Raw genomic sequence first — 51969 nt, 5'->3', positions numbered from 1 at the left:
CGTACCGGAGTTTGCCTGCGTCCCAAGCGTCCGCCGTGCCGGAAACTTCCGGTCAAGGCTGGCGCGGCACGCGCCACAGCGATGCGGCTCTGGCCTTGACGGGCTGACTTCGGTCCGGCGTTCTCTCGACAAGCAGGCAGTTCCCTCGTCGAACATGATTTCCCTATCGGGAAAAGCCTGGACGAACCTTCTCCGACTCTGCTCCCACTTCGGCAACGGGCGAACCCGCTTGAAGATAGGCGAATACCCGAAACCAGAACCGGTACTCCCGTATCCGCCCATTGCAATACGCCGACACGGCGCACCAGGCGATTGCGGTTGCGGCTGTCTTTCCCCACAGGGCTGTCGCTGCCTCTGCAGCTTCAGGCACGGTCCGTTTCTGCACGGCGGCATCGCGGTTGAAGGCATCCAACAGATTGGGATCGCTCACCGCCCGATGGTGAGACGTGCCCGCCACAAGATACGGTCGTCATCAGCTGCGAACATCCTTCGGCCGAGCAACGGCAGGCAATGACGGTGCGCCGGCTGAAACGAATTTACTATGTCCGCAGCGTCGAATATTACGCCGCCCCGCGCCGTAGCGACCGAGCACTGAAAAAAGCTACACGATAGCGTAATGGTGGATACGCGATTGGAGCTACACATATGACCTTGAACATCCGAAACGACGAGGCCGACAAATTGGCGCGGGAGCTTGCCCGCCTCGACCGCACCAATATCACCGAAGCGGTGATATCCGCTCTCCGTGAGACAATCCGAAACCGGATGCAAAAGGAGCGGCCGCGCGAGACCGCACAGAAGATTCTGGCAAAACATGGCCTGTCTTTCCAACCTGATCGAAAGCCGGTCCCACAAGAAGCCTATCACGACCTGGATCACGATCTGCAGGGCGACGAATAATGTTCGTGGATGCCTGTGCCATCGTGTCGATGATGGCTGGCGAGGACACGGCCGATAGCTATGAAGCCGCCTTCTGGAAGCGCCCTCCCCCTTCACATCGACGCTCGCCGCGTGGGAGGCGATTATTGTTCTATCCCGGCCGGACCAGGTGAATTGCCCGTACAGCGCCGCCGAGGCGGTCGTGGTCAAATGGCTGGAAGCAGAAGAATCGCGCTTCGCGAGCCAGGATCGCCGCTGCGAGTACTGTCCTATGCCGTCGCGGTTGCCGAAAAACACGGAATTGGCAACGCTACCTCAGCAATTTCGATTGCTTTCACTACGCCTATGCCATGACAATGCGCGCGCCGCTGCTGACGCTCGACGGGCTCTTGCGCGAAACCGAAGTGAAGATCCTGCCACAAAGCACAACGGCCCTTTCCGCGGAAAAAAAGCCATAGCCGGAACGCGCCCCCAGAGCGCGCTGTGTGTATTGGCGATCTGCTGCCGCCGGGCGTGCTCAACATCGTCAACGGCTTTGGTCTCGAGGCGGGCAAGCCACTCGCGTCGTCGCCGCGCATTGCCAAGATCGCCTTTACCGGCGAGACCACGACGGGCCGGCTGATCATGCAATATGCCAGCCAGAACCTTATCCCCGTAACACTGGAATTGGGCGGCAAATCGCCAAACATCTTCTTCAAGGATGTTGTCGCCGAGGACGACGATTTCTTCGACAAGGCGATCGAAGGCTTCGTCATGTTTGCGCTAAACCAGGGCGAGGTCTGTACCTGCCCGAGCCGCGCGCTCATCCATGAATCGATCTACGATACGTTCATGGAACGCGCGCTGAAGCGCGTCGAGGCGATCGTACAGGGCGATCCGCTCGATCCGGCGACGATGATTGGCGCCCAGGCCTCGTCCGAGCAGTTGAGAAGATGACTGGAAACCGGATTAGACTATGCATGCAAAAAAGTTACGGCGACGCCGGAAGCCCCTGAACTGATCGCGGAAATTGTTGCCGAGCACGGACCAGTGCTGTTCCACCAATCCGGCGGCTGCTGCGACGGGTCTTCGCCGATGTGCTATCCGCGTGCTGGCTTCATCGTCGGCGATCAGGATGTGTTGCTCGGCCACATCGGCGACGCGCCCTTCTATATCGGGGCTTCGCAATTCGAGGTCTGGAAGCACACCGACCTCATCATCGACGTAGTGCCTGGCCGCGGCGGCATGTTCTGCCTCGATAACGGACGGGAGAAGCGATTCCTGACACGGTCGAAGATCTGCGCTGTTCAGATCGGGACGTAGCCTTCCCATCCGACTGCAGCCGATGCTCAGACCGCTACCGAACGCCCGCCTTGCCGGTTTCGAAATATTTGTCGAACTTTGTCGCGATGCTCCTGACAAAGGGCCGGCTTTCCGCAGGCACGACGAAGCGGTCACCATCAAGTTCAAGCAACCGCGCAGGATCTTGGAGGGCCGTGGAACTCGCTCGGACGAGAAGTCTTTGGCCGGCTGCGCACCGATATTCTTCCTTGGCGCATCGAGGGCGATGTCCTAGAGGTTGTCGGCAATACACCGGTTTTCGGCGGCGAAAAGGCGATCACTTACGCCGATGCCGCTCTGGTCCTTCGCGCTTTGTGCGTGAAGCGGCTCCGGAGCGGCGACGTCGGCAACTAACACGTGACGCTGCGTAGGTTCCCGTCAAAGCCGGAGGAGCCGGGCACAAGGGCAGCTCGGCTCCGTATCATCCACCCAGTATGCGTCACGATTTGCCCTGATCGCCTCTATTTGCCGCGCCCGACAAAGCGCTTCAGTCGACCTCACCTCGTCCACTTCGGCAAGACGTGGCGAGCGTCTGCGCGGCCGGCGAATTCATCCAACCCGACCCGCTTGCTGACACTGAAGAAGCAGGGCCAGGTGCCGAAGCGCATGATCCCCGACAAGCCTCGGCTCCTATGGAGCAGCGCGACCCTCCGGCTGCCCGCAACGATCTGGAGCGAGGCCAGCGCGAGCCCGCTGCCGAAAACCACGCCGAACGGCCCCGGGATCGGCGTCAGCGCCGGAATGGCCAGAAATAGGATTGTGAAGCCGATGCCGGTTTGGCGAAACGGGCCTCTCGCCAGGGCGGTTGGAACTCGAAATCACTGAAGGGGTTCTGATCCGCGACCGGACTACTGCGTTGTTCTTCGTCGGCTAAAGTCGTTTGGTGTCAAGATTGCCATGGATGATTTTGGGACGGGGTATGCTTCACTCGCGTCTGGCGCAGAAGTCTGCGGCACAGGCGAGCGTGCGGGCGTGCAATCAATCGTTCGTCAGATATTTCATCCGCTACTTGGAGACGCGGCGCTCAGCGATGGCGTGGCGTCCGCATCGCTGATATTGTCTCGCCAGACTGTAGGACGGCAGCATACGATGAATAGCGACCCCGAGAATCCCGAGTCCGTTGAACAACTACTCGACGTACCGGACCTCGCCAATGCTTTGGAAAACGAACAGTTCAGAAAATTTCTCGATCAAGTGCCGATTGCGATCGCAGTGTCGGACTTGCGAGGCGACGAACGTGTGGTCTACGCCAATCCCGAATTCGAGAAGCTGTCGGGTGTAAAGGCGGAAGAGCTTGCTCGGGAGGATTGGGCGGTCCTTTCCGCCAGCGGTCTCAATGAGCCGGCGGACCAGTCGCTGACCGAGGCGCTCGCGGACGAGACAGATTTCGTCGGGACGTTTCGGCTTCACCGCGGCGAGGATGAGCCCGCTATCGTGGACGTCTATTCGAATCTCATTCAGGAAGACAATGGCAAAGTCTGTTTTCGCCTCGTTGCCCTTGTCGACGTTTCGGCCCACAGCGAGACTGACACCCGCCAGACCGAGGAGCGTATCCGTGAAAAAGACGTTCAGCTGCGCGAACTACAGCACAGGGTAAAGAACAATTTGCAAATGATTACCGCCCTGATCCGAATGGAAGCTCGAAATGCGGTAGAGCCTGACCAAAAGCGTTTCGACCGCCTGGCAGGCCGCGTCAATGCCCTCGCGATGCTCTACCAAGCACTTTCCGGCGGCGAACCAAAGGACGAGGTCGATCTAGGCGTCTATCTCGGTCAGATCGCCTCGGCAGTCATGACGTCGCATGCTACCGAAGGTATCCGGCTTGATATGAGCGTGGACTCGTACCCGGTTTCGATCAATGTCGCCATGCCGGCGGGACTGGTTGTGAATGAACTGCTGACCAATGCACTGAAGCATGCTTTTCAAGGACGCGAAGGCGGCACGATCACTCTGCACAGCACCGTTGAAGGTGACGGGTGTCGTGTGGTCGTTGCCGATGACGGCATCGGCCTGCCAGCAAGCGAGACATGGCCCAGGCATGGCAAGCTCGGTGCGCTAATCGCGCGCTCGCTTATCGAAAACGCCAATGCGCAATTCCATGTGAGCTCCAGCCCGAATGAGGGCACGAAGGTAACTATCCTGTTCAGGCGGTCCGCCGCCGCCGCTCCGTAGATCGGACCTTGTCCAGACGAACCGCGCTGGTGGCTGGAGAGCGAATTCCAAGACTCTTGCCCGCAGATTTCGACGCGCCTTCTTCGATCGCTGACGGCCGCTAACGTCAGGGGAGCGGGTCCTTCAGCTTGCGGTTTTTGCCTTCGCGGTGAGAGCCGTTCCGCGGCAGCCCTGTTGGATCAGACAGCTTGTGGAGGAGCTTTCGCGTCATTTATTCAGAGCCAGCGCGCCCGTCGACAAGGTCAGTTTCGAGCGCCTGCTGAGTGGTTCGAACGTTCTCAACTATCAGCTTTATTCGGACTCAGCCCGTAGTGTCGTCTGGGGCTCTTACTTCTGGGGTTCCCGGCTGGTGCGCCGGCATTTGAGTTGACGTTGAACGCATTTGGAACCGGCGGAGGGGCCGCAACCATATACGGCGCAGTCCTTGGCAGCCAACCAACGGCGCCCCTGGAAGCTATCTCTCGGCTTTCTCCGGTAGCAATGTCGAATTTCGCTACCGGTATACTTCTTCCAGTTCGTGCAGCACGGGAACGGGCGCGATCTCGCGGCCAAGCTTTAGCGTAACGGCTATCGTACCGGCCAACTGCCTGGTCGCCATGCAGAACATCGATTTTGGATCTGTGGGAACGCTAGGCGCAAATGTCGACGCGACGGGGCAGGTGTCGGTCACGTGCACGCCGGCTACCGCCTGTACTGTCTCCTTGAATGGAGGCACCACCGGCTCCACGCCAACAGCGCGCAAAATGTCGAAAGGCGCGGAAACAGTCACCTATGGCCTATTTAAGGATGTCGCGCGGTTGCAGCCATGGGGTGATGCATCGACCCCGGGAAGCACGGTGCCGGGGACCGGAGACGGTGCGACCCAAAACCTGACCGTCTATGGACGGGTGCCGCCGCAGGCGACACACTGTGGTGGTGACGATCACTTACTGAACATGCCCGGTACCATGTCTTGCGAAATGACCCAAGACGACCCTGTCGGCGCCTCAACGTGCCGAATCTATGGACGGGTGTGCGTGGTGGATAGCCCCGCAGCGCTGCGATCCTGACCAAGAGAAGCCCGCCACCTTGCGGGTGACGGGCCGGCCGCGAGGCCAGGAGAGTGTTGTCAAAGCCTCACGGCCGATTCGACGCTCCCGTTAACGGCGCACTCTCCTCAGCGGCGCGCGATCAGCATGCAAAGCTGACGCAGATCGCTGTCATACGTGCCTTCGCTGCTGAGCACGTCGGCGCAGCGCTTCTTCATGCGAATCAGCTGGCTGCTGGACAGCTGAGCAACAACGCTCGGCGGGGTGCCGGGCGTCCCTGGCGTTCCAGGTGTCCCCGGCGTTCCGGGAGTCCCAGGGGTGCCGGGAACGGCACCGCCACCAACGCCAACGCCGACACCACCTGTGCCACCAACGTTGGCGCCGACCCCCGCTGTAACGCCGCCCGCGCCACCTACATTTGCGCCTGCGCCGGCAGTGACACCACTCCTGCCGCCTATATTAGCGCCTGCCCCAGCGGTCACGCCGTTCGTGCCACCTATGTTGGCGCCAGCACCGGCAGTGACACCACTCCTGCCGCCAATATTAGCGCCGGCACCGGCGGTAATGCCCCTGCTGCCGCCTATGTTAGCACCAGCGCCGGCATTCACTCCGCCGCGCCCACCGATCGAGGCGCCGGCTCCCGCTCTGATGCCGCCACTACCGCCGATCGAAGCGCCGAGACCAGCGTTGATGCCGCCTGGGCCGCCAATTGATGCGCCGGCACCGACGTTAATTCCCGCCGCACTGGAAGGAAATGATAGAGATAAAACAAGTGCACCACCGGCTAAAGCTGTGGCGAAACTCTTGACGAAATTTGCCATGACACTCTCCTTTGATACTTGCCTCATAGTAGCAGTTTCAATGCCCGCTACTTCAGCGATAACGAGCTCAGAGAGTTAGTGGATTGCTAACCCGGAACTATCTTTGAGATTGTCACTTACGATTAGAAAAATATTCTGAAACAATTTGAAATGAATGGAGCGAGTACATTCTCGGCCCAGGCTCTTTCGTATTCGGCGATGAAGTTCACATGAGGGGTGTCACGCGCAGAGGCGCAAGTGTCGAGAACGGCGGGCACAATCGACCTCCTTACGAAGAGGATAACAGTGCCACGCGGCTTCCTACTCCAGAACGAGCACGCCCTCCTCCTTGGCGGCCTCCTGCAGGACTGCACCGCCAGCGTCCACTTCGGTCCCCTCTTGGTCCACTTCATGAGTTCCTCGGCGGCACCCTCGACATGGCTAACCCCGTACCGGATGCCAGGTCCGTCGGTCCTGACGTACACCGGAGGGGAGAACCAATGGGTTGCCATGGGGGGAACTTAGAGCGGCACAGGCCTGCCGACCAACGCAGGTTATAGGGAACGATGTAGGCCCTCGCGGGTTTAGAACTCGCAGCGCTCGGTTCTTCTCTTGGATGTGCAGCCGCTGTTGGGGCCCGTCGCCTTTCTCATGGGCGACGGGCCTCTTGGTTAGAACAGTCCGCTGGTTGCCATTGGGGGGAGTAACGCCCCCTCCTCTTTTGCAGCAGCCGGGAATGCCTTACCAGCCACTTGAGGTGACACCTTATCGGCCAGCGCGGCCGTGCAGATACGTACCGCAACGTTCCACCGATGTCCCCGGTTAGTCCACTTCATGAGTTCCTCGGCCGCACCCTCGACGCGGCTGATCGCGACGCGGACACCTGGGTGGTCGGTCCTGACGTAGACCGGAGGGGAGAACCAATGGCGAGACATAGAGGAAACTTAAAGCGGAACCAGCCTGCCGATCAACCCAGGTTGTAAGGGAACGATGTAGGCCCCTCGCGGGTTTAGGGGTTGCAGCGGGATTCTTCGTGATGTGCAGCCGCTGTTCGGGTCCGTCGCCTTTCTCACGGGCGGCGGACTCCTTTCGCGAAGGCGGTGTTGGCCAGAGAACGTTTACCGCAGTTCAAGTTAGCTAGTTGTCATTGGGAGAGTAATGTCCCCTCCTCCATGGCAGCGGCCAGGAACGCCTTGCAGCACTCCTCAGGCTCCATCTCGTCGAATATCACGGCGTGGCAAACGCGCAACTGCGAGGTCCCAGCAAGGGCCACGCTTGGTCCACTTCATCAGCTCCTCGCCGGCTGTCTCGGCGTTGTTGACGTTGCGGATTTCCCCTGGACGCCCGGTCTTGACGGGGACCGGAGGGTTGAACCAGTGGCGAGCCATGAGAACTCCTATTCAGGAAAGATCATGCCCTCCTCCTTGGCAGCTTCCTCGAACGCGTCACGGGCCTGCTGTGGAGACACCTTGCCGCTGATGGCATCCATACAGGCGCGCTCCGCCTTTTGCCACTTACCACGCTTGGTCCACAAGACGAGTTCCTCGGCCGCAGCCTGAACGTGGTGGACCCCGTAGCGGAAGCCGTCATGCTCCGTCTTGACGTACACCGGAGGTGAGAACCAAAGGATTGCCATAGGCGGAACCTAGGGACGGACTTGCTATGCGGCCAGCTTCCGGTCGGGAGTATTGGTTCTGACGTGGGGGCAACCAGGGAGAGCCATGCGGCTATTCCCGAAGATCGAACGCGACGAACAGGCCAAAGGCTGGTGCAACATCAACAATAAGAGCGACCAGCTCGCAGTCACTTACCACCAGATGTGGCCCGTCGCGGCGCACCGCCGCAATAGTGTCATTGACGGAGACGATTTGGCCCCGACGGGCTTGTAAGATCAGCTCTTCACCAAGCTCGTGGGCAGTCATTTTGCTGGGTCGGCAGTTCGTCCAAATGTTCATACCAGGCCTCCCACCTCAGCGAGAAACCCAAGCCGCTATTCTGTAGGTCCCACAAAAAAATCAATGTTCCGATCGTACGAAGTAAAGGGGCGGAACGTTTGGCAGAATTTCTGAGCGGGGATCGGATAACTGGCTCGCGCGAAGAGCCCCCGACCTGCTAATCAGGGAAAGAGCCTGCCCTCCTCCTTTGCTGCCTCCTCCAACGCGTCACCGGGCCTGCTGTGGGGACACCTTGCCTCTTATGGCATCCACACAGGCGCGCTCCCGCGCTCGGTCCTCGTTTTGCTGGTTTATTTGGCCTGATGAATGCTCGAAACCGCCAGCTTGCCGGCCTTGATCGAGTAGGTGACAACGACCTTTTCACCGACCTTGAGCGTCTCGGCCTCGATCCCTTCCGGCAAGATGAACGTCTTGCCGTCGGACAGCGTGATCGAGTCGCCACTCTTGTCGACGCTTGCGATCGTGCCGGTGGTTGCCTTGGCGAAGGCACCGGTCGAGGATGCAAGGGCCAGTACAATTGCGGTTGCGATAACTGATTTTTTCATGTTCGTTTTTGCCGTTTGGTTTCGTTGCGATGCCGAAAGGGCCCGTTAGGCCCTGAGCGGCAACGGTGACGATCCGGAGCGGTAGGGCTTGCCGGATCATTTCTCTCATTCGAGAGAAGATGGATCGAGCTTAGGCGGCGGAGTTTGCGACAGGATGGCCGCTACTTTACAAATAGGTAAGCCCGCCGCTGCGCACCCCTGAGGTCAAGCCCGAGGGCAGCCCTTTGCGCGACATCCCTCTATCTCTTTGTTTTGACGCAATTCCGGACGGAAAAACCGTTTCACACTTTTCCTGGAATTGCTCTAGAAATCGCGCAGGTGCTCGGCGTCTCGTCCGGACGAAGGCCTGGCCGACAGGACGGCGGCGACGACCGAAGCGGCGACAAGGCCGAGCACGACCCCAAGATAACCCCAGGGGATCGACAGCGCCTCGGGCGGAGGGTCGAACACGCCAGTCAACAGCTTCACCAGCATCCACGCCGTCAGGAACCCCGACAGCAGACCGAATGCGAAACCACCGACGAGGATGAGGAGGCCTTCGCCCCACAGGAAGGCCGCCAATTGCCGGGGCTTGGCGCCGATGGCGCTCAGTATGGCGAAGTTCCTGCGGCGCTCGATGAACCCCAATGCCAGCATCAGGCCGGCGGCGGCAGCCGCCATGACAACAGAAAACCCCAGTTCGATCGTGGTCAGCCCGCCGAGGTCGACCGCCGTCAGGCTCGAGCCGATGAGATGAGCGGCTTGTGCGATGTCGGCAACCTTCAGCGACGGATCGAAGGAAAGCACCGAAACGGCCTGTCGTGCCAGCGCTGACGGATCGGCCTTTGCCCGCATCAGGACGTATTCGGATGCATCCGACCCGGTCATGCGGCCCACGTAGGCGGCGTTGGCGACGAGGAAGGAGTCCTTCGGCGCGGTCGGAAACTCACGCACAACACCAATGAACCTGAAGGCGATGGGATGGTACTGGTGATCCTTTGCATCCATGAGCCGAAGATTGATCGTATCGCCTTGCTGGAGCTGGAAGTCTTGCACGGTCTCTTCCGACACCAGAACACCGTTGGGAGTCAGGGTGAGCTGGTCGAGCATGCTGGCCGCGCTGGCGCCGCTGAAATAGGCATCGGAAAGGCTCGTTGCGCGTTCGATGCGCATGGGGTCGATGCCATAGAGATCCTGCAGGTCGGCGCCGACATAGGCGAAACGGTGCTGCATGGGCTCTGCCGCTGCCGCCTCGGGCAGTGCGGCCAGCGCTGCCAGATGTGTCCCGGCCGGCCTGCCCGATGTGCCGAAGACGGTGACGTCGGAACCATTGGTCAATTCCGCGTCGATGCGCGCCTGTGCGTTGTAGGTGGTGTTGAAGATCGCGGTCGACGTGGCGAAGGAGATCGCCAGCGCGGTCATGGCGATGCCGACGGTCAGGCGTCCCGATTGCCGAGACAGCGCCGCCGATACGACGTTCGCGAGAGGCCCGGCGACTGGCGCGATGATCGCCCGAAGGCCCGCGCCGTTGCGCGCGATGATAGTGCCCGACAGCCGCACGGTCAGCAGCGCCATGCCCAGCCAGAACAGCGCCGGTGCGATGAACGCCTTGTAGTCCACCGAGGTTGCGGCGACGCCTTCGGGTGCCAGCACGATCTGGTATCCGGTGCTCGCCGACTGCCAAAAGAAGAGCCCGGCTGCCGCGAGCAAAAGCATGTCCAGCCATAGGCGCTGCCAGACCGGCGTCCCCGAGCGGCTGACGGCACGCCGCGCGGCACTGACAGTCGCCCAGCGCGCGTCACGCCAGGCAGGAAACAGAAAGGCGACGAAACCGACGAGCAGCCCGAACAAGGCGACAAGAAGCAGTGTCGGACCGCTCGTGCTCGCCGTTACATGCTGGCCCGAAGCGATGCGGCCGAAGAGCAACGCCGCGGCTATGCCAAGCGCGGTTCCGCCGACAGCGGCGATCGCGGCCTCGGCTGCCGACAGGGACAGGATTGTCCTTGTCGTGGCGCCGCGGACGCGCAGCAGCGCCTGCTCCATCCGCCGGCGCGCCGCACCGGACGATGTGACCGCAAAGGTGAGCGCAATGGCCAGCGCAATGCCGGGCAGCCCGAGAAACAGGAACAGCACGGAGGCGTAAAGTGCGTCCTCGCGGACTGCTCCGAGGCGGGAGCCGAGATTGTCGGCGACCAGAGCCTGACCCACGGTCCGCGCCTCGAGGTTGCGCTTTGCACTGGTGACGAATGTATAGGCCGTGACAGGATCGGTGGGCAGCGCCTCATGGGCGAGCCGAACATGCCATTGCAGCCTGGTGGTGTCGGGGCGCATTTTCTGCTGCGGGTCGAACAATTGCTGCCAGTCCTGCCGTGACAGCACAAGCACATTGTCAGGCGGCGCCTGCGGAGCAGCCTGGGGCGGCAGGCCTACCGCCTGGAACAGCGAATCGGCGTCGGGAAGGTCGATCACGCCGGCAACTTTCACTTCTGCCGGGGGCAGCCCGATTCGCTTGATCGACACCGTGTCGCCGGGGCCGACATGTAGGTTGGCCGCCGTCTGCTGGGCAATGAGAACACCGTCGGTCTTGCCGGAAAGCGGCCGGACTTCGGCCGGAAAGGCCCGGGAATAGCCGCTATCGAAGGCGATGACCCGTCCCGGTCCGGTGGTCTGCGTGGTGCCGCCGGTCTGGGCCTCGAAACCGGCGACATCCGCATAGCGGACCTGGTAAACGGCCTTGACCGGCGTGGCTTCGCTCACCGCCTTACCGATCAAGTCCGGATCGGCACCGGAAATCACCTGGACCTGCCAGTCGATCGGCACGGCCGATATGGCGCGAGCCGTCATAGAGGAGCTGGCGCTGGCGAGAAAAAGCGCCATCGCCGCGAGAAGCGCTACGCTGAGCGCGACGCCCGCCATCGAGCCGGCGATACGAACGAAACGACGGGCGAGTATGCCCCGAAGCCAAAGCAAAAGCATCATGCTGTGACGTTCCACGGCCGACCGGTGACCAGCCGGCCGTGATCCATTGTCCAGCGCGTTGCCATGCGAGCCGCGACCGCTTCGTCATGCGTCGCCACGACCAGCGCCACGCCGGTGTCCTCCAGCCGGTCCAGCACGGCGTCGAAGAAGAATTGCGCCGTCCGGCTGTCGAGCTGCCCGGTTGGCTCGTCGGCAAGAACGAGTTTCGGTCCTGTGGCCAGCGCCCGGGCCATGGCAATGCGCTGCGACTGTCCGCCGGACAATTCCTCCGGCAGTTTGTCGCCAAGCTCGCCGAGGCCAAACGATTCCAGCAGTGCTGCCGCGGTTTCATCCGCGGCGCTTTCGCCGGCCAGCACCATTGGCAGGCCGACATTCTGGGCCGCCGTAAGGGCGGGAAACAGGCTGGGCGACTGGAACACGAATCCGACCTGACGCGGCCGCAGTTCCTCGAACGGGCCGAGCCCGGGCCATTCAATGGTGCCGGTCGTCGGTCTGTCCAGCCCGCCAAGAATATGCAGCAGCGTTGTCTTGCCGCTGCCGGAAGGCCCGACCAAGGCAATGCGCGCGCCCGCCGCGATCTCGCAGTCGACATCGCGCAAAACGGTGATCCGGCCGGCGTTCCCATCATGAAAGTCGCGGCCAAGACCTTTGCCGACAACTAGCGTCCTACTCACCCTCGATCCTCCCGTCTCTCAGACGGATGATCCGGTCGGCTCTTTGCGCCAGCGCTTTGCTGTGGGTTGCGAGCAGCGTCACCAGTCCGGCTTCGCGTCTGGCCTCGAACTGCTCGATCAGCCCTGATTCAGTGTCGCGGTCGACCTCCGCGGTCGGCTCATCGGCAACCAGAATGGGGGGATCCGCGGCCAGCGCCACGGCAAGGCCGGCGCGCGCCGTCTCGCCGCCCGAAAGCTCGGTTGGAAATGCATTTCCGCGATGCGACAGGCCGACGCTTTCCAGCAGGGCGCCAATTCGTTTCTCGTCCTGCTTTCCCGCCAGCAGCATCTGCAAACGGATGTTCTGCTCGACGCTCAGGTGGCCAAACAGGTTGCCGGACTGTAGGAGGATGCCGAAATTGGCGGTGCGAATGCGCGTGCGCTCGGCCTCCGATCGTCGGGTCAGGCGCAGGCCGGCCACCTCGACATGACCACCATCCGGCTCGTCCAGCCCGGTTACGCAGGCCAGCAAGGTGGACTTGCCGCTGCCGGACGGCCCGGTCAGGGCGACGATCTCACCGGGCGACATCTGAAAACTTACACCGCGCAGTGCAGCCGTCTCGTCGTCGCCGATGTGATAGAACCGATAGAGTTCGTGCGCGTCCAGCGCGTGCATCTCACTTCCACCGCAACGAGTTGGACATCAACTGCCACTGGTCGACATTGTCGGCGCCCTTTGGCGCATAGAGTTCGAGCGTGACGAGCTTGCCGTCCTTGAAATAGAGGTAGCGCTCATTTTCCAGGCGGACCTGCCTGTTGGTCACCGCGTTCGGTTCGGAGTTGGACGTGTAGACGATGCGGATTGCCGGCCCCGCCGGCAGCTTGACCTGCTTGACCGCCGTCACCCGGATGGCTCGACCGGTGGATTGCAGCTTCGGAACATAGTCCGCCTTGACGCTGTCGACGGTCGGCGCGGCGTCCGCCTTCGCCACGGAGACAACGACGCCGTCGAGCTTGTCGACGAAGCTGGCGCCGTCGGCATGATCCGACCGCGCCCAGCCCTCCGGCACCTTCATGGTGAAACCTTGCGGCGAGGCATAGTCGATGAAGACCTGCGTATCGGGAATGTCCCCAGGAGGGTTCTTTTCCGCGGGGACGACCTTCTCGGCCGCCAACGCCGGCAGATTTCCGAAACCTGGAATGAGCGCGCCGGCAGCGCCTAGACATGCCGCGACAGTAAGCATCGGCAGGATCCGGCTGATTTTTCGATGAGCGGACATCATTTGAGCGGCCTTTCGAGTTGGCACGGCGAATGCACTCACTATCGCGCATCAAGCTTGCAGGCATGTCGCCTGGTTCATACGGATTGGTAAGCTTGGAGGGCAGTGCCTAGCCAGCCGACGGTTTTGCAGCCGGAAAACTGACGACGACCGCGAGGCCTGGACGGCGGTCTTCCAGGGCAATGGATGCGCCGTGCAGATCGGCTATGGCGCGCACCAGGCTAAGCCCAAGGCCGCTGCCGGGCGTCGAGCGGCTATTGTCGAGCCGGTAGAGCCGTTGGAATACTTTTTCACGCTCCTCAATCGGAATCCCCGGGCCGTCGTCGCCGACTTTCGCAAGAACGCGGTCGTCCTGCCGGGTCACCGACAATTCGATGACGGTGCCTGCCGGGCAATGCCGCAAGGCGTTCTCCACCAGATTGGCGAACATCTGCGTCAACAATTCCCAATCGCCGTGGATCTGACATTGTGCGCCTTGAAAGATTTTTGCCGTCAGCGACTTTCCGTCATCCTCGGCAACGTCCGCATAGATTTCGGCAATGCTCTCGACGACGCCATTGACGTCCAGATCGATGAAGCGCGCCTTGCGCGCTCCAGCCTCGATCTGGGCGATGCGCAGCAAGGCATCGAACGTCTCATTGATCTGGAGCCCTTCCGCCCGCGCGTCCGCCAAATCATCGGAAACCGCTTCGCCCAAAGCGGTCTTGTCGGCGGCGGCTTCCAAAATCATCTGCAGGCGGTTCAGCGGCGTCTTCAAATCATGCGCGATGTTGGCGCTGACCTGCTTCATGCCTTCGACCAGCGCCGACAGCCGGTCGAGCGCAGCGTTGACCTGGGCGGAAACCCCGTCAATATCGTCGCCGTTGCCAACCAGGGGAATGCGGGCGTCAAGCCGCCCATGCGACACATCGACCATAGTGGCGGCGATACCGTCGAGGCGGCGCTGGACACGCGAGGCCAGCAAGGCGCCGCCGGCCACCGCCAGACCGGTGATGATGAGGGTTCCCCAGCCGAAGCTCATCAGCACAATGCTTTCCAGCTCTTCGGTCTCGGAAAGGCTGAAAGCGACCGTCAGACTGTTTCCGCCAACCGAACCGGACCAGGCCCTATAGACGGTGTCGGCTGGCACGCCGGGCATGGTGGCCTCAAACATCGAGAAGCCGTCGGGAAGGTCCGCCGCGGTAAAGTTGCCGGCAAGATGATTGCCGGCCGGACCGGTCAGCGAGAACAGCTGCTCTTTCTTGGTTGAGAGCGCCGCGTGGCTGTCGACCGTGGCAACCAGATCCTCCAGGTCGCTTTCGGCATAAGTTACCGCCACCACGGAATAGGTCTCTTTGATGGATTCGTCGAGCCGCTGGGCAAGGTCGGCGCTCATCAGCTGATAGACGATGGCGCCCGACAGGATAAAGGCAAGCACGAACAGGAAGCCGAAGGTCAATGCAAGCCGGAAAGGCGTGCTGCGCAGCAGGCTGGGGCCCGATCCATCCCGGTAGAAACGGGATGGGACTCTATCTTCTTGTTTGGCCATGATCTTTTCCAACAACCGGGCCCACTTTTTGGGATCATGGTCTAGATAGGCGCATGCAGACTGTAGCCGGTGTTGCGGACCGTATGGATAAGCTGGGTTTCGAACGGCTTGTCGATCTTGGTCCTCAGCCGGCTGATATGGGTTTCGACGACGCTCGTCTTGGGATCGAAATGGAAATCCCAGACGCGTTCCAGCAGCATGGTCCGGGTGATGACGCGGCCTTCGCCACGCATCAGCACTTCGAGCAGGCTGAATTCCCGCGGCTGCAGGTCGATCACATGCCCCTGCCTGGTGACGCGGCGCATGATCAGATCCATTTCGAGATCGGCGACCCGCAATGCGGTCTTCTGCTCCTGCGCCGGCGGCCGGCGGCCAAGGGCGTTGATGCGGGCGAGCAGCTCGGAAAAGGCGAATGGCTTGACGAGATAGTCGTCGCCGCCGGCCTCCAGTCCTTCGACCCGGTCATCGACGCCACCGACCGAGGTCAAAAAGATCGCCGGCGTTCGCACCCCGGCGGCACGCACCGCCTTGATCATCGACAGGCCGTCCAGGCCGGGGATCATCCGATCCGCTATGATCACGTCATAGGCGTCGCGTGTCGCGGCAAACAGCGCGTCATGCCCGTTGCGCAGCAGATCGCAGACATGCCCGGCTTCGCTCAGTCCCTTGACGACGTAGTCGGCCGTCCGTGGGTCATCCTCAACAAGGAGAAGTCGCATCTCTGTTCCGGTCTGTTGCCGAGGCTTTGTCAGTGCGGCATGCTAGCACCGGCGGCGGTCCGTTCCTAGAATATCCGCCAGCGCCTGGTGGCTCGTCGTCGTTGCACATGCCCACAGTGTCATCCGACCGGATCGCGCGCAGGAACAAGCATCCTGCGCAGCACGGCGTCTTTCAGAATAAAATGATGGAAGAGTGCCGCACTGGCATGAATGCAGATCAGGACGATGAACACCGGCTTTGCCCAGGCATGGATATCGCCCATCCAGCCCCAGAGATGAAAGGCCAGAAGCCCGGAAACAGGAACAGCGACGAGAAAGCCGTAGAACAGTGCATGCGTTGCGCGTGAGGCGAAAGCCATCCATTTCGGCATTGTCGATTGCGGCTTGGGCGCACCGACAAAGAGGCGGACGGCCAGTCGCACGAACACCAGCAACAGGATCGCCAGGCCGACCCAGTAATGGGCGGACCCCATGGTCTGCTCGTAGGTTGACAGTCGGCGTCCTGCCGCTGCCGCATCGACATAGGTTGTCATGTTTTCCCCGAACAGGAGCTGGAACAGGACAAGCGCCGCTATCGTCCAATGCAGGCTAATTTGGAGGCCGCTATAACCGGATTTCTTGGAGTTCATTCTTCTGTCCATGAGGTGAGCGCGATAGCTGCCCATAGCAACCCACGGCAGGGATCCGTGACGTTTTGGCGCGTTCTCGTCGCGTCAGGCGGGTGTGCAGATGCTTGATTCCTACTCCGATTCAAGCAGGATTTTGTCGGCCTCGTCGGTGTCCTTCTTCAGGCTCATGTAGAGAACCAGGGCGATGATGCAGCCAAGGAAGAGGATGCTGGTCAAGGTGGTGCCAAAGCCTAGGCCGCCATATTCGACCGGCTGCGAGAGCAGGTCGCCGAATGAAGCGCCCAGCGGCCGCGTCAGGATGTAGGCGAGCCAGAAGGCAAGGATGCCGTCCAGTTTGAGAACATAATGGGCAAAGGCGATCAGCGCGATGACGCCGCCAAACAACAGGCCGGTGGTGAGGTAGCCCATGTCGAACTTTTCGGCGACCAGATCGCCTGCCGCGGTGCCCAGCGAGAAGGTGAACAGTATCGCCAACCAGTAGAAGATCTCACGCCTGGTGGTGAAGATCGTGTGGATGGACAGGGTCCTCTCGCTGGCGTACCAGACCGCGAATGTTGCGGCGAGCGCGATGCTGAATGCAATCGTCGTCGTTTCAAGCCGCACCCCGAAATTGTCGACGAGATTGTCGGTGATCAGCGTGCCGACAACGCTGATCAGCACGACCGCCAGCCAGTAGGCCCATGGCACATAACGTTTCTGCGCGAATTGAAGGATGAGCGCGACAATCAGGATGCCGGTCATGATCAGCGACGTAACGGTGAGCCCGAGGCCGAGATTGACGGCGAGATAGTCGGCCGCCGTCTCGCCCATGGTCACCGCCAAGAGCTTGATCAGCCAGAAATCGACGGTGACATCGGGAACCCGGTTAAGAGCAGGCGCGACCCATCGGGCGGCTGGCGAGAGCATGGCTGTATCCCTGTCGTTGATGGAGAAGGTAGGGTCGACTTACTTGCCCAGGATTTTCATGGCCTGAGCGAAGAAGTCGTCGGCGCGCTTGTCGTCGTCGGCGTTGCAGCGCTCGATTCCCTTGGTCTCCAGCTCGGAAACCTTGGTCTTGTCCGTATCGCTGAGTTTCGCCGTTGCTTCTGCTGCCCTCAGATCCTTGAGCGAGGTTTCGCAAGGGGTCGTGGCTGCGGATGCTGATAAAATCGGGTTGGCGATGGCAACTGTACGGAGCGCGAGGGCGAGAACCAGTCTGTTCATGTGATATCTTCCCTATTTGGCGCCGGGGTTCCGGCAGTGTCGATCAAGCTCTGGCCAGTCGACCGGCAGCAGCGACTACCGGCAGCAGCGACCATAGGGAGGCGAGTTCGCCGGCATCTGTCCGGTGGTTTACTTTTTTGTAAGAATTCGAGAAAACCCGTCGATTGCCTCGCCATCAGGCGGCGGAAAGAGTAGCTGGTTACGCGCAACGACACTTCGGCCCACCCATAGACTTGCCAGAGCCGCGGGAAACCAATGACCTACGCCTCCCTCAAACCTTCACCAAAGGCATTCGACCAGCACAAGCGCCTCATCGTTCTCCAGGTAGCGGCCGTCCTGGCCATAGCGCTGCTGCTGTTTGTCAAGCCGTTCCTGAGCGAAGGGTCGAGCGGACACGAGTTCGTCGAACTGCTGGGCGGCCTCCTCATCCTCATTTGTGTCGGTGGCCGTCTGTGGAGCATTCTCTATGTCGGCGGCAGAAAGAACGAAGAGTTGATTTCCGCCGGGCCATTTTCGATGACCCAGAACCCGCTCTACTTCTTCTCAACGATCGGCGCGGTGGGCATTGGGCTGATATATGGATCCGTCGTGGTGGCCGTGGCACTTGGCCTAGCCAGTTTCGTCGTTTTTCGGGTGACGGCGCGCAAGGAAGCTGAATTCCTGCTGGGAAAGTTTGGCCCCGCTTATCTGGCGTATGCGGAGCGAACGCCGCGCTTCTGGCCGAACCCGCTGTTGTTTGCCGACCAGGCCGAACGACAGTTCTCAACGCATGCCTTGAAGCGAACATTCTATGACGGGCTTTATTTCCTCGCCCTTTTTCCGGTGATCGAAACGGTCGAGCATTTTAGGAATGGCGGCTTCCTGCCGACACTGTTCACCCTCTATTGATCAATGCATAAATCTGCTGCCATTCGCCCACGCTCGTCGCTATCAACTGGGACAGTAGCGACCGTTTTCGCTAAAGACATAAGAGCATCGACTGATTTTCGGCACTTGGCGCAATACAGACCGGGACTTTGCGATATCGGATGGTCATTTACCGGAAGGGCACTAGCGGGACGGCGGCCAACGGAAAAACCCATCTCCCAACATTGGCCAAAACATTTTCGCCGGACCCCCTTGTAGACGCACTCTTTCGCGATGTGGCTGTCGGCCGTTGAGACGGATTGCATTGAATGCGTATTTTACTTGCTGAAGACAATCGCGAATTGTCGACATGGCTTGCCCGCCTGCTGCGGCGCGATCATTACGTGATCGACTGCGTCTATCGCGGCGACGATGCCGACCTCGCACTCGCCAGTCAGGACTATGCGCTGGTCATCCTCGATCTGGCCTTGCCGCATCTTGATGGCATCGAGATCTTGCGGCGGCTGCGAAGTCGCGGCAGCACAACGCCCGTCATCATTCTCACCGCCAACGATGCCGTATCGAGCCGGGTGCGTGGCCTCGACAGTGGCGCCGACGACTATCTGGTCAAACCGTTCAACGTCGATGAATTCGAGGCGCGCGTCCGCGCGCAGCTGCGGCGTGGTCGGGCAAACTTCGACCCGATGGTGCGGTTCGGCACGCTCGCCTTCGACACGCAGGCACGTGCCTTCACCCTCGGCGAAAGCCCGCTTCATTTGACCGCTCGCGAACATGCCGTGCTTGAAACGCTGATCATGCGCGCCGGTCGGCCGGTCCAGAAGACTATGCTCGCCGAGAGTATCTTCGGCTTCGACGACGAGACAAATCCGAACGCCCTGGAAATCTGCGTTCACCGCGTCAGGAAGAAGCTGGAGGGCAGCGGCATGGCGATCACCACTCTTCGCGGTCTCGGCTACGCCCTGCGAATCGACGATGGCCACTAGAAGCCTCCAGCGTGAACTGCTCGCCTGGCTCGTCGTGCCACTGACGGCCGTCGTCTCGTTCAACGTGTGGACGACCTACAAGAATGCGGAGGAAACCGCCAATCTGATCACCGATCGAACCCTTCTGGCATCGGCTCGGGTAATCGCGGAAAACATTCGCGAAAACGACGGCGTGCTGGAAGCGCCGATCCCGCCGGCTGCGCTGGAAATGTTCGCATCCGATCAGCCCGACCGCGTCGTCTACCGCGTGACGACACCACGTGGCCAAGTCATTGCCGGCTATCCCGATGTCATCGCACCGCCTGGCCAACCCGCCGATCTCAATCCGGTCTATTTCGAAACGACGTTTCGCGACCAGCCTGTCCATGCGGTTGCCATTGCCCAGCCCATGGTCAGCAAGCAGAACCCGGGCAATGCAATGGTGGCGGTCGGTCAGACGTTGAGGGGGCACGACAAGCTGATGACCGGCCTATGGCTCAAGGCGCTGCGCGACCAGGTGCTGCTCGTCGCGGCTGCCGGCCTGCTCGGCGTTTTCGGGCTGCGCCGTGGCTTGGCGCCGATCCTGCGCCTTCGCAACGATGTGATGGAGCGCGATCCGGCGGAACTGAAGCCTTTCGCCGCCGACACTGTCCAGAGCGAATTGCGCCCGCTTGTCGAAGCGCTGAACGAGGCCTTCAACCGCATCCAGCGCCAGATGGCCACGCAGAGGCGCTTCGTCGCCAACGCCGCGCACCAGTTGCGGACGCCGCTGGCGCTGTTGAAGACGCAGGTCAGCGTCGGCCTGCGCGAACGCGATATCGGCACCAAGGATGAAATTCTGGCCGCGGTCGACATGTCTGTCGATGGCATGGCGCGGCTGTCGAACCAGCTTCTTTCACTTGCCCGCGCCGAGCAGGGTAGCTCTTCGCTGATGAAATCCAGCGTCGATTTCAGCGCCGTGGCCAGGGATGCTCTCGAGGGGTTGGCGCAGGCGGCGCTGTCGCGCAACATCGACCTCGGATTCGAGTCCGAGGGAGATGATCTCATCGTGTGGGGACATCCGACCTTGCTTCGCGAACTTGTCGTCAACGTGGTCGACAACGCCCTGCGCTACACCCCACAAGGCGGCTCGGTCACCGCAAGGATCGGCCGCGATGCGAGCTGGATCGTGCTGCAGGTGGAAGATACGGGACCGGGCATTGCCGAAGGCGACAAGGAAAAGGTGTTCGAGCGCTTTTATAGAGGGTCCGAACCGGACAGCGAAGGCACCGGCTTGGGTCTCGCCATCGTGCGCGAGATTGTCTCGTCGCATGACGGCGAGATCGCGCTCGCCAACCGCAAGCCGCTGCCCGGATTGAGCGCCCAAGCCAAGCTGCCCGCCTACCAGGCAGCCCAAGCCTGATTCAGCTTCCCGACTTGGTTCAGGTCATTGCGTCTCGTGCAGGGGCTGCGGACGCCATTTCGCCAGCCGGTCCTCGACCATCGTCATCAGATATTCCGCACCGAGCGCCACCACCATGACGATGACGATCGCGGCATACATGCCGGCCGCGTCAAAGGAGCCCTTGGCGATGTTGATAAGCAGGCCGATGCCGTAGCGCGAGCCGACGAACTCGCCGACGATGGCGCCGATTATGGCAAAGCCGAAGCTGACATGCAGGCTGGCGAAGATCCAGCTCATCGCCGACGGCACGATCACCGAGCGTGTCAATTGCCAGTCGGAAGCGCCAAGGATACGGGCGTTGGCGATCATCGCCCGGTCGGCTTCGCGCACGCCCTGGAAGGCGTTATGAAAGACCACGAAGAAAACCATGACGAAGGCGAGCGCCACTTTCGAGGCCAGCCCCAGGCCCAGGATCATGATGAAGATCGGCGCCAATACCACGCGAGGAATGGAATTGATCACCTTGATGTAGATGGAAAAGATATCCGCGGCCATGCGGTTGCGGCCAAGCGCGACGCCGATGATGATGCCGGTAACCGAACCGGTCACGAAGCCGATAGTGGCTTCCTCCATGGTGACAAAGAGATGGTACCAGAGCGGTCCTTCCGACGTTCCTTCCGTCGTCCATTCGTAGAGCCTGGCCGCGATCGTGCTCGGCATCGCGTAGAAGAACGGATCGATCCAGGCGAGGCGGCCGGCGATTTCCCACAAGGACAGGAAGATGACGAGGATGGCAATCCGCCAGAAGATTACCGTGCGGCGGCGGTGCTTCGCCGCCTTTGCGGCGGCGGCTTCGATTTCGGCGTCAGAGGTTCCTGGCCTGAAGCTTCCGGCGCTGACGTCGATGGCAGCATCAGTCATAATGTTCTCCCTCAGGCGGCGGCCCGCGCATAGCTGGTCTCGACCTCTTCCTTGAGATCGGCCCAGATTGTGCGCGAATAATTGATGAAGCTCTGCTCGTAACGGATATCGGCGACGACGCGCGGCCGCGGCAGATCGATGGTGTAGACCGACTTCACTGTCGCCGGACCAGCAGTCAGCACATAGACCTTGTCGGCCAGGGCGATCGCCTCCTCCAGATCATGGGTGACGAAGACCACCGAGGCCTTGGCCTGCGACCACAGCCGCAGCAGCTCTTCATGCATGAGCACGCGTGTCTGCACGTCGAGTGCGGAGAACGGCTCATCCATGAGCAGAATCTCGGGGCCGTTGATGAAGGTCTGGGCGAGCGCCACGCGCTTGCGCATGCCGCCCGAAAGCTGGTGCGGATAATGCTGCTCGAACCGCGACAGGCCGACGCGCGCCAGCCAGTCGCGCGCCGCGGCCATGGCCGCCGACCTCGGCCTGCCGCGAAACAGCGGGCCCGCCATGACGTTCTCGATCACCGTGCGCCAGGGAAACAGGGCGTCGCTCTGGAAAACGAAGCCGATGCGTGGGTCTATTCCCTTGACTGGGCCGCCCATGACGCGAACCTCGCCGGCGCTTGGGGCTGCTAGACCGGTGATCAGGTTGAGGCTGGTCGACTTTCCGCAGCCGGTCGGGCCGACGACGGCGACGAATTCGCCACGCTCGACTGTCATGGTGAAGTCGCGCAACGCGGTCAGCGATTTGCCGGTGGGGGAGAGGAAGCGGCGGCTGACATTGATCAGCTCGATCGCCGGAACGGTTTTTTCGGCAGCCATGATAAAGATACTCCAAGGCCCAGCGGTCGCCGCGCGGGAGATCGCCGGACGCAGAAACAGGATGGATCCGGCGCGAGGCTCGCGCCGGCGATGTCGGCTATTTCACGTTCTTGACGAACTCGGTGGTGTAGGTCTTCGACAGGTCGATCTGCTTGCCCTGCAGGTCCTTCTTGAAGGCCGAGAGCACGGTTAGCACCGTTTCCGGGCCGCCTTCCGGCATGACGCCGTCGGCGGTGAACATTGCTTTGCCGGCGTCCAGCGCCTTCACATAGCCTTCCTTGTCGCCGACATAGTAGTCCTTCGGCATCTTTTCGGCGATCTCGGCGCCGCTATGGGTGTTGATGAACTTCAGTGTCTTGACGAAGGCATTGGCCAGCTTCTGCACCGTCTCCTTGTGGGCGTCGACCCAGTCCGTTTGCATGTATAGGGAAGCAGCCGGATAGGTGCCGCCGAGCGCGGCTTTGGTACCTTCCATCGTACGCATGTCGACAAGAATGGAAGCTTCGCCGGTCTTCAGAAGCCGGGTGATCGTCGGTTCGGTCGTCATGCCGGCCTGAATCTTGTCCTGCTGCATAGCGGCGATGAAGGTGTTGCCGGCGCCGACCGGAACCGAAGTGAATTCACCGAGCTTCAAGCCGTTCTTGACCGCAAGATATTCCGTCAGGAAGTTTGTCGAGGAGCCGAGGCCAGTCACGCCAAGGCTCATTCCCTTGAAGTCGCCGGGCGATTTGATCTCAGGATGCTTTGTGGAAACGAGTTCGACTTCTCCGGGCGCCTGGCTGAACTGGACAACGGATTCGACGAATTTGCCCTTCGCCTGCAGATCGATGCTGTGGTCGTAGAAACCGACCACCGCCTGCACGGCCCCGGCCAGCATCTCGTTCTCGGCATCGACGCCGGCCGGCTCGTTCAGCAATTCGACATCGAGACTTTCGTCCTTGAAGTAGCCGAGCGCTTCCGCCAGCTTGGCGGGCAGATAGATCTGCTTCTCGTAGCCACCCACCATGATGGAGATCTTATCGTCGGCGCGAGCCGATGGTGCGGACAGGGCTATGGTGGCGACGAGTGCAATTGTAGCGGCTGAATCAAGCAGTGTTCGCTTAGGCGACATGGCCTCTTCCCTTGGTTCGGTTCCCGCGTCCCTCTCTTCTCCCATCGCTTTTGCGACATTGCGAGGACGCGCGGCATAGTTATGGCATCAACCTTTCATCAACCTGTCAAACGGGAACGCGAACGGCTTCAAGGTTTGGAGTTCTGCCGCAGCTGTGCAGCGCGGCGAACGCTGTGCAACAGGATGGCGAGGCAACCAATCAACAGCAGGGCAGCGCCGAGCAGCGGGGGCAGCCCCAGCAGCTTTACAGCCGCCGCGATGACTGCCACCAGAACCAGCGCCAGCAGCGCCAGACTGCCGTCATCGACGAACATGCCAAGGCATTCCTTGGCTGCGAGCCGAATGACGTTCATCGGGCGAGCTCTCCGGTGAGTGTGGGGTAGGTGCTGCGCAGCCAGCGCACCATGGCAAACGACGCCAGCGCGACGATAGCGAAAATGGGGAGCAAAGCGAGATCGGCGCCCGGCCAGTCGGCGCCAATCCCTTCGCCGGTCCAGAAGATGCCGAAGCTGGTCAGCATCAGCCCGACGACGAATTTGAGCGCATTCTCCGGCACCCGCGCCAGCGGCCGGTGGACCGCCAGGCCGATAAGCATCACCAGGAAGAACGCCGCCAGCGCGCCGAGGCCGGCGTAAAGCGTGTGCCCGTGTGCTGCTCCGACGGCAATGACGATGAACACCACCTCGACGCCCTCGAGGAGCACTGCCTTGAACGACGCCAGTCCAGCGAGGTAGTCGGCGCGGCGGTCGTTTGCCTGCTGGTGCAAGGCAGCGGTTTCCCTGGAGAACGCCGCCGCCTCGTCATGTATGGCGATGACGCCAACAGCGCGCAGAATGGCTTTTCGCAGCCAGCGCATGCCGAACAGGATCAGCAGCACCCCGACGACGAACTGCAGCGTGCTGATTGGTACGAGTGCCAACACTGGGCCGAACGCCAGCACCAGGGCCGTCAGCACCGCCAGCGCCAGTGCGGCGCCGGTGAGCGCCGGGCGCCAGCTGCGCGTCAGCCCGACAGCAAGCACGATGGTGAAGGCCTCGACGACCTCGACGAAGGACGCCAGGAATGCCGCCGTGACCGTCGAAAGGATGGGTGTCAGTGTCTGCATGGAGGTTTCTGTCTCGTTTGACCCAATGCTCATCGCAACCTCTAACATCCGGGATGTTGCGACGACCGTTTGAATCCGCCCATCGCGCCGCGATCAACTCGTGAATTCGCCGACCTCAACTAAGGCATGACAGGATCATCCTCAGCCAGCCGCCGCCTTGGACCTCGACGTTTTGATAGCTGCTCGTCTCATTGTTGGCACATAAGGAGCTAGAGAATTCTTGTCGCCAGGTTGTCCAGCCGGGAGTTCTCACGATAGGCCAATCGCACCATAACGGCACCTAAGACGCCCGTCACTGCGCCGCCGATTACGTCGGTGAGGTAGTGGGTCCCAATGTAAATTCTCGACCAACAAATCAGAAATGCCAGCAGGGACAGCACTAACGTCCGGCGCGGCAGAGCTTGCATCGCAAAGGCCGCAACGATTGCGATGGCTGCGGTCGCGTGATCGGATGGGAATGACCAGTCCGCGCTTGGCGCAATCAACAGGTGGGTCACACCGGCATCGTAGGGGCGGATGCGATGCACGAAAAGAAGAATGAACTGGTTGATCGCAAGGCCGAGCAGAAATGCCAGACCGGCCGACAAGGCAGCATGGCGCACATGGTAGCGGTCGACCTTCGCCCACCATTGCAGAACCACAGCCAGCACCATCAGCGGAACGCCGATCTGTGAGACGCCAATCATTGCTCTATCTAGGAAAGGGCTGAGCCCGGCTGCCGCGTTGATCCAGTGGGTGAGAGCTGCATCCATTGTTTGCTACTTCCGTTGTTGTCGATCGCGAGGTGAATTTTGTGAAAGCAGTAGACGAACGCCGCATCCATCAGATCTTCGAGCTCAGCATCTGGCTTAAAGGGGCGCATGCCCTGATCGAATGCGTGGGCGGGATCCTGCTTTATGTCGTCACCACCGACGCCATTGCCTCCTGGGTCAATACATTCACCCAAGAGGAATTGATCGAAGATCCGAACGATTTCATAGCTGGCTATCTGTCGCAGATGGCAAGCCACTTTTCCGTCGCCAGCAAGGAGTTTTATGCCTTCTACCTGCTTAGCCACGGCCTGATAAAACTGCTGCTCGTTGTCGGGCTTTTGAGAGGCAAGCTGTGGTCGTATCCGGCATCGCTTGCGGCGCTGGGCGCATTTATGTGCTATCAAGTCTACCGCTACTCCTACACCCATTCGTTCGGCCTGCTTGTCCTGACCGTCTTCGATGCTGTCGTCATGGTGCTGATCTGGCATGAATGGAAGGTCGTGCGGCAGCACAAGCCGGCATGACAGCGAAGTTTCTCGCCGCTGAGTTGGGAACGCATCAATCTCACCGGCATCGACCCTGGGATTGAACACCACATGCCCGAAGGCTCCAGAACGCTTCGCTTGCCAGCACCAATCCGACGGGCCGCGTGATGTTCATATTTACGTGCCTCCTCCGGTGTCGCCCGGTCCTCGCCGGCGTCGATGCATAGTTGCACAGCCTCCCGCCACTTAGGCCCCATCTTGGTCCACTTCATGAGTTCCTCGGCGGCACCCTCGACATTGTTGCACCCGTAGGTGACCCCAGGTCGGTCGGTTTTAGCGTACACCGGAGCGGAGAACCAACGGGTTGCCATGACACCTTCTCCTACGGGGGGAGATACATCTTGGCTTCCTTAGCGGCAGCCTCGAAGGCCTTTCGTACCACCTGAGGGTCAATCGGATCGCCCTCCAGATCTGAAAGGCAGAGGGTCACCGCCTTTTGCCAGCGAGGTCCTCTCCGAGTCCACGTCTTGAGCTGCTCAAGGGCTGCCTTGGCATTGTTGCAGCCACGCCTGTCGCCGGTTTCAGTCTTCACGAACACCGGAGGGACGAACCAATGGGTTGCCATTGAGGGATAATTAGAGGGGGTGAGAATGTTTGGAAGGATGTCTGAGCTGGTGATCGACTTTGGCTCGCGCGAAGAGCCACACGACCTGCTAATCAGGAAAAAGCATGCCCTCCTCCTCGGCAGCCTGCTCGAACGCGTGGCGGGCCTGCATTGGGGACACCTTACCGCTCAAGGCATCCACACAGACGCGCACCGCCTCTTGCCACCTAGAGCCACGCTTGGTCCACAAGACGAGTTCCTCAGCCGCAGCCTGAACGTGGTGGACCGCGTAGCGGAAGCCTTTATGTTCCGTCTTAACGTACACAGGGGGTGAGAACCAGAGGATTGCCATGGGTGGAATTTAGCGAACGACGTCTTCTGCAGCCAGCCTCCGGTCGGGGAGCATTTGGTGGAATTCCTGAGGCTGAGCGGATGTTGAAGTAATTGGCCGTCAGCCACCAGCCCTAATCAGCTTCCCCTCCTCCTCGGCGGCAGCCAGGAATGCCTTGCGGGCCTCCTCAGGTTCCATCTCGTCGGCAATAACAGTCACGCAAACGCGCACCGCGAGGTTCCAGTGAGGGCCACGGTTGGTCCACTTCAGGAGTTCATTAGCTGCTGCCACTGCGTTGTTGACGTGGTGTGTCAGGCCGGGACCTTCAGTCCTGACGGGAACCGGAGGGGAGAACCAATGGGTTACCATGGGGTCACTCTTTGCGGACCGATGAAGTCCCCTAAGCAAGTTTTGCTCATCCGACAGCGTTCGTTCTGATGATAAAGTGAGCAGCTTTCGAAGGAAACTGCGGGCAGCTTCTGACCTCTGCATTGTTCTCTCGACTTCAACCATGATTGTATCGACCCAACTTCTGTATTTTGTCGGGAACTAATAAGAGATCAACCGACGATTTCGTGTGGAATGGTGGGCTCAGGAACGTTTGGTAGGAATTTCTGAGCGGGGGATCGGATAACTGGCTAGCGCGAGGACCCCCGTGCCCGCTTCGTTTCCTGCACGGTGCGCGCCCGGCGCGGTGCGGAGCATGCATCAAATTGTTCCTGAAGGCGCGACGGTGAAGCGGCATTCGGAACGACGGCACGATAGCCGCCGTAACCGCCTTCCCGAGCAGTCCCTCGCCTCGGCGGCTTACGTCCGATCCACGCCGTCTGCGAGGGCCGGAATAGCGAGGTCATCGAAGCGGCGCCATCCTACAGCGAGTTCAGCGCGGCCTGAAGGTCAGGCCGCAGCGCGGCGGCTCGATACCGGCCATAGCCGACGTTCACGAGCAGCCCGTCCTCGCACATCCGGGAGAGATGGCATCGTGGGATGGCGATGTCAGTGAGATCGCGTCCGCACCTCGCCGCGCCCTTGCGCCAGAGCAACGGCGCGATCCTGGAGTGACGGCGGCCGCCCGCCTGCAAGGCGTAGCGCTTCTGCGCGGTCACGATCAGGTTTTCGCATTTGATGCCGCTGTGGCGCGTCTCGGCGTAGGGCTACGGCGAATTCGTATTTCTCAAGATGCGATGGATGTCGCGTCTTTCGGCGACATGATTTTGTCGCGGTCACAGGCTTTAGTCAGGCGAATAGGAACGCCCGAGCTGATTTTGCCGCGAATTCGCCCCGATCTTGAAGAGGAGTACTGACACGTATGGTCGCTAGCCGTTTTTGCCAACCCTAAGGAGAAAACGAAGTCGCCGATGATCCAGGACAAACCCACGGTAGGCGTCGTGGTCCCGATGTTTAATGCCGAGCGAACCATTGGTTCTACCCTGATTAGCATCTGCCGTCAGAATTACCAGGCATTGGACATTATCGTGGTAGACGACGGATCGACGGACGAGTCCGCATCAATCGTGGCCTCATATGCCAAGAAGGATCACCGTATACGCCTCATAGCAAATTCGAATGGCGGCGTGGCGAACGCTCGCAACAGCGGTGCGGCTTCCACCAGCGCGGAGTTTCTGGCGTTTGTCGACGCCGACGATCTTTGGGCACCTTCCAAGATCGCACTACAGTTGCGCGCCTTGCAGGAAGGTGGCTCTTCGGCGGGCTTGGCCTATTGTTGGTTCGCGCATATCGACCAGGATGGTCGAGTATTCTCGCTGCGCCATCGGCCCGACGCCGAAGGTCATGTACTCCAGCGCCTGTGCAGACAAAATTTTGTCGGTAACGGCAGTTCGATGCTCGTACGTCGCTCCGCATTCGAGCGAGCGGGACAATTCGATCCGTCCTTGCGGGCCAGGAACGCACAAGGCTGCGAGGATCTTCTAATGTGCCTCAACATTGCGGAAACTTATGAGTTCCGGCTCGTCCCTCAGCACCTTGTCGGCTACCGAATGACGAACCTCAACATGTCAAGCGATGTCATGCAGATGCTTCGCTCGTGTGAAATTGTCCTTGCCGAATTTCGCGAAAAGTATCCGTCATTCGGGCGCGATTTCGATGCCCACTTGGTCGACATGATCCATTGGCTTGCCACAAGAGCTTTCATTGAGGGACGGTTTTTCGCGGCCGGCGAGCTGCTGAGGAGGCTTTTTGTGACGGAGCCGGGCGTTGCGATCTCCCGCCTGCCCAATATGCTGGAAGAATATTGCAGGGCCCGACTGGTTCCTCGATGGCTCAAGATGCGCGTGAGACGAATGCGAAACGACAAGAGCGAATTTCGGCCTCTCTATAGCGAATTGAGCTGGTGAAGATGTCCGACATGCCGAGTCGGCGCGCAAATTTGTTGAGCGCAGAACTGTACAAGCTGTTTGGCCCGGATGGCTGCGCAGGTATCCGCCACGTGGATTTGGATACCCAAGTCAGTCCCGAGGATTGCGATTCTGGAATGATCGTGTTGTGGCGCGGCGGGCTTCCGGTCGGGCATTTGCTCAGAGGGAGCGACGGTGAGTGCCGCACTATGCCGATCACGGCCGCTGCAGGTCCAACGCTTACTCCACCGGTTCTGCCGAGCGCCAGCGTGGTCATATGCACACGCGACAGGCCGAAAGAATTGCGGCGCTGCCTCTCCTCGCTTCCCCAGCAAAGTGTCCCGCCGGCAGAGATCATCGTTGTCGATAACGCATCGACAGGTAGCGAAACGCGCGAGGTAGCACTCGCTGCCGGCGCAATCTACGTCCGCGAGGATCGACCTGGTCTGGACATCGCTCGCAACCGGGGCGCCCAGCGTGCATCCGCGGAAATCGTCGCCTACACTGACGATGACGTCCTGCTTCACCCGCAGTGGCTTGAGCAGCTGATCACGGCGTTCGACAGGCCTTCGACCGGCGCGGTGACAGGCCTTGTACTGCCAGCAGAACTTGCCACCGAAGCACAGCGCTATTTCGAGACGTTCTGGAGCTTCGGGCAAGGCTACAGGCCGCAATTGTTCCGCGCGGCCGACTTTGCCTCTAGCAGGCACGAAGTGTTCCCGGCATGGAAAATCGGTGCCGGTGCAAGCATGGCCTTCCGGCGCGACGTGTTTGACCGCGCGGGGCTGTTTGACGAGCGCCTTGACGTCGGCCAGGCTGGATGTTCGGGCGACTCTGAATATTGGTATCGGCTGCTTGCCAATGGATATGACTGCCGTTACCAGCCAACCTCCGTCGCATTCCATTTCCACAGGCGGACTATGGAAGGCCTGGCCAAGCAAATCTATTTCTACATGCGCGGTCACTCGGCCGCGTTGCTCGTCCAGCATGAGCGGACTGGCGTGAAGGCGAATTTGAAACAGGCTTTCAAATGGAAGCCACTCTGGTACCTCGGCAGGGTCCGCAGAAGGCTGCTTGGATGCAGGAGCGCTGAGGATCGATTCATTTGGCATGAAATCGCCGGCTATGCTTCAGGAATCCTGTTCTACCTCCGAACCAAGCGCGTGTAAGGACGACGTGGCGGACAATCCCTCGGTTTCAATCGTAGTGCCTGCGCGGAACGCGGAGCTGACACTGGCACAAGCACTCGATTGTCTCATCAATCAAGACATTACTGATTGGGAGGCGATCATCGTCGACGATGACTCGAATGATCGTACTGCCGCAATCATCGCCAGTTTTGTTGGGCGCGATGCTCGATTTCGCACGGTGAACTCCTCTGCCCATAGCGCCGCCGGCGCGCGCAATCAGGGGATCTCGTCAGCGCGCGGACGCTGGCTAATGTTCCTGGATGCCGACGATTGGGTAGACGCCAGCTTCCTTGCCAAAATGCTGGCCGCATTGAAAAACGCTCCCGATGCAGTGGCCGCTTATTGCGGTTCTCGGCGCGTGATGCCCGATGGCGCACTCACCCCGTCGAGCATCGCCCCCGAGGTTGCGATCCAACCCTTCGAGACATTCGCGCGCCGGTGCGCCATCCGTACTCACGCGCTGCTGATCGACCGGGCGACGATCGTCGAGTTAGGCGGCTTCGATGTGTCGCTGGCCACCTGTGAGGACTGGGATTTGTGGCAGCGCGTCGCACGTCTCGGGAACCGTTGGGTGATGGTCGACGAGCCGCTCGCCTTCTATCGGGCCAGCCCCAATTCGCTCACCCGAAATTCGACGCAGATGATATCAGATGCGGAGATCGTGATTACCCGCGGCTTTTCTGCCGACCCCAGAGTCAAACACCCAGCGTCTGCACACGCCAAGGGAGCGAACCCGTTGGACGGCCGCGCCGCTTGCGAAGCACTCGCGTGGTTCGCCTTGTGGAACGCTGCGTCGGATTGCGGCAGCGGCGGCGGCTCGATCCCCTCGCGGATCCTGCGCGCGCTCCCGGCCAGATACGAATGGGCGCCTGAGATCGCTAAGGTGGTCTTCGACGGCCTGATGGTAGGAAGTCTATCGACGCCGCAGCAATTGGCCGCCAGATGGGACAGGTTCGGTGGCCCCCTCACCGACTTGGTGATTGAACTCAGCAATCTCTGGAGCGACCCTGCCGCCGGCCGCCGCGTACAATATCATCTTGACCAAATGCTCCTCGACTTCGATGATCTTGCCGCACCGCGCAGGCTGGCGCGAACGCTGGGGATACGCGTCGATGTTCGGCATCCGGGCTCGACCGAACTTCCGGAGGGGATCGATCAATTTTATGTCTACCTAATGATGGAAGGGCAGATCGAAGCTCTCGTGCAGTTCGGTGTACTCGGGAGAGTGACAAGGCGTCATTGGATTGAATTGATCCTGGCTTTCGTGCCCCCTGAGCGGCTTCTAGGCAATCTCTCCGGCCATAGCCGCATGGCGTCCCGCTTCTGGAAGCGTGTCGCGCGGCTTGCGAGGCGATCGCCTGTAGATGCACCGCAAAAGGGCGCCGGTGCCGACAAGTCAAACATGTCTGCAGCCGAGGCATTGTTGTCCATGGCGCGACGCCGGTCTGATCAGGACAGCCATTTCGGCAAACTCGCGGGATTGGCCGCGGAAGCGCAGGCGCTGGTTCGGTCGAGCGCCGAAACTAAAGAGCCTTTTGCAGCGCCGCGCCGTGCACGGGCCGCGGATGGGCGCGACAATGACCGCACATCTTTCTGGAATCGCCATTTTGCGATCGAGGATCCCTGGAACTACGGTTCGCCCTATGAGCAGGAAAAATATGAGCGGCAGCTCGAAATTCTGCCTGCCGGTCCCATCGGACGGGCGCTTGAGCTGGCCTGCGCGGAGGGCCATTTCACGCGGCAGCTGGCGCCGCGCGTGGGCCATTTGATCGCGACCGATATCTCCGCTATTGCCATCGAGCGGGCGCGCGCGCGCTGCAGACACCAGTTGAATATCGAATTCAGGGTACTGGATTTTCTTGCGGATGCACTGCCAGACGGGATGGATTTGATCATCTGCTCGGAAGTGCTCTATTTCCTGGACAATCTCGACGAGTTGCGGCGCGTCGCCTCAAAGATCGTCGAGGCGTTGGCGCCCGGCGGCAGTTTCATCAGCGCGCACGCCTTCGTGCTTCGTGACAATATGGAACGGACAGGCTTCGATTGGGACCACAAGTTCGGCGCGCAACTAATTTCGGAGACGCTGGCCGCGACCGAAGGCCTCGTCCTTGAGCGATCGATCCAGACCGATCTCTATCGCATCGACCGCTTTCGCCGCCTGTCCCCGGCAGAATTTGCGGCGGATCCGACGCTCGACCACCTCCCCATCCGCGCGGCCATCGAGACGGACGTCGCGCGAAACATCGTCTGGGGCGGGGCACGGGCGCTGCGCGGTGAGGTTGCGCGTAGCGAGCGGCGGCAGCGCATTCCCGTTCTCATGTACCACGGCGTCTCCGATGAAGGTCCGGCCGCACTCGCCCGTTTTCGGCTCGCGCCCGCCGCATTCGCCAGCCAAATGGCATGGCTGCGCGCCAATGGCTTTCACGCGATCATGTCAGAGCAGCTCGAATGGTTCATTGCCAACCGTCACCCTTTCGTGGGCCGTCCGGTGCTCATCACCTTCGATGACGGCTTGCAGAACTTTGCCGACCATGCCTGGCCAATCCTGCGGGCCAACGACCTGACGGCCGAAGTCTTCCTGGTAACGGACTTCGTGGGTGAACGTGCACAATGGGATGCCGACAGCGGTCCCCCGGCACCACTCATGGACGCCGAGACCGTTCGACGCCTTGCCGGCGAAGGTGCCTTCTTTGGGAGCCATCTGGCGACGCATCGCGCCATCGATGGCCTTTCGAGCTCCGAGCTGGCCGCTGAGTTGCTGCGCTCGCGTATGTTCGTCGAGCGGTGGACCGGGAGGCCAACGACGGCATTCGCGGCGCCTTTCTCCGTCACGGACCGACGGCTGGGCAGGCTGGCCAAGGAATGCGGCTATCGAATCGGCTTCGGCGGCAGACACGGGCCGGCGGACCTCGATTGCGATCCAATCGACCTTCCACGCATCGAGGTGCGTGGGGACCGTTCGCTCGATGACTTTGTCGCCATGGTAGAGGCGGTGCTCGAATGAACGGCAAACTCGTCAGCGTCATTATCCCCGCTCACAATGCGCAAGATACAATCGACGAGACGCTCCGCAGCGTTCGGTCCCAGTCTCACCGCGCGCTCGAGATTATTGTCGTCGACGACGGCTCGCGCGACCAGACTGTCACCATCGCCCGACACCACATGGAGGTCGACCCTCGCGTGCGGCTGATCCGGCAGGCTAACGCCGGCGTGGCCGCCGCCCGCAATACGGGTTGGCAAGCGGCGCAATCCGATCTGATCGCATTCGTCGATGCCGACGATCTCTGGGCGCCGACCAAGATTGAGCGGCAATTGGCCGCGTTCGATCGGGCAGGCGAGAAAGTGGGGCTCGTCTACTGCTGGTATCGAGTCATCGATGCTCAGAGTGCGGTAACGGATGATCAGCATCGGCCAAACTGGCGGGGCGATGTGCTTGAGCGCCTTTTCCACGGCAATTTCGTTGGCAATGGCAGCGCAGCCTTGGTACACCGGCAGGCCCTGATAGACGCCGACGGTTTCGAGGGTGGGCTGCGCGAGGCCGGCGCGCAGGGTTGTGAAGATATCCTCTTCTATTGTCGCGTTGCCGAAACCTACCACTTCGAAGTCGTCGAAGAGCCGCTGGTGGGATATCGCTATCTACCGGGAAATATGTCGAGCAACATGACCCGCATGCTGCGGTCCTGGATGCTGGTGGTGGACGAGATGCTTGGCCGCCACCCGGATGCGGCAACTACGCTGCGTGAAGGCCTGCATTTCTATTCGGCATGGCTCCTGGAGCGGACGTTGCGCCTGAGGCACCCCCGCTATGTGCTGCCGATCCTGTCATTGCTGCTTCGCCGTCATCCCGCGATCGCCATGCGGATAATCGCCGTGGATTTGCCCCTGATCATAGCGCATTTGGCCAAGCGCGCTGCGACGAAACTGCTGCGCGGTCGCATGCCTGTCCGCCCACGCGTTACCGTGCGCTTCCCGATCGGGGAACTGAAATGAGCAAAGGGAAAGGAGCCATACGCCGCGGTGCGGTCCGTGCTTCGTTGCGCGATCTTTCGCATTTGCTTCGCATCGTTGGCAAGCCGCGCTGGGCGACGCCCGCTCTGCTCGCTGTTGGCTTTCTGTCATCCTTGGCCGAGACGCTCGGCATCACCCTGATCCTGCTGTTCCTCTATTTAGTGTCCAGCCGAATCACGGATGCTGGAAATGGCCTTCAGGGCCGAGCGCTGGGCCTGGCAGTCGCCTGGCTCGGTAGTCCTACCCGGCTCGCCTTCGCGATCCTCCTACTCATCTTCGCTCGTGGAGCGCTGGCGCTGCTGTATTCGTTGATAAGCTCCAGCATCGGCGAACGGATCAGCGAGCGCGTGCGCAACCTCGTCCACGAACAATATCTCACGGTCGCGTTCGGATCCATCCAACAGCACGAGCAATCGCAACTCATGGAGGTGCTCGGGACCGAATCGTGGCTGGTGGCGCAAGCGTATGGCGCAGTGACCCGACTCATCATCAACAGCTGCTCTATTTTCGTGTTCGCCGTCTTTCTCTTCACGATCTCCTGGAAGATCCTGGTGATCGCAGCCCTTGGCTCAATCGCGATCTCGGCGATCTTGCGCATCTTTTCGCGACCCGCGCGGGACCTGGGACATCGGGTGAAGAAAATCCATCAATCGCTCGGCGAGCATATGCTCATGACACTCCAGGCGTTGCGCACCATCCGCGCCTACGGACAGGAGGCGCTACACCAGCGTCGCTTCGTGCAATCGTCGGCGGCCGCGCGCGACGCATCGCTGTCCCTGATTCGCCTTTCGTCCTGGATCGGCCCAGCGACCGAGATCGGCTATCTGGGAATGTTGGGCTCCATCGTCCTGGTCTCCGGGTGGTGGCATATCAGCTTCGAGGTAACGCTGGCCGCTGTGGCCCTCCTCTATCGGCTGCAGCCGCATACGCAGGAGTTCGAGAGCAACCTGCTGTTTCTGGCGCAGATGCAGCCGCAACTGCGCTCGGTGTTGGAGATGGTCCAGTCCGAGGACAAGGAATATCCATCGCAAGGCACCATCGCACTCGGGAATTTGAACGCGAGTATCGTTTTCGAGCACGTGAGCTTTGGCTATGATCAAAATGCGCCGGTGCTCACGGACCTGTCGTTCGATATACCAGCCGGAGAAACCACGGCGCTGATCGGCGCAAGTGGCGCTGGCAAGACGACGATCGTGAACCTCCTCTTACGGCTGTACGAACCGACCTCTGGCGACATCAAGATTGACGGCACCCGGCTGCAGGACATCAGGCGGGACGACTGGCTGTCCAAGATCGCCGTAACGGGTCAGGACGTCGACCTCGTCGAGGGCACGGTGGCAGACAACATCCGCATGGCCAAAGCCGACGCGTCCCAAGAAGAGATCATTGTGGCTGCCCGCAGTGCCGGCGTCGCGTCATTCGTCGAAGACCTCCCCGATCGCTACGATACCTGGATCGGGCAGGAGGGGCTGCGATTTTCCGGCGGCCAGCGACAGCGCATTGGCCTGGCACGAGCTGTATTGCGCAATCCGGACTTCCTGATCCTGGATGAGGCCATGAACGCACTCGATACCGCGCTCGAGGATCAAGTACGGCGTGCGATTGACAGGCAGCTTGGCAAAAGGACAATTTTGCTGATCACGCACCGCATAGAAACGGCGCGTGATGCAGGCAACGTCATTTGGATAGAGAACGGCAGAGTCAACAGCCAAGGACCTGCCTCCGTCGTTGTTCCTCAATACCAAGGTCGCCAGCACGAAATCGTATGTGCCTCTGACGCTGAGGACAAAGGATGATGGCCCTGCTCTATTTTTCTTCAGTTGCCCTCAACGCTGACGCGCGTCCAAACCCGGAGCCTCTCCATCGCCTCCGTCCGGCGCCGACAGTGAATCGAGAGCTGGTCGGCCGGTCTTTGCTGCTCTCTCGGCCACGGCAGCGTGGCGGACCTGTCATAATCGGCTACGGTACCAGGCCAGCGCCGTCTCGACGATCCTGTCTATTCCGGATTGCTCAGGCACCCAGCCAAGTTCCCGCTGCGCCTTGTCGGCCGCGGCCACAAGCGCTGGCGGGTCACCTGCCCTGCGCGGACCGTAAACCGCAGGAAGGCGCGATCCCGATGCCCGGCTGACCGCATCCACCAGCTCCTTCACCGTCGTTCCAGCTCCAGTCCCGAGATTGTAGACGTGGACACCCTTGTCGCGCAGCAGCTTCTCCCCTGCCAGGACGTGAGCACGTGCGAGATCGGTGACATGGACATAGTCCCGCACCGCGGTTCCATCGCGGGTATCGAAGTCGATGCCATTGATGGTAAAAATCCGGTCCCGCCTGACAGCCGCCTCAATAGCGAGGGGTATGACGTGTGTTTCCGGTTCATGCCGCTCGCCGACCTCGCCGTCGGGATCGCATCCGGCCGCGTTGAAATACCGGAGCACGACCGCGTCGAGGCCATGGGCATAGGAGAGATTATCCACCATCCGTTCTATGATAAATTTCGACCATCCATAGGGATTGATGGGCGACTGCGGATGCGTTTCGTCAATCGGAGAGCGAACCGGAACTCCATACGATGCGCATGTGCTGGAAAAGATCAGCTTGCCCACGCCGACCTTCAACATCTCCTCGAGTAACACCAGCGACCCGAAACTGTTGTTTCGGTAGTAGAGTCCGGGATTTTCGACTGACTCGCCCACATAGGCGTAGGCGGCGAAATGCGCCACCACATCAGGCCGATATTGTCGTAGAGCCGCCGACACGGCCTCGGCGTCGGAAATGTCGCCTTCGACAATCGGTCCCCATTTAACCGCGTCGCGCCAACCGCGCGAGAGATTATCATACGTGATCACCGACCAACCCGATTCGGCGAATGCCTTGCAACAGTGTGATCCGATATAGCCGGCCCCGCCGGTGACCAAGACGGTCTTCATTCGGCAGCGGCCGGCCGTACATAGCCCGACGAAACCAGGCCTTCAAAATAGGCAATGGTCTTGACAAGGCCGTCCCGCAATGCGGTTCTTGGCTCCCAATTGAGTTCGCGCAAGGCGCTCCCGATATCGGGCTGTCGCTGTCTAGGGTCGTCAACGGGCAAAGTCAAAAAACTGATCGACGACCGGCTTCCAGTAAGTTCGATCACCAGATTGGCGAGTTCTAGCATCGTGAATTCGACCGGATTGCCGAGATTGATCGGACCAGTAAGATCGTCAGCCGTCTGCATCATGCGAACCAGACCGTCGATGAGGTCGTCGACATAGCAAAATGAACGTGTCTGCTGGCCAGTGCCGTACACCGTGATCGGTTCGTTCAGCAGGGCTTGGACGATGAAGTTGGAAATGACGCGGCCGTCGTCCGGACGCATCCTAGGGCCATATGTGTTGAAGATGCGCGCTATCTTGATCCGCAGACCGTGCTGTCGCCGATAGTCGAAAAAGAGGGTTTCAGCACATCGTTTGCCCTCGTCGTAACAAGAACGGGGTCCTATTGGGTTTACCCTGCCCCAATAATCCTCGGTCTGCGGGTGAACGTCAGGGTCGCCGTAAACTTCGGACGTCGACGCCTGAAGGATCTTCGCGCGAACCCGTTTGGCGAGCCCTAGCATGTTGATCGCCCCGTGGACGCTGGTCTTGGTCGTCTGAACCGGATCGAACTGGTAGTGAACGGGGCTCGCAGGACAGGCAAGATTGTAGATCTCATCAACTTCAACGTAGAGTGGAAACGTCACGTCATGGCGAATGATTTCGAAGGAATGATTGTCGAGCAAATTGGAGACGTTTCTTCGGCTTCCGGTGAAGAAATTATCGACACAGGCAACTTCGTGACCTTCACCAAGCAGTCGCTCGCACAAGAACGATCCCAAAAAGCCCGCGCCTCCAGTCACCAGGATCCGCTTTGCCTGTGGCATTTTCGGGTCTCCAAGACAAATTAGCCAAGCTCACAATCTCGCTTCACCGTAGCCCGATCTACCGGGGTCTGCTTTCAATTTGCGTTACCAACAAGACATTTTTGTCGAAACGCGACCCGTTCCCGATGTCCGCGGCGGAAGAAGGCTGGGTTCGATTCAGATTAGCGGTCGTGGGTCAGTTTGAAATTCCGAGCCGCTTTCCCATCGTTGTTGCCCTTGGGATCGTGTGCGGTCTGCCCGCCGGGCGCGATCATCAGCCTGCCTGTGGCATATTAAGAGCCGCACCTACAGGTCGGACACATGGCGCACCAGCCAGCAACTGCAGAGCGCTCAAATAGAACCCTTGCCAACGGAGAGCCGTCCATACACGGCCCAATTTTGAGCCTCAGGGCGGTGGTGACTGGAACGCGCAGCATGTCGGTCGGCCGACTTGACCGCCTACGCTCTCGAGCCCACCTTCTCGATGGCCCGAAAGATCGCTAGCGCACTGCTCTCGAAATGCTCGCTGTACTGGATCTTGCCGGGCCGTGCTCAACGAGCTGCCACAGCGCCTGCTTGCGCTGCAGCAGGGGCAAGGAGGTTAGATTGCGACCGTCGAGATGGAGGATATCGAACGCGACGAACACCAGCCGGCTCGGTTCGAGCCAGATCGCAGCTTCCTGCGCAGGTCAATGGGGAGCGCCCTGCTCGCCTGGAACAATGACCTCGCCGTCGATAATGGCAGCCCGGCATGGCAGTTCGGCCGCCAGCGCGATGGGCCAGTATTTCGTGGCCCAGTCACGGCCGTTCTTGCTGTATAGACGCACGCCGCCTTTATCGATGATGATCTGCGTTCGGTAGCCGTCAAGGTTGACCTCCTGAAGCCATCCCTCATCTTCGGGCGGCTCCGTGACCCGAGTCGGGATCTGCGGCGGAATGAACTCCAGCTGGCCGCCGTTCACCTTGGCACGCTTACTCAATGACGCCACCTTTGATCGCGCGGCGGCTGATCGGCACAGACAGCCCGACATCCCCCCAACTTGGACGCCTGCCGCCTGTGCCGAGCCCCCGCCGAGCCATTGCGAGCATCTGCGCACGAGGCCGGATTGTCGTTAGCTTGGCATCCAAATACTTATCCTGGTGTACATATTCGCTGTAGGCGCCGCGCTCCTGCACCTTCTCACTATCGGTGCGGAGCTCCCGCATCGTCCCGGCTGACCTATACTATCTCGGGTTGCCGCAAGCCCACGCAGTCCCTTGGCAAATTTCGGGACCTGGTCAGTCCATCAAAAGCACCACAGCGGGATGCAGCTTCTTCAGATTCGGCAATGATTTCGACTGCCAGGGTATGTCGGGCGTTCCACGCACGACGAGTCGAACATCGGGATGCTTGCGCACCTCGATGGTAAATTTCGCCAGCAGGTTGATGCCGGAAGAGTTGAGAAAGTGAAGGTCCTTCAGATTGAGCGTAATGGAAGCGGGTTTCGAGGCAAGAACACTGGTCGCCAAAGCCGTGATAGGCGCACCGGCCTCGGAACTGGCAAGCCGCATTGCACCGTCGAAGAAAATTTCGCTTCCTTCAGTCCACACACGATAGTCGTCTGTCTTGATTTCCATAGCCTGGCTTCGTTTCTTCTAGTTGTGAATTTGCGAGATCGGAATGGAGGCATATGTCTCCACGCAGATCCGATCGCTTTCGTCGGCGGCGCTGAATATCCAAGCCAGGCGTGCGCCGTAGTCACTCATCAACGTCAGCAATCCAAGTCCGGAGCCTCCTACGTCGGGGTTGGCGGCATTGGCTTCAATTCGCTGTATCAGCAGGTCCATGGGGTCGCCAACCGTGATGTCCGCCAGGAGACTTTGGAACTCAGACGCATCTTCACCATCGACGTCATTCGACACTTTCAGCTTGAAGCACTCCGAATCCATCGACGCCTCGATCAAGATCTCACCCGGTGCGCGAAACTTGACGGCATTTTCGATGAGTTCGTTGACCAGATATCCAATGCTGTGCCGCACTTCCATGTAGTCATTGCGGGACGACCGGAAGCGCAATGCGAAAAGATCGGCGATGAAGTCCGAGGTCGTGGCACAATGACGCCAACTCAAGTCGAGAGGTCCGTCGAACAGCCGCACGCGACTGACGCTCTCCTTCATCCCGATTGCAACGTCAGGGGTCCCGAACAGCGTTGTCATGGCTATGTGTGCCTTATGATCACGAGGGTGATGTCGTCGTGGATCTTCTGGATCCCGATATGGGCCATGAGATCCTCGATGATCCCGGTTTTGATTTCCTCGGCGCTCCCGCCTTGACGTCTTCGTGCGCTCTGGCAGAGGCGCTCGAACCCGAACAGCCTTCTGTCTTGGTCTTCCGCCTCGGTCACACCGTCGGTGTGCAGCACGATCACGTCGCCACTGCCGAACAGGATGTCGCGCGTGGCAATGAACTTCGAGATGTCATTCTCCAGGCCAACCGGCAGACCCAGATCCATCGTATCGATGCGTTCGACGTCCCCGTCCGCACGCACGACGAGAACGTCCTCATGCTGGCCGGATAGCGTTACCCGCTCATCCTCGAAGTCAAGGAAGGCCAGCGAGAGATGCTTTCCGGTGTTCGTCCGCTCGATGTTCTTGTAGATCGCTCTGTTCAGCCGATCCAGAAACTGGTGCGGATCCGCCTCGCTGGTCTCCTGCAGCGCGCGTGCAACAGATTGGACCATCAGCATCAGCACGCCGCTCTCGAGACCATGACCGGTCACGTCGCCGATGCCGATCTTGACCCGTGACCCGTTCTGCAGGACGTCATAATAGTCACCGCCGACCTCGTCGGCCGGCCGCATATAGGCCGCGATCTCCAGCCCCGGAATCGCTTCGAGTTCGAATTGTTTCGGCAGGACCATCATCTGTATCTGCCTGGCGACCGCGAGTTCGGCGCCAAGGCGGACGTTCTCGTCCTGCAGCTTTTCGTTGAGTGCGGAAATCTCCTGATTGGCGTCCCCGAGTTCCCTGGTTCGTTCGTCGACGAGTTGCTCGAGGTTTTCCGTGTGAAAGCTGATCTGCTCGGCCATCCGGTTGAAAGCGATTCCTGCCGCTCCAACCTCGTCGCGCGTCGGAATGTTCACGCGGACTGAATAATCTTTGGACTGGAGCCGCTGGGCGGCGCTGGCAAGTGCCCTGAGGCCCGCGGTGATCCGTTTCGAAATTCCGAGCACGGCCGCAAAAACAATCAGAAGCGAAACGGCGATCGCCGCGATCTGAAACAGCAGGATACGATTGGTTGCGCGAGAAATACTCTCCTGCGCGGCGAACAGGGATGCATAGATCTCCCGTTCGGGAACGACGATCCCGACCGACATCGTTTCGGACTTGATCGGTCCCGAACTCCACAAGTTGGTCGGCTTCAATCTCTTGAGGACAACAATATAGGGAACGTGTTCGCCCTTATTGTCGAGCATGATATGCTGAATGACACCGTCATTGTTCTTGTCTAGAGGTAGTGACGCGATAGCCGGCTGCGTACTTCCCCGCAGAGACCTTTCCAAGCCGGTGACGCCCTGCGTGCCCGCATCGCTCGATGAAGTCAGGCCGATGATCGCCTGGCCCGACGGATTGATCGCCACCACGTTGCCAGTCGACATCGTGAGGAAGCCGAATCCGGTTTCAGCGATCTTCACCCTTTCGACGACTTTCGCGAGCTGATCGAGAGTGATATCTGCTCCCGTCGTACCGGCGATACCGGTGCGATCGCGCGTCCAAAGCGGGTGGAAAAAGCTGACGATCAACTTTCCCGTGATTGCATCGGTGTAAGGCGCCGTCTGGGTAATATCGTCAGGGACCGGACGTGAGGCGGGATCCCTGGCCCATTGCTGCCATGAACCATAGATTCCCGGAAAGAAGAACTCCCAGAATTCCGCCTTGTTGTGACCTGGATAGAGTCGGTCGAAGGTCTGTGCCTGATCCGTATACGGTACCGTCCGGAAGATCGGCCGTTCCTTTGGACCAATATAGTACATCTGCAGTTTGGACGACCCGCTGGCCATGAGAGTCGGCGCGACGAGATCGATCAGAGTACTGTCTTCTATTTCCTGCCGAACGCTGGGCAGCGGACTGTGGTCGGCGCCCAGCAGGTAGCCCCAGACGCTTACCACGGAAGGCGCGCCCGGCAGATTCTGCGCCCAATCGCCCTGCGCGTTGTAGACAACCTTCACGGAGCCGGGCGCCTCATGCGAAAGCGTGGCGCCGACCTGTTGCTGCCTCCTCGGATCGTCGATCTGGGCCTGCAGCACGCCAGCGAGCGCCTTGACGTCCCCGTGAACCCGATCGAGCAGCAGGTCAACGCTCAACGCTGTCGACTCGGCATAGGAACGAATGTATTCCTGGTTTGCGTTCGTCAGGCCCTCACCGACTTCCGAGGTGGCGTCGCGCGACAGCTTTTGAACGTTCCAAAGCGCCAGACCACCGCTCAGCAGGAGGTCGAACAGTACGGCGCCGCCAACGACCAATACGAATTTCGCTCGAAAGGAGCGCAGGCCGAAGCGCGGTGTAGGCTCGTTATCGGCTTTCATTGTGGCCGTCGCCCCGATGCGACCCAGATCGGCCAACCCGCATAACCCTTGGGGTGTAGTGCAGCGAAAATGTGATCCTGGAAGCCCTGCCGGAACCGTGCGACGAACTCCGGTCCGTCACCGCGTCTGCTCGCCATCTCCCCGGCATAGACATCCGCCCAGGCCGCAATGACGTCGGCGAAGTCCTGCGGATCGCCGTCCAGGTTAGTGACCATGAAGGTCTCCACAAGGATGTCTTCGAATCCGGCTTCCACCAGGTATCGCCGACTCTTGGGCCCAAACTCGACGTCCATCTCGAAATGCCCGAACAGCTTCGCCACCTCGTCGTAGGTCCAGCGAATGCTTTCGGCGCGCGGCTCGCCGAGGCAATGCGAATTCTTCTCGTTGGTGATATAGACCCGACCGCCTGGCTTGCATATGCGGTAGAGCTCCTTGAGGATGAGTTCAGGTCGATTGAAGATTTGAAGCGAATGTCGGCAAGTGACCAAGTCGAACTGCGCTTCGTCGAGCAGCATCTCCGACGCATCGCCATAGGTGTACTCGATGCCCCGGATATCGAACTCCCGCATCACTTGTCGAGCATAGTTCAGGCTTGACATGGAGTGGTCGAGGGCGACGATCCGCGATGGCTGGAACTCCTTCTGCGCGAGCACGGCGAAATCACCGATCCCGCAACAGATGTCGGCCATGACGATGCCGGGCCGCATGCCGTGTCGCGGCAAGATTGCGCGCTCGTGGCGCCAAGTCATCTTTGTCTGAGTGCGCAGGATCGGTACGAACCCTCCTTCCTCAAGGAAGCCCTGCCCCGGATAGAATTCGGTGTCATACTCCTTGACCGTTATGTTCGGTTCTATTCCGCTCAGGCGACCGAATTTTCGCGAGGTCCATCCGACGACGCTTGATGTGATGACCACGAATTTGAGATCGGGTCGAGCGCGACAAGCGTCGATGATGATCCTCGATAAGGTGTGAAACGCAGCGTTGTTCATCTGCGTCAGGCGCCTGACATTGACGTAGAGAACGCCGCGCACACGGCCAATCGCATCGCGAAGCAATGCTATCGCGGGCCCAAGCTCATCGATCGCCTGAGGCCGGACCACTCCCGATATGGAGAACTCCTGGTTGTTCGCGTCGTATTGCGCCTTGAAGCGCGGGAGAAGGTCGTAAGGGTTCAATTTTGAAAGCCCTCGAGCGGAAGATCCACGACAAGCTTGATTGCATCGCCGTCGGCCTCCTCGGTCCAGAGTGTCGCGTTGTAGTCGACAGCCAGTTCCAGGAGTACGACCTCGCGGCTAGGCGCGAGATCCCCAGACAAGGAATTGAGGTATCGTTCTCTGGCCTCTATTCCAGCAACTTGCGATACGGCTTCTTCGTAGAATTGGCGCTCCTCCGGCACACAAGGAATTGTCAACTCGATCCTATCCGTCGCGCCATGGCGAGACACCCTGCATGCCAGTTCGCCTTCGGCATGGCGCGTACGAAAGGCGACTTCCAGCAATTCGTTGAAGGCAGAGGAAAAGAGATTTGCATGATGGACCGAGTCTGACCTGTTTTGACTGATCATCCGGGCCATGTATGTCGAGACATAATCGCAATGTTTCCAAGCGGAGACAAAAGCTTTGATCTCCAAGTCGATCTGGATCATCGGCTCAAAAGTCGGCTCGCCAGTCAGATCATGATGAACGGGTCCCATCGGCATCTCACTTGTTCCATCAGTATTGAGGCCTCGCGGGCCTCCGCGAAGAAAAATTTCACCGCGCCCTTGATGAGTCAGTCTCGCACCCACTCGAAGCTATGCACGGTATCTGCCTCGATCGTTCTACAAATCTCGACTTCACCGTTAACAAAGGTGCAAGGCGCTAGAGCGCTCGATTTGCCTCCCTCGCTCGTACCACCCTCAGCGGGGACCGCTTGATGAAATCGCTGATGGCCTCGGCTCCAAGCGGCTTTCCCAGGAAGTTGCCTTGCAGGCAATCGCAATTCTCCTTGATCAGCCACCGTGCCTGTGCCGACGTCTCCACCCCCTCGGCAGTGACATTTATTCCCAGGCCGTGCGCCAGATTCATGATCGATCGCACGATCGTTTGGCTTTTGAGATCGGTCTCCAAGTCCGCAATAAAGTACTGATCGATCTTCAAAGTATCGAAGGGGAAATTCTTAAGGTAACTTAATGATGAATAGTATGTCCCAAAATCGTCGAGCGAAATTCGTATTCCCAAGACGTTCAGAGTATTTAAGGTGTCGATATTATCGATCGTCTTCTCAAGAAGAACCTGCTCGGTTATCTCGAGTTCAAGTCGGTCAGCCCGGATTCCAACTGAGTCGATGATTTGAGCAACCGTATCCGTTAGCGAACCGCTAAGGAACTGAGCCGGCGACACGTTCACTGCGACCGTCAGCGAGGAAGGCCACGTCAATGCTTGGCGACAGGCTTCCTCGAGCACCCATCGTCCAATCTCGTCCATCAGACCGTCCGCCTCGGCGATCGGTATGAACACGCTGGGTGGAATGATTCCGACCTCGGGGTGCCGCCACCGCAGTAACGCTTCGAATCCGATCACCGACGCGGGAGGTCGAATGAGCGGCTGATACTCAAGATAAAGCTCGCCGCGCTCCAGCGCGGTTCGAAGGCTGCGCCTCAGATTCTCGCGTTGCTCGAGCAAGAGCAGCATCGAACGGTTGAACGTTCGAGCGCAACCGCGTCCATCCGTCTTGGCTGCGTAAAGAGCAATGTCGGCGGCTTTCATCAACTGCTCGCCGTCGGTCCCGTGCTCCGGCCCGAAAGCAATTCCGATACTCGAGCCGACGAAGACGGGAATGCCGTTGATGACAAACGGTTCCTTGAACGCATCGACAAGCGATCCAGCGAGGCGCTCGGCTTCCGCGGGCTGATCCTTTCCCAATTGGATGACAGCGAACTCATCGCCGGCATACCGATACGCAGATTCGCCGTCCTGCAGCGCGTCGCGGATTCGACCTGCCGCGAGTTGAAGAAGCGTATCGCCTGCTCCATGACCGAGCGTGTCGTTGACCGCTTTAAAATCGTCGAGGTCGATTTGCAGCAGGGCGGCTTTCGGCTTTGGTCCGCCGATGGCCGCCAGTGCTTGCTGCAGCCGTTCACCGAATCGCCGCCGATTCTGCAGTCCGGTCAGCACGTCGTGCGTTGCCTGATGGAGCAGAACTACATGCTCCTGCTCTTCCGCCGCGCTCCGCCCGCCGCGTTCCCTTGATTCGATGATTCCCACACCATTTGCAGTGGGGAAGACGAAAACGGACCGGGGCGCTTCGCCTGATGATGACGGCAAGTCGATGCTTGCCGGAGAGCCGCCCTGGAACACACGAAGGAAATCGTCGCGATACCTCGCATTGAGAAAGCTCGGGTAGATCTCCCATACGGCGGCGCCCAGCGCCACCGCGCCTCCGTACACGCCCTTGAGCCTGGTTGCGTAGTGCGTCAGGCGGAAGTCGCGGTCATAGATTGACAAAAGTTCGGTCGTGTTCGCCAAAAGGTCAGCGAGTATCCCATCGCCGGCACGTGGAGCATCGCTCGAGGAAGGCCCCTCACTCTCCGTGCCGACGCCTGATGCCTGTGGGCGCAAGAGCCACCTCCATAGGCGGTGCAAATTCGCGCCCCCAATCTAGGAATAGCATAACTGTCAACCTTAGCAAACTTTCCACTCGCAGTCTTAACAAGTGCCGCATGCAGCGCAGTTGCAATGTATGCTCCGTCGTGACTGGCGACAAATTATCGGTAACGTCGAACAGTCACAGTTCGTTAATAAATCGCGAATTGGCGGGAATCAGCTATGTGATTGATGGCGCGGTGGACGCGACACGAAGATATTGTGCGGCGTGGTCTTCCCCGCCCCGGCAAGCCTGTTTTGGGCCCGCCCCATCAGCATCGCCGATCCTGTACTCAGCTTCCGAGCGCTTTGAGCCAACCTTCAAAGGAAGAGGCTTTCTCCTGTCCGGCAAGCGAAACAGAGTTGGCGGGGCGCGGCAACACCACAGTGCTGCGGCCTTCGCGGGGGCTGTAACCGAATTCCTTGCTGAATGCCCGGCTGAAATTAGCCGCTGAACTAAACCCGAAGGCTTCAGCAATTTCAACAATGCGCCGGCTGTCCGCCGGATCGCTTAGCGCAACATGGGCTGCCAGAAGGCGGCGACTTTGTATGTAATGGAGAACACCACCGCTTGGTTCGAACAACTGATAGAGACGAGAGCGCGAGACGCCGAGCGCCCGGCACATCGAATCCGGTGTCAAATGAGCCGCATCCAGATGGTGGTGGACGTATCGACGCGCTCGCTCCATTAGCGCGACACCCGTCAATTGTTCGACGGCCGCAGCCTGTTCCGCCGGAGGCCCGAGGCAGGCAATAATCATGCTGCGTGTTGCGTGCACGATGCGGGGCAGATCGTCAGCCGTGAGGCTGCGCAGTCTTGCTTCTATGCCATTGACGTAGTCGAGCAAGAGGTTGGCAAAGTTGCCGGACAGAATTGAATTGTTCTTGGCGTCCAGGGTTGCCGCCGCATCGGCGAACAAATCGCGCGGCAAATAGAGAAAGAGACTTTCGGAGTCCGTTGTCCTCCCGCGAAACGGGTAGCCAAGCGATCTGATCTCCAATTTGCCCGGCTGGTTCTCCGCTACGCGGCGATCGACCTCCGTCCACGACCGGCCAGTACGTGGAAAGGCGATATACCAGTGATCGATCGAGCTGGACCGAAGCTTCGCGGCAGAACGCATATAACTATGTGCCGGTGCGCGCTGTTGAACGATCAGCATGCCACCGAGATTCCAAGCCGTGTGGTCCGCGGGAAAGCCATCGTTCAGCGATTTGTCATCCGGCAACCTGACCTCTATCAGCGGCGCCATATGCGCCTGCCAAGCGGCTAATTGATCCTTTGGCGCTAGTTCGAGCGTTGAAAAGGACAGAGGTTCAGACACCGACGCGAGCGACGAAGCGTCCTCATTGTGGGACTGACCTTCGCGTGGCCAACGACGCCGATCGAGGTCCCGCGGCTGCCTCGCAGGGGCCTCGTCTCTCCTCTTAGTGTCCATCGCGTGGTGCCATATCCGAATCGGCTATGCCCCATGCCCCTCTCAATCATGTGATGTACTTCAGGATCTGGCAAGGCTGGTGAACTCGAGTCGACTGAAACGGCGATCAAGCTGGTTTACGGAAGAAATGCATTCCGAGATAAGTTTCTGGATGGGAAGCTAACGACACTCTTCAACTTGGTACGTATAGAATCGGTCGTCGTGAAATTAGTTGAGGAGTCCACCGAAATGACCGCAAAGCTCGACAGCGAAGCTCGTCGCAGGACAATTCTTGATCAATACAGTAAATTTGGTTGCATGCGAACTCCGAAAGAGGCGGCGGAATTCCGGCAAGGATTTCATGTCCCAGAACAAAGCTGGACGTCTAGAGCTCGCGAGCGCGCGCTGATTTTAGGATTATTGAAAGTACCAGTCAGCGAGTCACCTCATTTCAACAAACGCCCCAGCGGTTCATCAGCAAAAAGAGGCCCGCCGCAACCACGGGCAGCGGGCCCTGAAAGGTTCGCACAGATGCTGCGTCCGCGTTTCGCTCGCACCTGCCTCAGCCATATTGATCTGGCTATTTGTGAAAGCGTGTTTGATCAGGTTTGCGCAGATGATCTCATCGACCCTTTAAGCCGGGACGCCGAGGCCTTAGCGGTGGCAATTGTCGCAGTCTTCCGAAACATTACTACCAACGAGCGCGAACTGCTGGAGGACGTTAGGTCTTTTCGTCCCTCAAAGGGCTCAGAGACGGCCCACTAGCTTGGCGGCGTTGGGAGGCGAATTGTTAGCCCTACTTTGGCATAGCCGGATTCGCATCTGTATTGGCCATTGACGCCCGCCAAAGTGTAGCCACAGCGCTTGTGAAGGGGATGGAAATGGGTTTAGCCCAAGACTTGTCTGATGTTGCCCTCACATTCGATTGTCCGGATTGCTCGCATCCGGCGGTAAGGAAGGGCTCTGCGCTAAGAACGATCGCGCACTTCAGATGCAACGGGTGCAACGCCAAGGTGCGGATCACTTATCCGCAGAAGGTAGCGATCTTTGAAAAGCACAAATTAGCCGCCCAAGGGGCAGTGCGATAAACCCCCAACGCTGCGGGCGTGATACCTCTTGGCATGTCCTTGGGCGGTGGCCCGGCATGTTCCCGGAAGCGCTTCCACAGCCGCTCCCGCATCTCGCCCGGCCAGAGCACGCGGCTTGAGCAAGCCGGCGCCATCAAGGTCTTCTCCGACGTCAATTCCGGCAGGAGCATGGACCGGCCGGGCTTGGCCGAGCTACTAGATTATGCCCGCGCTGGCGACACCCTGGCCGTCGTGCGGCTCGACCGGCTCGGACGCTCGCTGGCGGAGCTGCTGGAAACGGTGAAGATGCTGCGGGGGCGACAGATCGACCTTCTCAGCCTTGAGGAGAAGATCGATACGTCCTCGGCGCCGGCGAGTTGATCTTCCACGTGTTCGGCGCCATCGCTCATTTCGAACGACGGCTGATCTCGGAATGCACGAAAGACGGGGTGGCTGCTGCACGGGCGAAAGGGAAACGACCTGGGCGACAACCGCTCGACCTGAATCAAGCTGATCAAGGCCGAGGTATCGCCGGCTGAAGCTGCGCGGCAATTGGGTCTCGGCCGATCGACCGTTTATCGGGAAATGAGACGACTGGGCATCAGTCGGCCAGCGTAGCGAGCATTTCCAACGCTTGCAAACTCTCGCGCTGGGGAACTCAAGGGCAAATAGTGACCGAAGTCGACCTTCGCCGTCTCGGTCTTTATGGCTTCATAACTGCTCATTCTGGCCATTCGCATTGCCGGCCGCAACATCGAGCGGGCGCGACAGCAGTGGGTCCCTATGGCGCATGGACCATAGCTACCGGTGGCGAAACCATCTTCCTTCCCTACCTGTCGGGTGGAGTTCCGTCAACGGGAGTGCGAGATCCTTAATAAATCGTTGACGCAATGGCACCTACGGTGCTGCCAGACCTTGCTCAGATGTCACGGACTACCGGGATGATGTCAGTCATCAACATGATCGAAAGCGCAGCGGTAGTCATTCTCGCCGTGCTTTTCCTCGCCTTTCTGGGTGACCGTCTCGAGCGTTCCTTCTGGGCAAAGAGCATCGTCTTCGGGATCGTGTTCGGCGCGACCGGACTGATCAGCATGGCATCGCCGGTCGAATTCGCCCCCGGGTATTTTGCTGATGGGCGCAACGTCGTGATGGCGTTCTCTGGTGATTGCAAGGGCTGGGCGCGTCGACAATTTGCCTCAGGCGGCGTTTGTCCTATCGTCGGATACCATACTCTCGTTGATTGACTCAGTTCGCGATGGAACAGAACGCAAAACTGCACGGCGAAGGCCCGCGAGTGCATTGCTTGCACAGCTAAAGCCGCTCGATGCAAGCGTTGTGAAGATGCGTCTTGAGCCTCGGTCTCAAGAGGAGACTGTTGGCGGACGCGGACGTGTATTTTAGTCGTCGTTCATGTCGCGCTATTTGATGAGCTCCCAGTGCATCTTTGACGTGATCAAGAGGCGTAACCTCACCGCTGAACTTTGGTTAGAATCCGCAGACTCGCGCGGCATCTATGCAGACGATATCTGCATCAGTGCAGTGACGCCCATGACCATCAGATGGCAACTTGAACAAGCGCTCACGGCGGCACGGGCAAAGCCCGAAGCCGCCGTGCATCCCGTGCCGGTGATCAGAGACTTCATCGACCAGGCAAGCAGGCTGTTCGAAGATTTCGCGCGCGATGACCGGATCATTGCGATGGACCATCGGATCGCCGCACGCTGGGGGGATTTGCTTGACATGAGGATCACATATTGACACCCCGACGGTCGGCCATTCGATGTGCCTAGCGCGACAAAGGTTGAGATCGCAACAGCGTTGGTTGGGAGGGGAGATTTCCCATTTGTCTACGTGGACTACCATCAGGATGGGCACGCAGAAATCCCGGGGCTCACGGTAGAAAATCCTGAAGACTTTGTTCGCAAGTGAAATGGCGCAGTCCGCTCCCAATAGATTTCAGATCTTGGCACTGAGCGGTGGGGGCTACCGAGGGCTCTTCGGCGCCGAGTTTCTCGCCGCATGCGAGTCAAAGTTCAACGTTCGGTGCAATAACCGCTTCGACATCATTTCTGGAACCTCTATCGGCGCGCTTCTTGCTGCCGGCCTTTCAGCATCCGTTCCAGCGACGACATTGGCGGCAATAATGAAAGACTACGGACCGTCGGTCTTCGCTCGTGGTATCGCCACTGGGGTCAAACGGCTTGTGGTCGCGGCACTCTATAGTCCGGTTCCAATCCTTGAGGCTATTCGTAAGACGCTCGGCAAGCCCGTTGCCGAAACGCTACTCAGCGACTACGAACCTCCGCTCATCATCACGGCCATCAACTAATCCACAGGCGAAACGAGTATCTTCCGTTCCAAAGGCATTGCGGGGAAAGCGGCCAGCGCAGTGAGCATCGAAGATGCCATACTCGCAAGCGCGGCGGCGCCGACTTTTTTTCCGACGAAGAAGATTGGCCCTAGCGAGTACATTGACGGTGGTCTCGTAGCGAACGCACCAGATATCATCGCACTTCTCGACGCTTTGAACTTCTGTCACGCGCGGATGGAGGAGGTCTACCAGCTTTCGATCGGCACCGCGTCACGTCGGCAAGGTTCCGCAGTGCATGATAAATCTCGAGCTCCCGGATCTTTTTCATGGATAGCGCGCCGTGGTCTTATCCAAACAATAATGGCAGCCCAAGAACATTTGGTGCTGTCTCAGATGAGCAGCCTCCTTCGAAATCGATTTCTACGCATTGACGAAGAACCTGCGCAGTTGTGTGCGTCAAGTTCTGCAAAATGGCGTGGCATTGCGTTGACGTCGGCGTGTCCGCCGCGCAGCCCCCGTGTTTAGCGGAGCGGCGGACACATGACGGTGC

General features: G+C 59.9%; 52 protein-coding genes and 7 pseudogenes. 22 read left to right on the top strand and 37 right to left on the bottom strand.

Going from position 1 to position 51969, the window contains the following annotated elements; translation table 11 throughout:
- Positions 1 to 163: 163 nt before the first annotated feature.
- Positions 164 to 430, bottom strand: a complete 267-nt coding sequence (locus NKH04_RS33280; protein ID WP_502913450.1) for a Y4oE-related protein — start codon at positions 428 to 430, stop codon at positions 164 to 166.
- A gap of 215 nt (positions 431 to 645) precedes the next feature.
- Here NKH04_RS33280 and NKH04_RS26470 point away from each other — a divergent pair, with 215 nt between their 5' ends.
- From NKH04_RS26470 to NKH04_RS26460, 3 genes and pseudogenes are all read left to right on the top strand, one after another.
- Complete coding sequence (locus NKH04_RS26470; protein WP_352507621.1) at positions 646 to 900, top strand: type II toxin-antitoxin system VapB family antitoxin; 255 nt, start codon at positions 646 to 648, stop codon at positions 898 to 900.
- Between the two features lie 468 nt (positions 901 to 1368).
- Positions 1369 to 1812 (top strand): annotated as a pseudogene (gene adh / locus NKH04_RS26465) (aldehyde dehydrogenase); the annotation flags it as partial.
- Positions 1813 to 1815: 3 nt separating this feature from the next.
- Complete coding sequence (locus tag NKH04_RS26460) at positions 1816 to 2181, top strand: DUF779 domain-containing protein (RefSeq protein ID WP_352542776.1); 366 nt, start codon at positions 1816 to 1818, stop codon at positions 2179 to 2181.
- 34 nt (positions 2182 to 2215) lie between these two features.
- On the opposite strand, the pseudogene NKH04_RS26455 reads toward NKH04_RS26460, so the two are convergent.
- A pseudogene (locus NKH04_RS26455) lies at positions 2216 to 2389 on the bottom strand (coproporphyrinogen III oxidase); the annotation flags it as partial.
- A gap of 448 nt (positions 2390 to 2837) precedes the next feature.
- A pseudogene (locus tag NKH04_RS26450) lies at positions 2838 to 2975 on the bottom strand (exopolysaccharide biosynthesis protein); the annotation flags it as partial.
- A gap of 5 nt (positions 2976 to 2980) precedes the next feature.
- Between NKH04_RS26450 and NKH04_RS26445 the strand changes: the two are divergent.
- From NKH04_RS26445 to NKH04_RS26430, 4 genes and pseudogenes are all read left to right on the top strand, one after another.
- Positions 2981 to 3132, top strand: a pseudogene (locus NKH04_RS26445) (EAL domain-containing protein); the annotation flags it as partial.
- Positions 3133 to 3288: 156 nt separating this feature from the next.
- On the top strand, positions 3289 to 4371 hold the full coding sequence (locus NKH04_RS26440; protein WP_353045199.1) for a sensor histidine kinase: 1083 nt from the start codon (positions 3289 to 3291) through the stop codon (positions 4369 to 4371).
- Between the two features lie 148 nt (positions 4372 to 4519).
- Positions 4520 to 4741 carry a spore coat protein U domain-containing protein gene (locus tag NKH04_RS26435; protein ID WP_352816333.1) on the top strand — a complete coding sequence of 74 codons (222 nt, stop codon included), beginning with the start codon at positions 4520 to 4522 and terminating at the stop codon, positions 4739 to 4741.
- Positions 4742 to 4967: 226 nt separating this feature from the next.
- Positions 4968 to 5420, top strand: a complete 453-nt coding sequence (locus NKH04_RS26430; RefSeq protein ID WP_352816331.1) for a Csu type fimbrial protein — start codon at positions 4968 to 4970, stop codon at positions 5418 to 5420.
- A gap of 107 nt (positions 5421 to 5527) precedes the next feature.
- Here NKH04_RS26430 and NKH04_RS26425 read toward each other — a convergent pair whose 3' ends face one another.
- The 14 genes from NKH04_RS26425 to NKH04_RS26360 form a co-directional block, all read right to left on the bottom strand.
- A complete protein-coding gene (locus tag NKH04_RS26425) occupies positions 5528 to 6220 on the bottom strand; it encodes a hypothetical protein (RefSeq protein ID WP_352542754.1) in 693 nt (230 codons plus the stop codon).
- Positions 6221 to 6870: 650 nt separating this feature from the next.
- On the bottom strand, positions 6871 to 7134 hold the full coding sequence (locus NKH04_RS26420) for a DUF982 domain-containing protein (protein WP_352816329.1): 264 nt from the start codon (positions 7132 to 7134) through the stop codon (positions 6871 to 6873).
- 461 nt (positions 7135 to 7595) lie between these two features.
- Positions 7596 to 7808, bottom strand: coding sequence for a DUF982 domain-containing protein (locus NKH04_RS26415; protein ID WP_353045198.1), 213 nt, complete (start codon positions 7806 to 7808; stop codon positions 7596 to 7598).
- Positions 7809 to 7926: 118 nt separating this feature from the next.
- A complete protein-coding gene (locus tag NKH04_RS26410) occupies positions 7927 to 8154 on the bottom strand; it encodes a hypothetical protein (protein WP_353023204.1) in 228 nt (75 codons plus the stop codon).
- 290 nt (positions 8155 to 8444) lie between these two features.
- Positions 8445 to 8699, bottom strand: a complete 255-nt coding sequence (locus NKH04_RS26405) for a DUF1344 domain-containing protein (RefSeq protein ID WP_353023206.1) — start codon at positions 8697 to 8699, stop codon at positions 8445 to 8447.
- Between the two features lie 303 nt (positions 8700 to 9002).
- Positions 9003 to 11657, bottom strand: a complete 2655-nt coding sequence (locus NKH04_RS26400) for an ABC transporter permease (protein ID WP_353023208.1) — start codon at positions 11655 to 11657, stop codon at positions 9003 to 9005.
- The gene (locus NKH04_RS26395; protein WP_352542759.1) at positions 11654 to 12331 is read right to left on the bottom strand and encodes an ABC transporter ATP-binding protein; all 678 of its coding nucleotides are present in this window, start codon (positions 12329 to 12331) and stop codon (positions 11654 to 11656) included. Before NKH04_RS26395 ends, NKH04_RS26400 begins: the two co-directional genes overlap by 4 nt.
- Positions 12324 to 12986, bottom strand: a complete 663-nt coding sequence (locus NKH04_RS26390) for an ABC transporter ATP-binding protein (RefSeq protein ID WP_352816323.1) — start codon at positions 12984 to 12986, stop codon at positions 12324 to 12326. The genes NKH04_RS26395 and NKH04_RS26390 overlap by 8 nt, the downstream gene beginning before the upstream one ends.
- Position 12987: 1 nt before the next feature.
- Positions 12988 to 13554 carry a hypothetical protein gene (locus NKH04_RS26385; protein ID WP_352816322.1) on the bottom strand — a complete coding sequence of 189 codons (567 nt, stop codon included), beginning with the start codon at positions 13552 to 13554 and terminating at the stop codon, positions 12988 to 12990.
- 145 nt (positions 13555 to 13699) lie between these two features.
- Entirely contained in the window at positions 13700 to 15118 is a 1419-nt protein-coding gene (locus NKH04_RS26380; RefSeq protein ID WP_353023209.1) for a HAMP domain-containing sensor histidine kinase, read from the bottom strand.
- A 41-nt stretch (positions 15119 to 15159) separates the two neighbouring features.
- Complete coding sequence (locus NKH04_RS26375) at positions 15160 to 15837, bottom strand: winged helix-turn-helix domain-containing protein (protein ID WP_352542763.1); 678 nt, start codon at positions 15835 to 15837, stop codon at positions 15160 to 15162.
- Between the two features lie 119 nt (positions 15838 to 15956).
- Positions 15957 to 16466 (bottom strand): cytochrome b, encoded by a 510-nt coding sequence (locus NKH04_RS26370; RefSeq protein WP_352542764.1) that lies wholly within the window; start codon positions 16464 to 16466, stop codon positions 15957 to 15959.
- A gap of 111 nt (positions 16467 to 16577) precedes the next feature.
- Positions 16578 to 17372 (bottom strand): COG4705 family protein, encoded by a 795-nt coding sequence (locus tag NKH04_RS26365; protein ID WP_352542765.1) that lies wholly within the window; start codon positions 17370 to 17372, stop codon positions 16578 to 16580.
- 39 nt (positions 17373 to 17411) lie between these two features.
- Positions 17412 to 17669 (bottom strand): hypothetical protein, encoded by a 258-nt coding sequence (locus tag NKH04_RS26360; RefSeq protein WP_353045197.1) that lies wholly within the window; start codon positions 17667 to 17669, stop codon positions 17412 to 17414.
- Positions 17670 to 17924: 255 nt separating this feature from the next.
- Between NKH04_RS26360 and NKH04_RS26355 the strand changes: the two genes are divergently transcribed.
- The 3 genes from NKH04_RS26355 (at position 17925) to NKH04_RS26345 (ending at position 20900) form a co-directional block, all read left to right on the top strand.
- The gene (locus NKH04_RS26355) at positions 17925 to 18557 is read left to right on the top strand and encodes a methyltransferase family protein (RefSeq protein ID WP_352923628.1); all 633 of its coding nucleotides are present in this window, start codon (positions 17925 to 17927) and stop codon (positions 18555 to 18557) included.
- A gap of 287 nt (positions 18558 to 18844) precedes the next feature.
- Positions 18845 to 19519, top strand: coding sequence for a response regulator (locus NKH04_RS26350; protein ID WP_352542768.1), 675 nt, complete (start codon positions 18845 to 18847; stop codon positions 19517 to 19519).
- Positions 19509 to 20900, top strand: coding sequence for a sensor histidine kinase (locus NKH04_RS26345; RefSeq protein ID WP_352542769.1), 1392 nt, complete (start codon positions 19509 to 19511; stop codon positions 20898 to 20900). Before NKH04_RS26350 ends, NKH04_RS26345 begins: the two co-directional genes overlap by 11 nt.
- Positions 20901 to 20924: 24 nt before the next feature.
- Here NKH04_RS26345 and NKH04_RS26340 read toward each other — a convergent pair whose 3' ends face one another.
- From NKH04_RS26340 to NKH04_RS26315, 6 genes are all read right to left on the bottom strand, one after another.
- Positions 20925 to 21803, bottom strand: a complete 879-nt coding sequence (locus NKH04_RS26340; RefSeq protein ID WP_352542770.1) for an ABC transporter permease — start codon at positions 21801 to 21803, stop codon at positions 20925 to 20927.
- An 11-nt stretch (positions 21804 to 21814) separates the two neighbouring features.
- A complete protein-coding gene (locus tag NKH04_RS26335) occupies positions 21815 to 22624 on the bottom strand; it encodes an ABC transporter ATP-binding protein (protein WP_352816312.1) in 810 nt (269 codons plus the stop codon).
- A 97-nt stretch (positions 22625 to 22721) separates the two neighbouring features.
- Positions 22722 to 23735 carry an ABC transporter substrate-binding protein gene (locus tag NKH04_RS26330; RefSeq protein ID WP_352923631.1) on the bottom strand — a complete coding sequence of 338 codons (1014 nt, stop codon included), beginning with the start codon at positions 23733 to 23735 and terminating at the stop codon, positions 22722 to 22724.
- A gap of 128 nt (positions 23736 to 23863) precedes the next feature.
- A complete protein-coding gene (locus tag NKH04_RS26325) occupies positions 23864 to 24088 on the bottom strand; it encodes a hypothetical protein (protein WP_352542773.1) in 225 nt (74 codons plus the stop codon).
- Positions 24085 to 24840 carry a COG4280 domain-containing protein gene (locus NKH04_RS26320; protein WP_353023216.1) on the bottom strand — a complete coding sequence of 252 codons (756 nt, stop codon included), beginning with the start codon at positions 24838 to 24840 and terminating at the stop codon, positions 24085 to 24087. Before NKH04_RS26320 ends, NKH04_RS26325 begins: the two co-directional genes overlap by 4 nt.
- Positions 24841 to 25049: 209 nt before the next feature.
- Positions 25050 to 25592: a phosphatase PAP2 family protein gene (locus NKH04_RS26315; protein WP_353045196.1), complete on the bottom strand. Its 543-nt coding sequence runs from the start codon at positions 25590 to 25592 to the stop codon at positions 25050 to 25052.
- 41 nt (positions 25593 to 25633) lie between these two features.
- Here NKH04_RS26315 and NKH04_RS26310 point away from each other — a divergent pair, with 41 nt between their 5' ends.
- Positions 25634 to 26116, top strand: coding sequence for a DUF2127 domain-containing protein (locus NKH04_RS26310; RefSeq protein ID WP_353045195.1), 483 nt, complete (start codon positions 25634 to 25636; stop codon positions 26114 to 26116).
- A gap of 343 nt (positions 26117 to 26459) precedes the next feature.
- Here NKH04_RS26310 and NKH04_RS26300 read toward each other — a convergent pair whose 3' ends face one another.
- From NKH04_RS26300 to NKH04_RS26285, 4 genes are all read right to left on the bottom strand, one after another.
- Positions 26460 to 26702, bottom strand: a complete 243-nt coding sequence (locus NKH04_RS26300) for a DUF982 domain-containing protein (RefSeq protein WP_352542856.1) — start codon at positions 26700 to 26702, stop codon at positions 26460 to 26462.
- 88 nt (positions 26703 to 26790) lie between these two features.
- Entirely contained in the window at positions 26791 to 27033 is a 243-nt protein-coding gene (locus NKH04_RS26295) for a DUF982 domain-containing protein (RefSeq protein WP_352542855.1), read from the bottom strand.
- A gap of 99 nt (positions 27034 to 27132) precedes the next feature.
- Entirely contained in the window at positions 27133 to 27525 is a 393-nt protein-coding gene (locus NKH04_RS26290; protein ID WP_352542854.1) for a DUF982 domain-containing protein, read from the bottom strand.
- A gap of 356 nt (positions 27526 to 27881) precedes the next feature.
- The gene (locus tag NKH04_RS26285; RefSeq protein ID WP_353045193.1) at positions 27882 to 28118 is read right to left on the bottom strand and encodes a hypothetical protein; all 237 of its coding nucleotides are present in this window, start codon (positions 28116 to 28118) and stop codon (positions 27882 to 27884) included.
- Positions 28119 to 28370: 252 nt separating this feature from the next.
- Between NKH04_RS26285 and NKH04_RS26280 the strand changes: the two genes are divergently transcribed.
- The 5 genes from NKH04_RS26280 to NKH04_RS26260 are packed head-to-tail and all read left to right on the top strand — an operon-like array spanning position 28371 to position 36360.
- Positions 28371 to 29366 carry a glycosyltransferase family 2 protein gene (locus NKH04_RS26280; RefSeq protein WP_352980968.1) on the top strand — a complete coding sequence of 332 codons (996 nt, stop codon included), beginning with the start codon at positions 28371 to 28373 and terminating at the stop codon, positions 29364 to 29366.
- 2 nt (positions 29367 to 29368) lie between these two features.
- Positions 29369 to 30535, top strand: a complete 1167-nt coding sequence (locus NKH04_RS26275; protein ID WP_352542858.1) for a glycosyltransferase family 2 protein — start codon at positions 29369 to 29371, stop codon at positions 30533 to 30535.
- The gene (locus NKH04_RS26270; RefSeq protein WP_353045192.1) at positions 30492 to 33560 is read left to right on the top strand and encodes a trifunctional glycosyltransferase/class I SAM-dependent methyltransferase/polysaccharide deacetylase; all 3069 of its coding nucleotides are present in this window, start codon (positions 30492 to 30494) and stop codon (positions 33558 to 33560) included. Before NKH04_RS26275 ends, NKH04_RS26270 begins: the two co-directional genes overlap by 44 nt.
- Entirely contained in the window at positions 33557 to 34546 is a 990-nt protein-coding gene (locus tag NKH04_RS26265) for a glycosyltransferase family 2 protein (protein WP_352980966.1), read from the top strand. Before NKH04_RS26270 ends, NKH04_RS26265 begins: the two co-directional genes overlap by 4 nt.
- Positions 34543 to 36360 (top strand): ABC transporter ATP-binding protein, encoded by a 1818-nt coding sequence (locus NKH04_RS26260; RefSeq protein ID WP_353045191.1) that lies wholly within the window; start codon positions 34543 to 34545, stop codon positions 36358 to 36360. Before NKH04_RS26265 ends, NKH04_RS26260 begins: the two co-directional genes overlap by 4 nt.
- 153 nt (positions 36361 to 36513) lie before the next feature.
- Here NKH04_RS26260 and galE read toward each other — a convergent pair whose 3' ends face one another.
- The 10 genes and pseudogenes from galE to NKH04_RS26210 all read right to left on the bottom strand — a co-directional run bounded on the left by galE (position 36514) and on the right by NKH04_RS26210 (position 48062).
- The gene (galE, locus tag NKH04_RS26255; RefSeq protein ID WP_352542848.1) at positions 36514 to 37488 is read right to left on the bottom strand and encodes a UDP-glucose 4-epimerase GalE; all 975 of its coding nucleotides are present in this window, start codon (positions 37486 to 37488) and stop codon (positions 36514 to 36516) included.
- Positions 37485 to 38459 (bottom strand): UDP-glucuronic acid decarboxylase family protein, encoded by a 975-nt coding sequence (locus NKH04_RS26250; protein ID WP_352816292.1) that lies wholly within the window; start codon positions 38457 to 38459, stop codon positions 37485 to 37487. The genes galE and NKH04_RS26250 overlap by 4 nt, the downstream gene beginning before the upstream one ends.
- A 479-nt stretch (positions 38460 to 38938) precedes the next feature.
- Positions 38939 to 39400: pseudogene (locus tag NKH04_RS26245) on the bottom strand (ATP-dependent DNA ligase).
- Positions 39401 to 39716: 316 nt separating this feature from the next.
- Positions 39717 to 40055: a slr1659 superfamily regulator gene (locus NKH04_RS26240; protein ID WP_352542257.1), complete on the bottom strand. Its 339-nt coding sequence runs from the start codon at positions 40053 to 40055 to the stop codon at positions 39717 to 39719.
- A gap of 18 nt (positions 40056 to 40073) precedes the next feature.
- Positions 40074 to 40634, bottom strand: a complete 561-nt coding sequence (locus NKH04_RS26235; protein WP_352542258.1) for a slr1658 superfamily regulator — start codon at positions 40632 to 40634, stop codon at positions 40074 to 40076.
- A 2-nt stretch (positions 40635 to 40636) separates the two neighbouring features.
- Positions 40637 to 43003, bottom strand: a complete 2367-nt coding sequence (locus NKH04_RS26230; RefSeq protein WP_352542259.1) for a SpoIIE family protein phosphatase — start codon at positions 43001 to 43003, stop codon at positions 40637 to 40639.
- The gene (locus NKH04_RS26225; protein ID WP_352542260.1) at positions 43000 to 44178 is read right to left on the bottom strand and encodes a methyltransferase domain-containing protein; all 1179 of its coding nucleotides are present in this window, start codon (positions 44176 to 44178) and stop codon (positions 43000 to 43002) included. Before NKH04_RS26225 ends, NKH04_RS26230 begins: the two co-directional genes overlap by 4 nt.
- Positions 44175 to 44696, bottom strand: coding sequence for a ubiquinone biosynthesis methyltransferase UbiE (locus NKH04_RS26220; protein WP_502906676.1), 522 nt, complete (start codon positions 44694 to 44696; stop codon positions 44175 to 44177). Before NKH04_RS26220 ends, NKH04_RS26225 begins: the two co-directional genes overlap by 4 nt.
- 166 nt (positions 44697 to 44862) lie before the next feature.
- A complete protein-coding gene (locus tag NKH04_RS26215; protein WP_352816285.1) occupies positions 44863 to 46509 on the bottom strand; it encodes a putative bifunctional diguanylate cyclase/phosphodiesterase in 1647 nt (548 codons plus the stop codon).
- Positions 46510 to 46919: 410 nt separating this feature from the next.
- Complete coding sequence (locus tag NKH04_RS26210; protein WP_502913449.1) at positions 46920 to 48062, bottom strand: helix-turn-helix domain-containing protein; 1143 nt, start codon at positions 48060 to 48062, stop codon at positions 46920 to 46922.
- Between the two features lie 228 nt (positions 48063 to 48290).
- Between NKH04_RS26210 and NKH04_RS26205 the strand changes: the two genes are divergently transcribed.
- The 6 genes and pseudogenes from NKH04_RS26205 to NKH04_RS26185 all read left to right on the top strand — a co-directional run bounded on the left by NKH04_RS26205 (position 48291) and on the right by NKH04_RS26185 (position 51944).
- A complete protein-coding gene (locus tag NKH04_RS26205) occupies positions 48291 to 48806 on the top strand; it encodes a hypothetical protein (protein WP_353045189.1) in 516 nt (171 codons plus the stop codon).
- A 356-nt stretch (positions 48807 to 49162) separates the two neighbouring features.
- A pseudogene (locus NKH04_RS26200) lies at positions 49163 to 49647 on the top strand (recombinase family protein).
- Positions 49613 to 49726, top strand: a complete 114-nt coding sequence (locus NKH04_RS33275) for a helix-turn-helix domain-containing protein (RefSeq protein WP_502906675.1) — start codon at positions 49613 to 49615, stop codon at positions 49724 to 49726. The pseudogene NKH04_RS26200 and the gene NKH04_RS33275 overlap by 35 nt, the downstream one beginning before the upstream one ends.
- 323 nt (positions 49727 to 50049) lie before the next feature.
- The gene (locus NKH04_RS26195) at positions 50050 to 50352 is read left to right on the top strand and encodes a LytS/YhcK type 5TM receptor domain-containing protein (RefSeq protein ID WP_352542265.1); all 303 of its coding nucleotides are present in this window, start codon (positions 50050 to 50052) and stop codon (positions 50350 to 50352) included.
- Between the two features lie 166 nt (positions 50353 to 50518).
- Entirely contained in the window at positions 50519 to 50866 is a 348-nt protein-coding gene (locus NKH04_RS26190; RefSeq protein WP_352542266.1) for a PIN domain-containing protein, read from the top strand.
- A gap of 172 nt (positions 50867 to 51038) precedes the next feature.
- Positions 51039 to 51944: pseudogene (locus NKH04_RS26185) on the top strand (CBASS cGAMP-activated phospholipase).
- The last annotated feature ends 25 nt before the right edge of the window (positions 51945 to 51969 follow it).

Origin of the sequence: Mesorhizobium sp. M1365 (assembly GCF_040317865.1) — a bacterium.
GTDB lineage: Bacteria > Pseudomonadota > Alphaproteobacteria > Rhizobiales > Rhizobiaceae > Mesorhizobium.
This window is presented reverse-complemented; position numbering and strand designations above follow the sequence as displayed.

Excerpts from the sequence above, each read along its gene's own strand:
- NKH04_RS26470 (WP_352507621.1), top strand. The coding sequence starts at position 646 with ATGACCTTGAACATCCGAAACGACGAGGCCGACAAATTGGCGCGGGAG.
- NKH04_RS26440 (WP_353045199.1), top strand. The coding sequence starts at position 3,289 with ATGAATAGCGACCCCGAGAATCCCGAGTCCGTTGAACAACTACTCGAC.
- NKH04_RS26430 (WP_352816331.1), top strand. The coding sequence starts at position 4,968 with ATGCAGAACATCGATTTTGGATCTGTGGGAACGCTAGGCGCAAATGTC.
- NKH04_RS26425 (WP_352542754.1), bottom strand. The coding sequence starts at position 6,220 with ATGGCAAATTTCGTCAAGAGTTTCGCCACAGCTTTAGCCGGTGGTGCA.
- NKH04_RS26420 (WP_352816329.1), bottom strand. The coding sequence starts at position 7,134 with ATGTCTCGCCATTGGTTCTCCCCTCCGGTCTACGTCAGGACCGACCAC.
- NKH04_RS26410 (WP_353023204.1), bottom strand. The coding sequence starts at position 8,154 with ATGAACATTTGGACGAACTGCCGACCCAGCAAAATGACTGCCCACGAG.
- NKH04_RS26405 (WP_353023206.1), bottom strand. The coding sequence starts at position 8,699 with ATGAAAAAATCAGTTATCGCAACCGCAATTGTACTGGCCCTTGCATCC.
- NKH04_RS26400 (WP_353023208.1), bottom strand. The coding sequence starts at position 11,657 with ATGATGCTTTTGCTTTGGCTTCGGGGCATACTCGCCCGTCGTTTCGTT.
- NKH04_RS26390 (WP_352816323.1), bottom strand. The coding sequence starts at position 12,986 with ATGCACGCGCTGGACGCGCACGAACTCTATCGGTTCTATCACATCGGC.
- NKH04_RS26385 (WP_352816322.1), bottom strand. The coding sequence starts at position 13,554 with ATGCTTACTGTCGCGGCATGTCTAGGCGCTGCCGGCGCGCTCATTCCA.
- NKH04_RS26380 (WP_353023209.1), bottom strand. The coding sequence starts at position 15,118 with ATGGCCAAACAAGAAGATAGAGTCCCATCCCGTTTCTACCGGGATGGA.
- NKH04_RS26375 (WP_352542763.1), bottom strand. The coding sequence starts at position 15,837 with ATGCGACTTCTCCTTGTTGAGGATGACCCACGGACGGCCGACTACGTC.
- NKH04_RS26370 (WP_352542764.1), bottom strand. The coding sequence starts at position 16,466 with ATGAACTCCAAGAAATCCGGTTATAGCGGCCTCCAAATTAGCCTGCAT.
- NKH04_RS26365 (WP_352542765.1), bottom strand. The coding sequence starts at position 17,372 with ATGCTCTCGCCAGCCGCCCGATGGGTCGCGCCTGCTCTTAACCGGGTT.
- NKH04_RS26360 (WP_353045197.1), bottom strand. The coding sequence starts at position 17,669 with ATGAACAGACTGGTTCTCGCCCTCGCGCTCCGTACAGTTGCCATCGCC.
- NKH04_RS26355 (WP_352923628.1), top strand. The coding sequence starts at position 17,925 with ATGACCTACGCCTCCCTCAAACCTTCACCAAAGGCATTCGACCAGCAC.
- NKH04_RS26350 (WP_352542768.1), top strand. The coding sequence starts at position 18,845 with ATGCGTATTTTACTTGCTGAAGACAATCGCGAATTGTCGACATGGCTT.
- NKH04_RS26345 (WP_352542769.1), top strand. The coding sequence starts at position 19,509 with ATGGCCACTAGAAGCCTCCAGCGTGAACTGCTCGCCTGGCTCGTCGTG.
- NKH04_RS26340 (WP_352542770.1), bottom strand. The coding sequence starts at position 21,803 with ATGACTGATGCTGCCATCGACGTCAGCGCCGGAAGCTTCAGGCCAGGA.
- NKH04_RS26335 (WP_352816312.1), bottom strand. The coding sequence starts at position 22,624 with ATGGCTGCCGAAAAAACCGTTCCGGCGATCGAGCTGATCAATGTCAGC.
- NKH04_RS26330 (WP_352923631.1), bottom strand. The coding sequence starts at position 23,735 with ATGTCGCCTAAGCGAACACTGCTTGATTCAGCCGCTACAATTGCACTC.
- NKH04_RS26325 (WP_352542773.1), bottom strand. The coding sequence starts at position 24,088 with ATGAACGTCATTCGGCTCGCAGCCAAGGAATGCCTTGGCATGTTCGTC.
- NKH04_RS26320 (WP_353023216.1), bottom strand. The coding sequence starts at position 24,840 with ATGCAGACACTGACACCCATCCTTTCGACGGTCACGGCGGCATTCCTG.
- NKH04_RS26315 (WP_353045196.1), bottom strand. The coding sequence starts at position 25,592 with ATGGATGCAGCTCTCACCCACTGGATCAACGCGGCAGCCGGGCTCAGC.
- NKH04_RS26300 (WP_352542856.1), bottom strand. The coding sequence starts at position 26,702 with ATGGCAACCCATTGGTTCGTCCCTCCGGTGTTCGTGAAGACTGAAACC.
- NKH04_RS26295 (WP_352542855.1), bottom strand. The coding sequence starts at position 27,033 with ATGGCAATCCTCTGGTTCTCACCCCCTGTGTACGTTAAGACGGAACAT.
- NKH04_RS26290 (WP_352542854.1), bottom strand. The coding sequence starts at position 27,525 with ATGGTTGAAGTCGAGAGAACAATGCAGAGGTCAGAAGCTGCCCGCAGT.
- NKH04_RS26280 (WP_352980968.1), top strand. The coding sequence starts at position 28,371 with ATGATCCAGGACAAACCCACGGTAGGCGTCGTGGTCCCGATGTTTAAT.
- NKH04_RS26275 (WP_352542858.1), top strand. The coding sequence starts at position 29,369 with ATGTCCGACATGCCGAGTCGGCGCGCAAATTTGTTGAGCGCAGAACTG.
- NKH04_RS26270 (WP_353045192.1), top strand. The coding sequence starts at position 30,492 with ATGCTTCAGGAATCCTGTTCTACCTCCGAACCAAGCGCGTGTAAGGAC.
- NKH04_RS26265 (WP_352980966.1), top strand. The coding sequence starts at position 33,557 with ATGAACGGCAAACTCGTCAGCGTCATTATCCCCGCTCACAATGCGCAA.
- NKH04_RS26260 (WP_353045191.1), top strand. The coding sequence starts at position 34,543 with ATGAGCAAAGGGAAAGGAGCCATACGCCGCGGTGCGGTCCGTGCTTCG.
- galE (WP_352542848.1), bottom strand. The coding sequence starts at position 37,488 with ATGAAGACCGTCTTGGTCACCGGCGGGGCCGGCTATATCGGATCACAC.
- NKH04_RS26250 (WP_352816292.1), bottom strand. The coding sequence starts at position 38,459 with ATGCCACAGGCAAAGCGGATCCTGGTGACTGGAGGCGCGGGCTTTTTG.
- NKH04_RS26240 (WP_352542257.1), bottom strand. The coding sequence starts at position 40,055 with ATGGAAATCAAGACAGACGACTATCGTGTGTGGACTGAAGGAAGCGAA.
- NKH04_RS26235 (WP_352542258.1), bottom strand. The coding sequence starts at position 40,634 with ATGACAACGCTGTTCGGGACCCCTGACGTTGCAATCGGGATGAAGGAG.
- NKH04_RS26230 (WP_352542259.1), bottom strand. The coding sequence starts at position 43,003 with ATGAAAGCCGATAACGAGCCTACACCGCGCTTCGGCCTGCGCTCCTTT.
- NKH04_RS26220 (WP_502906676.1), bottom strand. The coding sequence starts at position 44,696 with ATGGGACCCGTTCATCATGATCTGACTGGCGAGCCGACTTTTGAGCCG.
- NKH04_RS26210 (WP_502913449.1), bottom strand. The coding sequence starts at position 48,062 with ATGGACACTAAGAGGAGAGACGAGGCCCCTGCGAGGCAGCCGCGGGAC.
- NKH04_RS26205 (WP_353045189.1), top strand. The coding sequence starts at position 48,291 with ATGACCGCAAAGCTCGACAGCGAAGCTCGTCGCAGGACAATTCTTGAT.
- NKH04_RS26195 (WP_352542265.1), top strand. The coding sequence starts at position 50,050 with ATGATGTCAGTCATCAACATGATCGAAAGCGCAGCGGTAGTCATTCTC.
- NKH04_RS26190 (WP_352542266.1), top strand. The coding sequence starts at position 50,519 with ATGTCGCGCTATTTGATGAGCTCCCAGTGCATCTTTGACGTGATCAAG.